Source organism: Dialister hominis, from assembly GCF_007164725.1.
Lineage (GTDB): Bacteria > Bacillota > Negativicutes > Veillonellales > Dialisteraceae > Dialister > Dialister hominis.
Window position 1 is genome coordinate 350,515 of the sequence record NZ_AP019697.1, and the last position, 55,658, is coordinate 406,172.

Genomic DNA, 55,658 nt, shown 5'->3' on the forward strand with positions numbered 1-55,658 from the left:
GAAGTGCTCCCCGGCGTCCGTTTCCTCGATCCGGCGCTTCCGACCGTCGAAGACGGCATGAAGATACTCCGTGAAAAGGGAGCTCTCGCGGATAAAAAAGGGGAAAAGCATTTTTATTTTACGGCGGGAGAAGACCGCGCAGCCGGACTGGTCAATAAGATCTTCGGTATGGAGACAGTGGAAAAAGCAAATCTATTAGGAGTGTGATCAGAGAAATGTTGTTATTAGTTGTAAAGATTCTGGCAGTCATCGTACTGCTCATCTGCCTGGGCTTCATTGCATACTGGGCAGCGGCAGTCATCAAGGGCGACTGTGTGCTGAAAGTGGAAAAGACGAAGAAGACGCCTTTCAAAGTAGTGGACATGGGACCGAGAAGCGTCACCCTTGCCTGCACGATTCCGATCAAGAACGTCGGCCGCCAGCTCGGCACCATCATGGATGCCTTCGTCCGCACGTACCTTCCTTTCGAACAGTATGACGAAGCAAGAATCACTGCCCATCTGACAGACAACGATGTACCGAGAGATGACGATTACTGGCAGGCTTACATCGTCGATCCGGGTAAATCCAAGAAGTTCCTGATCACGCTTGAAATCAAGGGCAAGGGAGACAACATTCTCCGCGACCTTGAAACGTTCCCGGAAATAGCCATGGACATTATTTACCAGGTCGTTGCCAGAAGCGATTATTACTATGCAAAGACACGCATCATTCTCACGAAGGAAGAACTGAGAAATGCACTGTATGAATACACATCAGCGGAGGTGAAATAAGATGGCAGAACTCGAACTCATCCCTGTTCATACCCGCATCCTGACACACCATGATGATATCGTGGATGCCATTAAGGAATACGCAGGCGCTGACATCACAGACCATGATATCGTCTGCACCGCTGAATCTGTCGTAGCAATCACGCAGAACCGCTATGTACGCCCTGAAGAACTGAATGTCTGCTGGCAGGCCCGCCTTATGAACCGCTTTGTTCCGGCAGCCGGCTCCATGGCAAGCATTTACGGCATGCAGGCCGCTATGGATGAAGAAGGGAAATGGAACATGCTCTTCTCCTTCATTCTCGGCGCTGTCGCCAAAGTATTCGGGAAACGCGGCGTATTCTATGCCCGCTGCCGTCAGGCATCCCTGATCGATGATGTCACAGGCACCATGCCTCCTTTCGACAAGTGCCTCGTATACGGCCCGGCCGATACGGACAATGTCTGCGAAAGAATCAAGCAGGAAACAGGCGCATACGGCGCTGTCATTGCAGACGTCAATGACCTCAAGAGAGCAGCCGTCCTTGGCAAGAGCAAGGGCCTCGATCCGAACCAGATCGCACAGATCCTGATCGACAACCCGTTTGGCAATGACAACCAGAAGACACCGATCGTCATCATCAAGAACTTCACTGATGTCATGCATCAGAGCTAAGAAGTAAAAGGAAATTAAAAAAGCTGGCAGAACGCCAGCTTTTTTAGTTGCTCTTAATATCCTTTTTTCTTGTCCATTTCATTCATCAGTTTTTCGCCGCGACTGAAGTTGACGAAGTTCGTCTGAAGAAGCGCTGTCAGCTTGTTCCAGAAATCCGGCACCATGGATGCGGTGTGCGGGGTCATGATGACATTCTTCATTTTCCAGAAGGGATGATCGGCAGGGAGCGGTTCCTTGGAGAATACGTCAAGGCATGCGCCTGCAATGGAACCTTTTTCGAGGGCATCGATGAGCGCATTTTCATCGACAATCGATGCACGGGCGATATTGATGAAGAGAGCTGTCTTCTTCATGGCAGCAAACTGATCAGCGCCGAAGAAGTTTTCCGTGTCCGGTGTGGATGGGAGAGCGGCAATGACGATATCCGCTTTCGGAAGTACATCCATGAGTTCTTCCTGCGTGTAGACGTGATCGGCAAAGAGTTCGGTGGAAAGGTGCTTCTTGACGGCAAGGATCTTCGTTTCGAAGACCTTGGCCCTCTGTGCAATGGCGCGGCCGATGCTGCCAAAGCCGACAATCAGGATGGTTTTTCCAAAGAGAGATTCGCCGCGCGGACGGATCCATTCACCCGCTTCCTGGTTCCTGACAGCTTCAGGAATGCGGCGCATCCAGGAAAGGAGAAGCGCCATCGTATGCTCGGAAACAGAACGGTCATGGACGCCGTGAGAATTGGTGAGGATGATCGGGCGTTCCATCATTTCCTTGGTGAGAAGACGTTCGACACCGTCAGAAAGGGAGTGTACCCAGCGGACTCTGGGAGCTGCTGCAAGGAGCGGTGCAATGTCCTGGAAGCCCCAGAGAGCGATGGCATCTGCATCGGAAACGTGCGGCAGAGCCTCTTTCGGGGATTTGTACGCTTCAACGACAGAGCCTGGCACTGCATTCTGCAGTTCGGCCAGTTTTTCTTCGGAGAGTTTATTAATGACTACGAGTTTCATGATTGACTCCTTTCTGTTGATTGCGCAAATAGATTCATTTCCTTCATTATACCATCATCGGGGAAAAGGGGCTCGCCTTAAAAATGAAAAGGCAGGAAGGAAAATGACGAAAAGGCATCCCTCATTTTGATGTGGTTTCCAATCTGCTATAATAAAAACAATGAACTATAAAGGAGAAATTATGGCAGAAAGAAAAAACAGCACCAGAACGGGAAGGACAAGGCGGCCGGCCAAAAGGCCCGTCAGGAGAAGACGCTCGAAAAAGAGCGGCCATCCGCTTCTCTTCTGGCTGATATTCATGATTGCGGTCGCGGGCGCCGCTTACATGACAGACCGCATGACAAATGAGCCCGGCGGACAGCCCATCCAGAATGTGACGGTCATTCATCATCTTTTCAATGATAAGGAAGAGCAGGGCGTCGTTCCTTCTGAAGATGCGGGTAGTCCGGAAAGCTTGAAGGAAAGAATCAAGGCAGCCGTCAAGAAGATCACGAAGGATAAGGGAAATGACGGTACAGAGACCGAGACGTCGATCACGGGAAGCGTCATGAGCGCAATTACAGGAAAGAAAGCCTCGGAATCAGAGTCGTCTATCAAGAAGGAAAGCGTTTCCAAAGAAACATCTTCGGAGGATATCAGTTCCTCATCTGATTCTTTCTCTAAATCCTCTACATCGTCCAAAACAGTCAAGGCGGAGGCCAAGGCACCTGCGCCAGCGCCTGCAAGGAAGGAACCGTCTCCTTCCACAGTGACGGGACGTCTGGCGGTCGTCATTGATGATGCGGGAAGAGACCTTGCTTCCCAGGAAGTGTATGAATCGATCGGCGTCCCGTTCACGCTGGCTGTCATGCCCAATCAGGTGCATACAAGGGAAGCGGCGGCGTCCTGGGCGGCGCATGGCATGCCCGTCATCCTGCACCAGCCGATGGAATCCGTTTCGGGCTCAGGCATGGAAGCCAAGACGATCCTGACGTCGATGAGCGATTCCGAAATAAGAAGAATGCTTTCAGACTCCCTCTCGCAGGTACCGGAAGCTGTCGGCATCAATAACCATCAGGGCTCGAAGTCAACGACGGACAAGCGCGTCATGGATGATGTCATGAATGAACTCCATCACAGGGGCCTCTTCTTCCTCGACAGCGCGACGAATTCCTATACGGAAGCCGATGGCGCGGCCGCTGAGTACGGCGTGCCCTATGCAAGAAATGACCTCTTCGTGGACAATTCTTCGGATGTTTCCGCCATCAAGGCCATGATCCGGAAAGCCGCTGAAAGGGCGAAGGAACATGGCACCTACATCATCATCGGCCACTGCCGCCCGCACACGGCAGAAGCATTCCGCCAGATGGTCCCGCAGCTTGAAGCAGAAGGCATCAAGTTCATTTATGTATTATCTCTCATGAATTAGGAGGAAGCATGGTAAGAACCATCATCATATCCGGTGGCACGTCGGGAATCGGCCTTGCTGCGGCCAAAATCCTTTCCAGGGAAGGGGCAAGGACCATCCTCCTTGGAAGAGATACGGAACGCGGCAAAAAGGCAGAAGAATCCGTTCCGGGAAGCCTTTACGTTCCCTGCGACGTGACGAAGACGGATGACTGCGAAAAAGCCGTGAAAGCCGCAAGGACGGTTGGAACGGTTACGGGCCTTGTCCTTTCTGCCGGCGTCTATGAAGAGAAACTTCTGGAGAATACGACCGATGAGGATATAGAAAAACTTTTTGCTGTCAATGTATTCGGCGCCATGAAACTTGCACGCGCATCCATTCCTGCCCTTCGGGAAGGGAAAGGTGCTATCGTAGGCGTTGCATCGGATGCGGCGATTGAAGGAAATGTCCAGTGCAGTCTTTACGGCGCGACAAAGGGAGCGCTTGTTTCCTTCATACGATCGCTTGCACTGGAACTTGCGGTCGAAAATATCCGCGCCAACGTTGTCTGCCCGGGCGATGTCGATACGCCCCTTCTTGTAAAACAGCTTGCCTCCTATGGCGGAAGCCGCGAGGAAATGGCAGAATGGTATCCGCTTTCCCGCATTGCAAAGCCTGAAGAAGTCGGGGAAGTCATCGCCTTCCTCCTTTCGGAAAAAGCATCCTTCATGACGGGGACCGTGTTACCCGTAGACGGCGGGCTGACCGACTGGTAACAGCATAGGAAAAAGCGAAGCACCTTTAGAGTGATATAGAAAAATAATATAAGAGGGACCAGGGAAGGAGATATTTCCTCTTTCTTGCGGTCCCTCTTTTAATGTACACTTTTTCTTCGGTGGATTCGGCCTTGGATAGGGATGGGGAAAGCCATTGGTCAGAAAGGGAGAGAGCCGGTCATGAAGAAGGATTCCGCGTCTTTTGTTTGTCAATCGGTCAGAATATTTGTATAATAAAAATATAAAGTTTCATAAAGTTTCTGAAAAAATAAGTGAAATTCACTTGTCATTCACGACCGGCCGCGCCGGGCAAGGAGGAAATTATGAACGAAGATAAGGATTTGGAAAAGACACCGGTTGTTCGTCCGGAAAATGCTCCTGTAGTCAAGAAGGAAGCAGAAGTTCCTATGGAAAAACCGCAGGCAGGAGTGCCAATGGAAAAGGAAGCCGCAGGTGTCCCGATGGAAACCGCTGCCGAAGTCAAAGAAGCTTCGGCTGAAGAAGTCAAAGAAGCTCCGGCAGAAGCTCCGAAGGAAGAACCGGCCGCAGAAGAAGCACCGAAAGCAGAAGAAGCTGCTCCTGAAGCAGAAGAACCTGCTGAAGAAGTTCATGTCGATTCCCCGGAAGCCGATGTCGAAATCAATATCATCGACGACCGCGATGAAACAGCAGACAGTTTGATCCGCTGGGGCGCAGGCAGAGCCGGCGTCATCGTTGCCGCTCCGCTTCTCGGCACAGTCGCTCTTATTGCCAATGAAGTTTACATGATTTCCAAGATCGGCAAAGTATATGGCGTGGAACTCAACCAGACCGCCGTTCTCTCCTTTCTGGGATCGATGGGCGCTACCGTTGTGGGAAGCACGCTTGCCACACTGATTCCGATTGCTGCCATGCAGATTCCGATCGGCGTTTCCGTCACCTACGGCGTAGGCAAGGCAGCGCAGAGATGGATCAAGGACGGCATGCCGGATGATACACGTCCGTACAAGGAAGTCTTTGAAGAAGAAAAGGCAAACGGCGAAAAGGACGAAAAGGAACTCGAAGCCAATCCGAAGAAGGATGAACCGCTCGGCGATGAAAAGAAAGATTTCACCAAGGAACTGAAGAAGAGCTGGAACGACATCTATCCGGAAAGAGCTCACAATACCATCAATCAGCTGGCTGACCAGCTGCAGGACAAGGCAAACATTTTCGGAGACAAGCTCGTCAATGCGCTGAAGAAGGCAGGAGTCACGGACGAACAGATCGAAAACGCCAAGTACACCATCCTCGGTGCTTCCGAAGTCGCTCAGGAAACAGCACAGAAGACGGCAAAGGATTTGCAGGCTATCGCCCGCATCAAGAGCCGTGAATTCAGGAAGGATGCCGCTGAACGTGCCAATGATATGAGAGGCATGGCCAGAGACCAGATGGACGTCCTCCAGAAGAAGACCGATGAAATGAAGTACAGGACAGAAGTCCAGTCCGAACAGATGAAGCTGAGATCTGAAAAGCTGAAAGCCCAGGCACGCGTCCAGATGCAGGAAGCAAAGATCCAGGCTGGAAAGCTGAAGATCCAGGCGTATGACCAGGCACAGGCTGCCCAGGAACGCGCACAGGAAATCACCGATACCACAAAGACAAAGGTACAGGAAGTTTCCGATACCGTGAAGACAAAGACAGCAGAATACAAGGAAGCTGCCCAGCAGGCTGCCGCTCGGACGAAGGAAACATTTCGCCAGACAGCAGAAGACTATAAGGCAAAAATCGAAGAAAGAGCTGCCCAGAAAAGAGCCGAAGCTGAAGCAGCAGGAAAGGAAAATGCTCCCGTTGAAGATGCCGCAAATGCTGAAGGAAAAGCTGAACCAGCTGCTAAACCTTCTGACGAAGCCAAATAAGAAAGAAACAGCCGATCTTTCCGCTCTTCATAAGGAAGAGGAAGGATTTGTCATGAGGAGGCGGATTTCCCCCTGGGCCAGAAGAAGGCACCACGGGAGGAGAACCAACCACCCCTGGGTAAGATAAATAAAAGAGGCTCTTCACGGAAATTTTGGGGATGAATAATTTTTAGGTAAAGAATGGAATCGGATAAGGGTAAAGAAATAATCCATGTTTCGGTACCCATATCCGATTCTTTTTAGTACCTTGATCTTATTATTAAATCCTTCAAACTTCCCCGTATTGATAGGATACAGGGCATGAGCAGCCAGTCCCTTGATTCGCTTCTGCTTTTGCCGGGCAAACTTTACCAGGGCAGGAATCCCGCTCTCCAGTCCAGCCTGAATCCATTTTGTCCATCCGGCGAGAGCTTCTTCATAGTCAGTCAATGTGAACAGACGAGTCATCTCCTGCTTCATGGCATAACAAATCGCCAAATCCCTATGCTCGCTCAGGATATCCAACAGATGAGTTTTCTGCCTTTCATTCAGGTGGTCGTCCTTCTTTAACAGTATCCATCGGGATTTCTTTAATTCGGTATAAAGCTTCCTTTCTTCATGGCTCTTTTCCCTGGCCATCTTCTGGAGCTCTGGATTATTAGTTTCTTTCGTATATTCCTTTAATGTTTCTGCTTCCTGCTTATGCTTTTTGTGCTTCCTCCAGGCGCACGGCTCCCATAACATCACGCCCAAACTGTGCCTTCATATGGTACCGGTCATAAACGATGGGGACCTTCGGACAATATTTCTGGAACAGCCTGTTAAAGGATGCGTTCATATCCATGGCCACCGCTTTTAGCCTGGAAAGAAGCGAAAGGCCAATGCTCTTAAAGAAGTGCTCAAAATCTGACATGGAGCGGCCCAGGCCGGCCCACAAGATGAATCCCGTTTCCAAATCCATAACGCAGGTGGCATAGCGATGGCCCTTATGGATAGCGAACTCATCTACGGCCAAATACCGTGGGCGATAGTTACTTTTCTTCAGGCAGGTTTCAAAGGCAGCCAACGCCTTATCCATGATATGCTTTTGTATTTTCTGTATGGTACTCCAATGTACAGAGAGCATGGCCGAAATGGCAGAAATGGATGTATGACACTTAAGCAGATGGATAATCCACAAGGCCATATCCCAAGTAACGCGTGTGAAAGGGCATTGGCAGGGGATATCTTCCGTTATGGTCTCCCCGCAGGATGTGCAGCGGAATCTGCGCCCCGAGAACTCTATATACTTCTTTTGCTTAGGAAGATCTGGAAAATCCTTGATGAGTACAGAAAAAGCCCCATAACTATACATACGGGAGTGACAGTGCGGACAGGAAAAATCTCTGGCAGTCCGTAGACTGGTAACTCGGGTATGGCAATGAGGATTTGGATGGTTAGTGATATTTTCTGTACGATAATATTGACAATTAAAAGTGATTTCATTATGGTAATAAAAGAGCATTATTCGACCTCCGTGCGTAGTTTTAGGCAACTTACATTTTGGAGTAGATAATGCTCTTTTTCAATGCCAATTTTATATGTTATTATTTTTATCCCACAAAAAAGCGTGAAGAACCTAGCTTTGAAATATAGCGACATCATCCGGGTCAAGAAAAAAGAGTGTCAGGCTATGGTAAAAGGCATGGACATTGTTTATATCTACCATGATAAGATCGATGAAGCCAGCCATACTTCTAACAGTGCTGTTTTCCCGGCCTGCGATGAGGCTATTCAGGAAATCAAAAATATGATGCATATCATTGTTAATGAGATGAATAGCACGAGAGCGTTTATTACAGCGGATCATGGATTTATTTATACCTACAGTCCTTTGAGAGAAGATTCAAAGGTAGATAAGACGTCGTCTGATGCAAAGGATGTAGAAGTCGACCGGAGATACCTGATTACGAAGAAGGGAGCAAAGCCGGATTTCCTGCTGCCTGTTCGCTTTATGGATGGGAAGACAGATTATGAAGCTTTTGCACCCCGTGAGTATGTAAGAATCAAGAAAAAAGGCGGTGGACTGAATTTTGTCCATGGTGGGATCAGCTTACAGGAGATGGTTGTTCCTGTATTGAATTTTGAGTATTTTAGACAGTCAACGCAAAAGTATCTTAATAAGAAAGATGAACTTGACACCAAACCGGTTGAAGTGGATTTAGTGTCATCTAATCGATTGATTAGCAATATAATTTTCAATCTAAATTTCCTTCAAAAGGATCCTGTTGGAGGAAATCGCCAGTCTGCTTCTTACCAGGTCTATTTTGAAGATAGAGAAAAACAAAAGGTTAGTGATATAAATAGAATTATTGCAGATAAGGAAAGTGATGATCCAAAGGAAAGAGCTTTCCGTTGCAAATTCAATTTGAAGAGAAAGAAATACAGCAGACTCAATACGTATTACCTTGTCATTGCTGATGAAAGTGGTCTTCAGCAGCCTGTTAAAGAAGAATTCCATATCAATATTTCGATTCCAACGGATGATATTGATTTCTAAGTGGACGTGTTCAAGGGGGAAAGAGAATGGATGATCTAGAGCTGGATAAAAACGTCCGGGATGAAATCAGAGCCAAGCTGCGCGAATATTTCAATGGTAAAATCGTACGCGAGGATCTGACAAAGAAAATCAAGGAAGGCGCTAATGTTCCTGTGTATGTATTAGAGTACCTGCTCGGGCAATACTGCAATTCTGAAGATGAAGAAATCATTCAAGATGGGGTAGAAACTGTCAAAAAAATACTCGCATCAAATTACGTTCGCCCAGATGAAGCGCAGAAAGTTTTGTCTCTTCTTCGTGAACAGGGAACGCATACGATTATTGATATGGTTTCTGTAGCGCTTAATATTAAAAAAGATCGCTATGAAGCGTCGTTTTCGAACCTGGGATTGACAGGAATTCCGATTGGTGAGGAATTCCCTACAAAGTATGACCGTTTGCTCCGCGGAGGAATCTGGTGCATTGTCCGTCTCGAATATGCATCCGAATATGAGCCTGAGCCGGAATTGCCGGAGTTCATGCATAAGGCGTCTCCCCAAATCCAGACAGGCAGACAAAAACATAAGAAGAGAGAATTTTCTCCGATTACGGTTTGTTCTCTGAAACCAATCCAGATGCCTCATATTGATATGGAACAATTAAGAGAAGGCAGGAAAGCTTTCACGAAGGAAGAATGGATCGATGTACTACTGAGATCTTCTGGGATGGAACCGGATGAATTTACTTATCGTGAGAAGTGGCTTCTTTTGAACCGTATGCTTCCTCTTGTCGAGAATAATTTCAATTTCTGTGAACTGGGACCGAGAAGTACAAGAAAATCGCATCTATACAAGGAAATTTCTCCTAATAGTATTCTTGTCTCTGGCGGGCAGACAACCGTCGCTAATCTTTTCTATAATATGGGACGTCATGCCGTAGGCCTCGTAGGTCTTTGGGACTGTGTGGCATTTGATGAAGTCGCCGGTATCAAATTCAAAGACAATGACGGTGTACAGATTATGAAGGACTATATGGCGTCAGGGTCTTTCGCAAGGGGCAAAGAAGAAATTTCCGCATCTGCTTCTATGGTTTTTGTGGGAAATATTAATCAGAGTGTGGATGTCCTTCTTAAAACATCGAGCCTCTTTGATCCTTTCCCTCCGGAGATGGGAACGGATACGGCATTCCTTGACCGCATTCGCTGTTATAATCCGGGGTGGGAAATTCCAAAATTCCGTCCGGAACATTTTACGGATGATTATGGATTTATCACTGACTACATGGCTGAATTTATGCGCGAGCTGCGTAAGGAAAGTCATGGTGATGCTATTGACCAGTTCTTCAGACTTGGAAAGAATCTGAACCAGAGAGATACGATTGCTGTCCGCAAGATGGTTGATGGATATATCAAACTTTTGTATCCGAATGGAAAATACACGAAGGAAGATGTCGAAGAATGTCTCAGAATGGCACTCGAAATGCGCAGACGAGTTAAGGAGCAGCTTAAGAGACTGGGCGGCATGGAGTTCTATGACGTTAATTTCAGTTATATTGATCAGCAGTCATTTGAGGAGAAATTTGTTTCTGTACCAGAGCAGGGATCTGGAAAGTTAATTCCGGAAGGTCTTTGCAATCCCGGGCAAGTCTATACTGTCTCAAGAGGGCAGACGGGCATGATTGGCGTTTTCCGTTTGGAAACACAAATGATGGGCGGGTCCGGCAAGTTTGACAAGACTGGACTTGGTAATGATAGAGAAGCGAAAGAATCGGTCAATACGGCCTATAATTTCCTGAAAGCAAATGTAAATCAGATTAGCGGAGCAATCAATACAAAACTTTTTGATTTCATCATTGGCTATCAGGATATGCAGGGGATCGGAATGACAAATAAACTTGCACTTCCGACACTCATTGCATTGTGCTCAATTTCTCTTGGAAAACCAACGATCAGTAGTCTTGCGGTGCTTGGAGATATGACTATCAGCGGATCACTTCTCCCTGTCGATGATTTGGCTTCTTCTCTTCAGGTATGTCTGGATTCTGGGGCTAAGAAGGTATTAATCCCAATCATCTCTGCTCAGGAAATTGCTGCTGTTCCCGCAACACTGATGTCTAGTTTTCAATTGATTTTCTACACATCCGCAAAAGATGCTGTCTTCAAGGCACTGGGTGTTGAATAATATCGAAAAGGTCAGCCCTCACCCCGGCTGGCCTTTTTCTTTTGCTATTTCTGCATTCCAGCTTTCCTTGAACTCATTCGGCCGTTATATTATACTTTTAGGAAATGATGAATGGCTCCTTAGGGAGCATTAGGAAAGCGGGGGCTTTTATGAGTGAGAATAAGACGAGTGTCTTTTCGAATGGGCTGCTCTGGTTCGGGGCAGGGATATCGATTGCTGAAATTCTGACGGGCATGCTTCTTGCGCCATTGGGACTGGCGAAGGGGCTTCTGGCTATATTGATCGGTCACGTGATCGGCGGCGCGGTGATGTTTGGCGCAGGGCTGATCGGCGGGCGCACGGGGAAGAGTGCGATGGAAACGGTGGCGATTTCTTTCGGCCATCAGGGAGCCAGGCTCTTTGCCGGGCTGAATGTCATCCAGCTGATCGGCTGGACGGCGGTGATGATTGCGAGCGCTGCCGCGGCTGCGAATACGCTTTCCGGGATGGGGAGTTCTGTATGGAGTGTCATCATCGGCGCTTTCATTGCTCTCTGGATCGTCCTTGGACTCAAGAATCTGGGGAAGGTGAATGTGGTCGTGATTGCGGCTCTCCTTCTTCTGACGCTTGTCCTGAGCGGTGTGATTTTCATGGGAGACCATGTGCCGCAGGCTGTGGGAGACATGACGCTTGGCGCAGCGATAGAGCTCACGGTGGCTATGCCTCTTTCCTGGCTTCCTGTCATTTCCGACTATACCCGCATCGCGGAGAAACCTTTCAAAGCAACGGCAGCGAGCTGCCTGGCTTACTTTGCCGCAAGCTCCTGGATGTTCATCATCGGTATGGGCGCCGCTCTCTATACCGGGCAGGATGATATCGCCCAGATCCTTCTTCAGGCAGGTATGGGCCTTGTCGGAATCCTGATTGTCCTTCTTTCGACTGTCACGACGACATTCCTGGATGCATTCTCTGCCGGCGTTTCCGGAAAGACACTGATTTCCGGACTTTCTGAAAAAGCGCTCGCCCTTATCGCCTGCGCAGGCGGCATCGGCCTTGCTGTCATGATGGACTCGAGCAGTTTCGAGGAATTCCTGTACTTCATCGGATCCGTCTTCGCTCCGATGACAGCCATCCTTCTTTCGGATTACTTCATCCTGAAGCAGGACCACAGCGAAGAAAGCGTAGACTGGCTGAACCTCGCCCTCTGGCTGGCAGGCTTCATCCTCTACCGCCAGCTCCTCGACGTCCAGACACCGCTGGGAATCACATTCCCCGTCATCGTCCTCGTCATGCTGGCCAGCGCCCTCGTTCATAAAGCCGTAGGCGCAAGATGCGTACAGTCGAGATAATGAAATCATAGAAAAAGAAACCCCGGGTCAGGGAAATGATTTTCCTGACTCGGGGTTTTGTAATGGGTAAAGCTCGTTATGCGGAACCCTTTCTTTCAGTAGTTTCTGCTGACACTATTTTTCTTTCTTCTCTTTGTCTGCTGTCTGGCTGCCGGCTACGGTTTTGGCGAAGGAGGCGAGGGTGTCGAGAAGATTTTCGGCGGCGTTTTTCTTGTCTTTGTTTGATTTCTTGATGGTGACTTTCTTTCGGCCATCTTTGGCTGTGGTCATGACGCCCGGGGTCTTGATGCCGCCCGGTGCGGATTCTCCTCCGACGGTGGGTCTCTGGTCGTCTTTCATGTAGTCTGGCTCTACGTCATCGGCCGTGGCTGCGGGGATGATGGCGGGCTTTCCATTGACATTTGCTTCAGTCGGAAGGGAATAGAGGGCGTCCTTGACGGGCGCGGGGCTCTCCTTTTCCTTTGCCATTTTCGCTTCATGCTCTTTCATTGCAGCGAGGACAAGGTTGTCGACGGGTTCGGGCTCTGCTTTGGCAGGGAGTACGTCGATGGTGATGACAGTGCTTTCGCCTTTATCGGACGTGCTTGTGGAAATGGAGGAAACAGCGACGTCTGCATTTTCACTGTTTTCATTGTTTTCTTCTTCCTGAGGTGCTGGTTCCTGTGTTTCCTCAGCCGTATTTTCCGAAGGTTCCTGTGTATCGGATGGAGTGATGGAGACGGTGACGGGCGGATTTTCCTGCTGAGTTCTTGCGGCCGCGTCGGGGCGTCCGTAGGCGTCTACGCCGTCTTCGGCAAAGGCAGTTCCCATGGCGGGAAGGATCGTGAGAGCAAGCGCAGTCAGGAGGGCTGCGGCAAGTCGTTTATGGTTCATGGATGAGTATCCTTCTTTCATTAGTGTTTGCTTATTATTATATACTGGTGAGCAAATTTCCTCCTGTTATCCGCGTGATTTTGCCTGATAGTATTTCTGCATAAGACGCAGGAGCACGCAGGTAGTATACTGAATTCATGATTTTAATAATGAATCAGGAGGGATAGATATGAAAGGGAAACAATGGATTCTGGCGGCCATGGCTGCCGCCGCTCTTGTCATGCCGCTGTCTTCTTATGCGGCTGCTGCACCGCAGGCAAGTCCTGCTGCCGTCACGCAGAAGGCGCAAGTGCCGGCTCCGGCGTATGCGGATTCGACGCTGCAGGCGACAAGGTACGGCCTTCTTCAGGGCGCGCAGGAAGGCGATGATTTCGTCTGGCGCGGTGTGCCTTACGGCCAGGCAGAGCGCTGGAAAACTCCGGAAAATCCTTCTTCCTGGACGGGCGTGCGCGATGCGCTGAAGACAGGCCCGATGGGAACGCAGGAAACGGCCAAGGGCGTGAAGGGCGTAGAAAGCTGCCTCAATCTCGATATTTTCCGTCCGGCTACGAAGGAACAGAATCTTCCGGTTCTTTACTTCATTCACGGCGGCAATAACCAGAATGGCGCTGCCGATCAGGTGAACCTCTCGCAGTTTGCCAAGAGAGCGAACGTCGTTGCCGTCAGCATCAATTACCGCCTGGGGGCTCTCGGCTACAATCCGCTCCCGGCTGTCCATCATGGCACGAAGGTGGAGAGCTCAGGAAATTACGGTTTCCTGGATGCCCTGCAGGGCCTTGACTGGGTCAAGGAAAACATCGCAAACTTCGGCGGCAATCCGGACAATATCACTGTCTCGGGCTTCTCCTCTGGCGGCCGCGATGTGATGGCGCTCCTCATTTCACCGGAAGCAAAGGGGAAATTCCAGAAAGCCATTTCCTTCAGCGGCGGCATGACGACCTCCGACCCGTCCTGGGCCATCGGCATCTATGCCAAAGCCTTCGCTCCGCTCGTCGTCGCTGACGGCGTGAAGCCAAATAAAAAAGAAGCCATCGCATGGCTGAAGAAGGATACACCGGAAGTCGCCAAATACCTGAACGGCCTTCAGGCAGAACGCATTGCGACGGCCTTTGGCCACGCAGGCATCCGCATGGCAGCCTTCCCGCACCTCTTCACTGACGGCACCGTCCTTCCGAAAGACGGATTCAAGACGAAGAAATGGAATGAAGTGCCGCTCATCATGACGACCGGTACAGATGAATTCTCCCTCTACACGAGAATAAATCCTTACTTCGCACCATCCGTCAAGGACAAGACCGTCTTCACCGATGAAAAGAAATATGCAGAATTCACTTTCTCCAAGAAGTACGGCAGTGAAATGTACCGCCTCTTCAACGCAGAAGCTTCTGCTGAGCAGATGCTCGACCGCTACAAAGCGCCAATCTATACCATGACGATTGCTTACGGAAATAATCCTGAACTCGTAGGCCCGGAAACCGCCTTCCTCTCCGGCTCCGTCCATGGCATCTGGATCCCGTTCGTCACCGGCTATGCGACATCCACAACCGCATCCTATCCGAAAGGCTCCCTCGACAACCCGGGCGCCCTCGATCTCACAAGAAAAGTCCAGCAGTACATCGGAAACTTCATGTGGGACGGCAACCCGAATGGCCAGGGACTCCCGACCTGGAACCAGTGGACTAGCACCAAGACCGGCCCATCCAACCTCGTCGTCAATGCCGATGGAGAAAAAGCAAACATCCAGATGACAGACACCCGGTCTTCCTATGACGAAGTCTTCAAGGAAATGGAGGCCGACAAGACTGTCGATAAGAAAGACAAGGAGGCTATCATTCACAACGTCCTCAACGGCCGCTGGTGGAGCAAGCCCCTTGATCAGCATTTCGGGACAAAGACGAAGTAAAGATAAAAAAATAAGAGTAAGCAAAAGGGGATGTGACAAAATTCATCCCAACAAAAAGGGCTCTGCCCCGGATCATTTGGTCCGGGGCAGAGCCTTTCGTGTTATAATTTTTTTGCAATGAAAAATAACAACACTAGCAATCATTTTACCGCAGAACAAGGCATTTTGCCAATGTTTCCCTCTGAGATTCTCAATGTCGATGATCCTGTTTTAATGTATGACAGATTTATGGAGGAAATCGATCTTAAAAAGTACCTTCGTTACATACCGACGCGTGGCGCTGGCAGACCCAGGTATAATCCCGTCAACATGCTGAAAACGATCATCTATGGTTTCGCAGAAGAAGGATATTGCTCTTTTAGAAAACTTGAAGATAATTGCAGGGTTAACATCAGATATATGTACCTGATGAATTATGAAGCCCCATCCTATCGGACATTCTGTCATTTCGTGAAGGGCTTTCTTAAGTATTTTCTCAAGGATATCTTTTATTCAATTACGAAAGAACTCTGCGGCAAACTCAACGTGGATTTGCAGCATATATATATTGACGGTTCCAAGTTTGAAGCGAACGCAAATAAATACAGCTGGGTATGGAAGAAATCCGCTGAAAAATCCCGCTACAAGCTTTTTGCCAAGATTACCAGCCTTTTTGAGTTACTCAATGATGATCTTAAGTATGACCATATGAGTGTAAACATCAATACAGAATACGCTCCGGACTATCTGCGTCTGGTATTGGATAAATTAAAAGAAATCTGGCAGATTGATGAGACGGCCTTTGTTCATGGAAGCGGGCATCGCAAGTCCGATCATCAACGCAAGTATGAGCAGCTTAAGGCATATACATCAAAACTTGAAGAATATGTTGAGAAGATACAGATATGCGGTACTTCCAGAAACAGTTACTCGAAGACCGATACGGATGCAACATTCATGCGAATCAAGTCGGACTACATGGGAAATGATCAGCTTCTGCCTGCATACAATGTCCAAATAGGTGTTGCCGATGAATTTATTGCCGTAATTGATGTTAACCAGTATCGTTCAGATATGGATTGCTTCGTACCGCTGATGGAGGAATTCCACGAAGTCTATGGGGCTTATCCTAAGTATCCTGTGGCAGATGCAGGATATGGATCTTTCAACAATTACATCTATTGCGAGCAGCACGGTATGGAAAAGTATATGAAATTCCCCATGTACAAGAAAGAAACGAAAGACAAGAAATACCATACCAATCCGTTTCGGCCAATAAACTTTAGAGTTGATGAGAATGGAACCATCCGTTGTCCAAATGACAGGGCTTTCAAATTTATCTATAGACATCTGGTCAGAGGGAACTTATACGGCAGGCAGGAGGAAGTATTTGAATGCGAAGACTGCCAAGGATGCCCGCTGGCAGAGCAATGTAAAAAGACCCCGAAGAACAAAAGAATCTCATTGAGCAGAGAACGGAATAACATGTACCAGGAGGTTCAGGATAATCTGGAAAGCATCCATGGAGCCCTGCTAAGAATGAACCGGTCAATCCAGGCTGAAGGAACTTTTGGAATCATGAAACATGACAGATGGTACAAAAGAATCGTCAGAAAAGGGATAGATTCTGTAAAAGCCGAGTTATACCTGGTAGCACTTGGCTATAATTTAAGGAAATACATCACAAAAATAATGCGTATAAGGATTGCCGCCTAAGACAATATAATTAAAAGTCTTATGGGGGTAAGGGGGCTTACGCGCATTTTTACGTAAAAGGCTTACAGCAGAGCTAAAAATGATGAAATAAAGACGCAAAAAAGAGGCTGCAACAAAATGATTGACCATTTTGTCACAGCCCCTTTTGTTGCGGAAATCCTTTCTGCGAAATGTATAACCGAACTTCGTTCGTGGAGATGAACCCCTTTCGGCGCATTCGCGCCACTTTCCCCTAACGGGGACAGCTTATTCGGCTGCTGTTATCGTATTCTCATCCCACTTTCTTTATGACTCTGGCTGGATTCCCTACGGCTATGGTGTGGTCGGGGACATCTTTGGTGACTATGGCTCCGCTTCCTATGACTGCGCCTTCGCCTATGGTGACGCCTGGCATGATAATGGCTTTGGCTCCGATCCAGGCTTTCTTTTTGATGCGGACGGGTTTGCACTTGATGATCCAGGTGTTTTCGAAGTCGTGGTTGACGGTGAGGATGGAGGCATCGGGGCCTATCATGACTCCGTCTTCTATGGTGACACCGCCGGTGCTCATGACGGTGAGGCCATGGTTGATGAAGCAGCCTTCTCCTATTTCCATCTGGCAGGCGAAGTCGAGCTGGAAGGGCGGCAGGATGGTGGAGGAGGCGGAGAGTATTCCCTGAAAGAGTTCATCGAGGCTCTGGCGCACGATGGGATCGAAGGGAGGGACGGAGTTTGCTTTCCAGCAGAGGTTCATGGTCCTCTCTACTTCATTCCATGCGGTCCCTTTATAGTCTTCATCGGTTTGCATATCGATGGCTTCGCCGTTTCTAAGTCTTGTGAAGATATCTTTTTTCATGCTTTCATTTCTCTTTTTTCTACGATGACGAAGTACTGGTCGCGGATGGATATTTTCCATGTGCCTTCTTCTTTGACGAGGGTGTCGACGTAGCGGATGTAGTTGTCGGTGATGTATGTCTTTCCATTTTCTTCTGTGATGAGGGCGGCGCGGCAGTAGTGGGTATCGGTCGCGGTGCTTCCTTCTATTTCAATGACCTGCTGCCCGTTCATGTGGTGGGAGGCTTTGACGGTTTTGGTGAAACCTTCGAACTGGTTTCTCATTTCTTCGGAGCCGTGGATGTCCATGGCAAGGATGCCTCCCATGTGGACCATGATGTGGGCGTCCTTGGTGAAGAGTGCCTGCTGAGCGGGGACGTCGCATTCCAGGTTCGAAAAACGGTCGATGACTTCGCGGATGGCTTCTTTTTCTTCTAAGATTTCAAGTGACATATGAATCGCTCCTTTTGACTGATGAAATACTTTGATTGGTTTCATTATAGTTTTCGTTTTGGTTTCATTATAGTTTTCGCTTATTTAGAAATCTAATTGAGATATACTATAATCAATAGAAAAAGTTGATTGGAGGAAGAGCCATGAATACGAAGCAGATCGACTATGCGCTCGAGCTTGCGCAGGTGAAGAATTTCAACCGGGCGGCGGAGAATCTTTTCATTTTCCAGCCTTCTCTTTCGTACCAGATCCAGGCGCTGGAGAATGAGATCGGTCTTGCTCTTTTCCTTCGCTCAGGCCGCGGTGCGGAGGTGACGCCGGCAGGAGAGCAGTTCTTTCAGACGCTCAGGAATATCCGCGAGGAGCTGAAGGCCGCCATCGAGCAGGGGCAGAATTTCAGCGCGAGGTACCGGAGTGCAGTGATGATTGCTCTTCCGATGCGGTCGTGTCTGTACTATCTTCCAGAGGCGATGAAGGCATTTGAAAAGACGCATCCGGATGTGACGGTTATGCCGCATTTCTTTCCTTTCTCGGATTTCTCTTCATTCCTGAAGGGCGAGGAAGATCTGATCTTTGCCATGGCAGGAGATGCGAAGGGTATCCCTGATGTGCATTCCTATCCGCTCTTTGACAGCCGGATCTATCTCATCACGAAGAAGGACGACCCGCTTGCAGGGAAGGATATCGTCCGTCCGGAGGATCTTCGCGGCCGCACTCTGATGGTGGGCGGCGGCTCGCCTCCGCCTCTTCGCCGTGTGCAGAAGCGGATGATCGAGGAGGTGGGCGTGGATTTCTTCACGAGTCATGATCATGAGACGACGCTGACAAATGTGGCAGCGGGAAGGGGCGTATGCCTGGCGCCCGGTTTCCTTGATGATCATAATGGGGAATTTGCCTGGACGCTCTTCGACTGCGAGGAGAGGATTCCCTGCGTCCTTCTCTCTCATGCGGACGGCGGGAGCCGCGATGCGGAGGATTTCGCAGAAACGATCCTTTCTGTATACGCCGCCCATCCGGACTTTGCTGTATAGTTGTGCAGAAACGTACATTTTTTAGGGCAGTTTGTTACGAATTGTCACATAAAAAATGATATAATAAAGAGAATAAAGAGAAAATGAACAAAAGTGTTTAGATATACGGATACAGGGGGAATGAAAGGATGCATTTCAGAGACAGGGTGGCATCGAAGTACTGGTACGACACGATACAGAATACGCGGTACGGATGCCTGGAAGGGTATCGCAGCGGAAAGACGCTTGTTTTCCGGGGCGTGCCCTATGGCAAGGCGGAGCGCTGGTCGCTTCCTGAATATCCGGATGCCTGGGATGGCGTGCGTGATGCGACGCTGAGCGGGCCGATGGGAATCCATGTGAACCGCGACGGCGTGCTGACGGGTGTCGAGGACTGTCTCAATATGGATATTTACCGCCCGGATACGCAGCAGACGGGGCGGATCAGGTGGATTTCACGGAGTTCGCTTATGCAGCAAACGTCATCGCTATCAGCGTGAATTACCGTCTGGGTGCACTTGGCTTCAATCCGCTTCGTGCCATCAAGGGTGAGGACCCGGCGCAGGCTTCAGGAAATTTTGCAATCCTGGATGCCATCCGCGGCCTTTCCTGGATGAGGGACAATATTGTAAGCTTCGGGGGAAATCCCGGAAATATTACGATCGCCGGTTTCTCTTCGGGCGGACGTGATGTGATGGAGCTTCTTATTTCGCCGGATGCGAAGGGATATTTCCAGAAGGCGATTTCTTTCAGCGGCGGCATGACGACGGCAGAAATCGAACCGTCGCAGAAAATTTTTGCAGAGCACCTGGCTCCGCTTGTCGTGGAAGATCATGTGAAGCCGTATCTGTCAGAGGCAGAGGAATGGCTCCTTTCGGATGCGCCGGAGGTGAGGGATTACCTCTTGGGACTTCCCGCAGGGAGACTTGCCAAGGCTTTCGGCCCGGCGTATATCCGTATGAAAGAATTCCCGCATCTCTATCCGGATGGCATCGTGCTTGACTCGATGGGCTTCAAGTCGAAGACATTTACCACCGTGCCTCTTATGATGGAAACGGGGACGGATGAGTTCTCGATCTATGCAGCGCAGGATCCTTACTTCGCTCCGTATGTGGCAGACCGTTCCATCCTGACGAATGAGAAAATGAGGAAGGAATTCGAATTTGCCAAGAAGTACGGAAGCGCGATGTACCGCTTGTTCAATGCGGATGCTCCGGCATCGATGCTTGTCGGGAAGTACAGGGCACCTATTTATACACTGACGATCGATTATGGAGACGATCCGAAAATCGTCGGGGATGCGGCAGCGCTTCTCTTAGGCTCCGTGCATGGGATATGGATTCCGTGCGTGACGGGCAGGGCAACGTCGACGACGGCAGATTTCCCGATTCATGCTTTCGACAACCCTGGCTTCCAGGATATGAAGCGCATGATCCAGCAGTATATAGGAAATTTCATGAGGACAGGAAATCCAAATGGAAACGGCCTTCCGGAATGGCAGAAGTGGATGACGGCCAAGGATGGCTTCGGCTCGCTGGTCATTCATACGGACGGGAATACGGCTGCGGCCGGACAGATCACAGCGCATGAAACGTATGAGGATGTCATCCGTGCGCTTGAGGCGGATGATTCGATCGATCCGGAAGCGAAGGATATCATCATCCATCATGTCCTCTCCGGACGCTGGTGGAGCGGTCCGATCGACCGTCATTTCTCACATAAGGAAAATTGACTCTGAACCGAATCGGAGACGGCTGGAAGACCGAAAAAAAGACTCCATGATTCTTCTCCGTAGGGTATGACGGATTTGATATCATGGAGATTTTTTATTGACCGTGGATAAATAAATTCATTGGTTTCTATGTGTTTTATGGTATACTTAATATAATCAAAATAGCGCGGAGGTGCGGCCGGGGATTGCCGCCAAGGGCCGCGTCGTAAAAGAAGGAGGCAGATGATGGATAATCTGTTTCACCGCGTAAGTGTACGTCAGTTCAAGGATCAGCCTGTAGAAGAGGAGAAGATCAAAGAGATGCTACATGCAGGCATGCAGGCGCCAAGTGCAGGCAATCAGCGCCCGTGGGTGTTCTATGTGGTCACGAATAAGGACACGATCCAGGCGCTTTCCAAGGTCAGCAAGCATTCCGCATGCGCAGCAGGAGCTCCGCTCATTATTGCTCTGGCATGCAGGAAGGAAAAGCTGTCGTTCCCTGAAAAGATTCAGCAGGATATGGCGCTCTGCGCCGGCAACGTCTGGCTCGAGGCAGATAACCTGGGCTTGGGCGGCGTTTACCTTGGGGTTTATCCGGAAGAGGAACGTATGGCCAATACGAGAGCAGCCATCGATCTTCCAGAAGAATATGATCCTTTCTGTCTGCTTGCGATAGGCTATCCGGCACGTCCGATGCGCCCGCAGCAGAATCGCTTCGACGAGACGAGGATTCACTATATCAAATAAGTAGAAAAGGGGCTTACCATTGAAGTTAGTTAAGATCAAAATCAGTTCAGCCAGTACAGCATTCCGCCCGCGTCCGGAATTCAATGATGAAGTGGAGCAGCGGGTGACGATTCATGCCAGCGGCCGCGTGCGTGTGCAGCGAATCCTTTTCGGCGATGAAACGGTAGATAATGTAGTCGCATCGAATGAGGAATTCCGCATCCCGCAGGGGGACGCAGAAGAAATCCTCGAAACGTGTGCAGGATATTTCCAGTACTGGGAAACTCCGGAAATCACGACGGATATCGGCGGCTGGAAACTGACGATGACCGATGATGAGGGACAGAAGTACCGTGCAGCAGGCCCGCTCGAGGGTGAGTACAAGCTTGGGGATAAGGATCTCAATCAGCTTATCCGTGAAAAGCTGGAACGCCGCTACGGTCTCTGGCTCTTCGATGGAAGGCCTGGCAAGACGGGCTGGGAGGAAGGATACATCCTCCTCACGGTTGAATTCGTCAAGGGCGGCAAGCGCTACTATTATCTGACGGATGATCCGCTGATCGAAGAGGGCGACCGCGTGGTCGTGCCGATCGATGTGGATCTGACGAAGAAGGTGGCTGTCGTCGTCGAGAAGACAAAGTTCACAAAAGATCAGGCACCGCTTGTTATCGATGATTTCAGCGCTGTCTTCGGCAAGGCAAGTCTTTTTGAGGAACCGAAGGAGAAGAAGGAAAGCGAAGAGAATGAGGCAAGGGCTCATGTCGTCATCCGTCCTTTCAAGGGTGAGGATGCGAAGGAGGCCGCTCAGATATGGAATGAGATCGTGGATGCAGGAAATGCATTTCCTCAGATCGGAGGACTCAAGACACCTGAGGAAGCAGAAGATTTCTTCCGCGCGCAGTATACGGCTGTCGCTGAGCTTGATGGCGAAATCGTCGGCCTCTACATTCTTCATCCGAACAATATCGGCCGCGTCGGCCATATTGCCAATGCCAGCTATGCAGTGAAGAGCAGCTGCCGGGGGCTCCACTTGGGTGAGCTTCTCGTGAAGGACTGCCTGAAGCAGGCAAAGGCGCTCGGCTACCAGATTCTCCAGTTCAATGCAGTGGTCGCTTCCAATGTCCATGCGTACCATCTATACCTGCGTCTTGGCTTCACGGACCTGGGCATCATCCCGGGAGGCTTCAAGAATAAAGAGGGCGAATACGAAGACATCCATGTGATGTATCGTCTGCTTGCAGGAGAATAAAGACACGGAGACGATCTTTCAGGAGGGATAATGAGAGACGGTATTCCGGAGCTGAAGAATGTCAGGGTGACATCAGAGAATAAGAATGCCTTCAAGGCTCCCGCGGGAAGTGAGGTCCGCGAGGAGGTCACAATCCGCAGAAACGGCCGTATTTCGGTCAAGAGGTTTGCATATAAAAAGACAAAATCCGAAAAGGAACCTGTGCTCAAGGTCAAGAGCGAGGAAGATTTCCAGATTCCGGGGAAAAGAGCGAAGGAGCTTCTTTTCGAGTACCAGCGCATTTTTTCCATGCACCCGGAGAGGGAGCCTGTCAGGGGTGATGAAATCTGGGAAGTGAAGCTGCAGCTTGAGGACGGGACGAAGTGGACGGAGACAGGCTTTGCGGAAGCCAGGGACTCCTTCGCCCGTTTCCTTGACGGACTGACAAGAAAGATGCTGCGGCGGAGGGATTTCCGGCTCTTCACCGGCAGTGATGAGTAGCCGGATATCCGGCAAAGGAGAGATCATGAAAGCAGCGAAGATTACGATCGAGTCGAGGCTTGCTTCAGTGAAGGAGGCGGAGGCGCCGGGCACTGAAAAGGGACAGACGGTCACGATCGGACGCGGCGGAAACGTCACAATCACGGGACAGAATCCGGGTGAATCGGCGGAGACGAAGACGTATGATTGTCCGGACCAGCATCTGGAGATCCCATCTGAAAAAGCAGAGGAAATCCTGAATCTTCTGGGAGCCTTCTTTGGAGAAAAGTCTGGCGGAGAGGACAAGGGTGAAGGAAACTGCTGGGTCGTTTCCATCGAGGACGAAGACGGAAATGTCCTGACGGTATCGGGAGAGTATATACCGATCGATGAGAATTCGATTCCGTCATGCTCGGCCAAGCTGAACGAACTTGGCGACAAGATCCGCGAGGCAGTTTCAAGACCGCGCCTCTGGCTTTTCAATGAACCGTAACGGCCTTTGATGAAAGTCTTAGAGGAGAGTATATGAAGAAACACAGTCAGTTGAAATGGCTTGCATCGCTCGCGCTTGGCGCAGGCGTGCTGGCCGCTTATGGCATCCATGATGCACAGGCAGCCTATGCAGCGCTGCCGGCAGATGGAACGGCAGGCGTCGTGGAGCAGAAGGAAGCACAGCCGCTTCGCTGGTTCACGGAAAAAGCGGACGCTGTGGGAAGCAGCACACCGTATGGGAATAATGAAAAAGCTGGCCATTATGTACAGTCCGGTGATGCCAGGCTGTACTATGAAGTCTACGGCAAGGGAACGCCGGTCGTCGTTCTTCATGGAGGCGGCGTAGGCACTCCTTATGAAATGGGATGCATCATCGATGAACTCAGGAAGAACCATGAAGTCATCGTCATGTCGACAAGAGGCCACGGCCGGTCAGAAATCGGTCATTCGCCTCTGACCTACAAACAGAAAGGCGAAGATGTCCTTGCTGTCATGGATGCAGCGCATGTGAAGAAAGCAATGATCGTCGGTTTCAGCGACGGCGCCTATTCCGCGTATGAGACAGCCGTCCTTGCGCCGGAGCGCGTGGAAAGAATCGCAGCGATCGGTGCAGGTACTCTGAGAAAGGGATATTTCTCAGCCGATATCGATGTGGAAGCGCTTGAAAAAGTCGATCCTGCCTTCTTTGCACAGCAGAAGAAGCTGATGCCGGAACCGGAGCGTTGGGGGTCCTTCATGAAGGACTACATGAAATTCTGGAACGGCATGGAAGTGGGCAAGGAAACCTTTGGGAAGATCGAATGCCCCGTCCTTCTGATCGCAGGGGACGAAGACGACCACGCACCGATGGTGACGATGGTCGAAGCGGCGGATCTTCTGAAGAACGGACGCCTCCTCATCGTGCCGAAAGCATGGCACACGGCGTTCCTGGATAATTTTCCTGTCGTATGGGCAGGAATAGAACCTTTCCTTGATGCGAAGGAATCTGATCTCCTTCCGTCAAAGAAAGTGGCTTACAATGATAAGATTCTGGAGAGCGGGAATCTGGGAGACAATCACTAAATCCTTTGTGGAGAACTCCCTTCGCGGGAGTGGAGGATGGAAGTAAGGCCCGGGGCGGGCACGAAAGAAGGATGCGTTATGCGGTACTTTTTGCAGCCTCAATTTACGGAAGGCAGCGAAACCCCGTATGGAAATAATCCGGAAGCGGGGCACTACGTCACATTTGGTGACGCAAAGATTTACTACGAAGTGTATGGGCTGGGGGATGATGTCGTCATCCTGAATGAAGGGGGCACCGGCTGTTCCTATGAGCTGGGAAGCATGATCGATGAAATACGCGAGTATTACCGCGTCATCGTCGTTTCTTCACGCGGACAGGGGAAGTCGGAAATGGGTCATATTCCTTTTTCCCTTTCGCAGAAAGCAGCAGACGTCCTGGCCGTCATTCATGAAGAGGCGGAAGATCCCGTCATGATTGTCGGCGTGGGCGATGGTGCTTATGCTGCCATGGAAGCGGCCATCGAGGAACCTGAGATAGTCGATCGCATCGTCGCTATCGGAGCAGGAACGCTGAAGAAGGGATTCATCCCGTCATCGATTCCCTATTCGGACGTCGTCAATGCTGATCCGGATTTTATCGCTCAGCAGGAAGCCCTCATGCCGGAACCCGAAAGGGCCGAAGAAATCTTCAATACGCAGATCAGCTACCTCCATTCACTGGAGATCGATGAAGATTTCCTTTCGCAGATCGAATGTCCCGTCCTCCTCGTATGCGGAGACGGCGACACCCACTGCCCGATGGTGACTGCCTTTGCCGCATCCCAGTGGATTCCGCACTCCTGCCTCTGCATCGTGCCGAGAGCCTGGCATACGGTGTATATGTACAATTTCCCGCTGATCCGCGCGGCCATGCTACCATTCATGGGCACATCCAGAGCCGGGCTCGTCACGACGAGGAAGATCGCATACAACATCGAAGCGCTGCAGAGAGGCATGGATGAAGTGCAGGGCGAAGAACAGATACCTTTCGGGAAACCGATTTTATACTGATGGAAGGCGCAGGCAAGGGAAGGAAGAGCCCGAGGTCTGCGTGAGTATGGAGAAACCATGAGCTTTGACAAAATAAAAATCATTTCCACAAGGCTGAAGTACGGTGTATCGCCGTCGCCGGCCGATGAAGTGGAACAGCACGTGACGATCTGGTCAAACGGGGAAGTGAAGATCTCACGGTACGTATTCGGAGATATCAGAAGCGGCTATGTGAAAGCCTGGTCCGATACCTTTTATATCACCAAACCGGATGTCGAAAACATCTTCGAGCATATCAGCATGTACTTTGCTGAAAACGATGAAAAGAAGAAAAAGAAAGACAATCCAGGATGCTGGGAAATGACAGTAACGATGGAGGATGGCATGCGCAAGAAAATCCGCGGCCACCTCTGTCATGACGAATACGAGGCAGGCGACATCGAACTCAGCCGCCTCATCAGAGAAACGCTGGCGCGGCCATATCCGCTCTGGCTTTTCAATGGCCGTCTGGAGGAAGGAAGGGGCCGGTATGTCCTTCGCGTAGAAACGAAGGATGGTTCCCGTCTTTACGTAACAGATGACGAATCGATCCGGGAGGGCGACACAGTCCTCCTTCCGGCTGGCATCGACGGCCAGAAAATGGAGGGAACGGTCACCGCAAGAAAGCCGTATCAGGAAAGCGAAGCTTCCAAAGTGCTCTACAGCCTGAGCACCATCAGCGGCCGCATCGAACGCCTCCAGGAAGAAGCGTAGGCAGGATAGAAGAATGGTATGAAGGATGGAAGGCAAAAAGGCTCTCGAAAGAGAGCCTTTTTGCGTGGGGACGGGGAGAGCGGTGAATGATGGAAGGACGAAAATGGGGCCCGCCGCATGTTTTTTTCTGGCTCTTCACGGAAATTTGGGGGATGAATAATTTTTAGGTAAAGAATGGAATCGGATAAGGGTAAAGAAATAATCCATGTTTCGGTATCCATATCCGATTCTTTTTAGTACCTTGATCTTATTATTGAATCCTTCAAGCTTCCCCGTATTGATAGGATACAGGGCATGAGCAGCCAGTCCCTTGATTCGCTTCTGCTTTTGCCGGGCAAACTTTACCAGGGCAGGAATCCCGCTCTTCAGTCCAGCCTGAATCCATTTTGTCCATCCGGCGAGAGCTTCTTCATAGTCAGTCAATGTGAACAGACGAGTCATCTCCTGCTTCATGGCATAACAAATCGCCAAATCCCTATGCTCGCTCAGGATATCCAACAGATGAGTTTTCTGCCTTTCATTCAGGTGGTCGTCCTTCTTTAACAGTATCCATCGGGATTTCTTTAATTCGGTATAAAGCTTCCTTTCTTCATGGCTCTTTTCCCTGGCCATCTTCTGGAGCTCTGGATTATTAGTTTCTTTCGTATATTTCTTTAATGCTTCTGCTTCCTGCCTATGCTTTTGTGCTTCCTCCAGGCGCACGGCTCCCATAACATCACGCCCAAACTGTGCCTGCATATGGTACCGGTCATAAACGATGGGGACCTTCGGACAATATTTCTGGAACAGCCTGTTAAAGGATGCGTTCATATCCATGGCCACCGCTTTTAGCCTGGAAAGAAGCGAAAGGTCAATGCTCTTAAAGAAGTTCTCAAAATCTGCCATGGAGCGACCCAGGCCGGCCCACAAGATGAATCCCGTTTCCAAATCCATAACGCAGGTGGCATAGCGATGGCCCTTATGGATAGCGAACTCATCTACGGCCAAATACCGTGGGCGATAGTTACTTTTCTTCAGGCAGGTTTCAAAGGCAGCCAACGCCTTATCCATGATATGCTTTTGTATTTTCTGTATGGTACTCCAATGTACAGAGAGCATGGCCGAAATGGCAGAAATGGATGTATGACACTTAAGCAGATGGATAATCCACAAGGCCATATCCCAAGTAACGCGTGTGAAAGGGCATTGGCAGGGGATATCTTCCGTTATGGTCTCCCCGCAGGATGTGCAGCGGAATCTGCGCCCCGAGAACTCTATATACTTCTTTTGCTTAGGAAGATCTGGAAAATCCTTGATGAGTACAGAAAAAGCCCCATAACTATACATACGGGAGTGACAGTGCGGACAGGAAAAATCTCTGGCAGTCCGTAGACTGGTAACTCGGGTATGGCAATGAGGATTTGGATGGTTAATGATATTTTCTGTGCGATAATATTGACAATTAAAAGTGATTTCATTATGGTAATAAAAGAGCATTATTCGACCTCCGTGCGTAGTTTTAGGCAACTTACATTTTGGAGTAGATAATGCTCTTTTTCAATGCCAATTTTATATGTTATTATTTTTATCCCACAAAAAAGCGTGAAGAACCTTTTTCTTGTGCGTCAGCGAGGTTTTAAACTCGCCTTCCCAGACGGGGAAGGGGAACCGCTTGCGGTGGATAGGGTTGATTACAAACAGCCGCAGGCTGGTTGTATGGTTTTAGGTCTTAAATCTTTCTTTTTCCCGCAAGGTCGTATGGTTTCCATTCTCCCTTCCCCAAAGCACACAAAAAAGACCGCTCTTTTCGGAGCGGTCTCTTTTTATTTCAATTAACGGTCGGAGCCGTCTTTTTCTTTACGGATGACGTCGTGTGCGCCGCCTTCTACGATGGAGGTTGCGGATACGAGTGTCAGCTTAGCTTTCTGCTGCAGTTCCGGAATGGTGATAGCGCCGCAGTTGCACATGGTAGCTTTGATCTTAGCGCAGGTCTTTTCGACGTTGTCTTTGAGCGGACCAGCGTAAGGAACGTAGGAGTCAACGCCTTCTTCGAACTGGAGTTTCTTTTCTCCGCCGAGGTCATAGCGTGCCCAGTTTCTGGCTCTGTTGGAACCTTCGCCCCAGTATTCTTTGACGACTGTGCCGCCAACGGTTCTGGTCGGGGTTGGGGATTCGTCGAAGCGTGCGAAGTATCTGCCGAGCATGACGAAGTCAGCGCCCATAGCGAGTGCGAGGGTGATGTGGTGGTCATATACGATGCCGCCGTCGGAGCATACCGGTACATAGATGCCGGTTTCTTTGTAGTATTCATCTCTTGCCTGGCATACTTCAATGAGAGCGGTAGCCTGGCCGCGGCCAATGCCCTTTGTCTCACGGGTGATGCAGATGGAGCCGCCGCCGATGCCGACTTTGACGAAGTCTGCGCCAGCTTTAGCGAGGAAGAGGAAGCCGTCTCTGTCGACAACGTTGCCTGCGCCTACTTTTACTTTTTCGCCGTAGGTGTTGTGGATCCATTCGAGGGTGATCTTCTGCCATTCGGAGAAGCCTTCGGAGGAGTCGATGCAGAGTACGTCAGCGCCTGCTTCGAGGAGCAGCGGTACGCGTTCTTCATAGTCTCTGGAGTTGATACCAGCGCCTACTACGAAACGTTTCTGGGAATCGAGCATTTCATTCGGGTTTTCCTGATGGGAATCATAGTCCTTGCGGAATACGAAGCCATACAGACGGCCGTCCTCGTAGAGTACCGGCAGGGAGTTGATCTTGTTGTCCCAAATGATGTCGTTTGCTTCGGAAAGGGTGATGCCGTATTTAGCTTTGACGAGCTTGTCAACCGGGGTCATGAAGTTCTTGACCTTTTCAGATCTGTCCATGCGGCTGACTCTGTAGTCACGGCTGGATACGATGCCGACCATCTTGCCGGAAGAGGTGCCGTCTTCGGTGATGGCGATGGTGGAATGACCTGTCTTTGCCTTGAGGGCGAGGACGTCAGCAAGAGTGTTTTCCGGCGAAAGGTTGGAGTCGCTCGGAACAAATCCTGCTTTCTTAGCTTTAACTCTGGCAACCATGGCTGCTTCATCTTCAGGGGACTGGGATCCATAGATGAAAGAAACGCCGCCGTTTCTTGCGAGTTCAATGGACATTTTTTCACCAGATACTGACTGCATGATAGCAGATACCATTGGAATATTTAATGTAATGGCCGGTTCTTCACCTTTTTTGAATTTTACGAGCGGGGTTCTGATAGATACGTTGGCTGGAATGCAGTCCGTGCCGGAGTAGCCCGGGATCAGAAGGTACTCGTTAAAGGTATGTGCCGGTTCATTAATATAGATTGCCATTATTTCCTCCTTCGATAACAGATAAATCCGTAAAAAAATAAGTGTAAAAGATAATTAAGCACAACTATACTCTTTTCCGCGGATGCGGTCAAGTGCAGATGCGCTTCTTCTACAAAGCGGAGAGAAAATTTCCCTTCCGCAGATATATTTGTACTATTATAGCGTAAAAAAGGAATTGTAGAAAGGGGAAAATCATTAGTCTTCAAAAAGTTTCTGAAAACACGAAATCCAAAGAGCATACAAGAGAATGAGGAAGGTTTTCTCCTTACCTTTATATATAGCAGGAGGAAATCCTGATGCCGGGTGAAAGGGGGGGAGGGGGGATTTACGAGAGGTTTCAAACAAATAAGAGCCGAGCTCTTTCATTTATTCCTTGCGAAGCTGTCCCTGTCAGGGGAAAGTGGACCGTATACTGATTGACTCTATATTAATATCAGTACTGGCTCAATTGTTTTGTACGGGACGAAAGGGGGGTGCATTTTCTAAGAAGATGGGTTGATTTCCCTCAGATCCTCCTCCACGATAAAAAAAGCCCGCAAATTTCTGCGGACTTTTCTTTAGTCATTCTATGAACTTGTCTTAGATAATGTTGGAGATGACGGCGTGGAAGTAACGGTCGAGTTCTTCCGGTGTTTCTTTCATGCCGTTTCTGACCCACCACTGAACCATTTCGACAAAGCTGCCGGAAATGTGGTTGACAAGGAAGCTTTCCGGAACCTGTCCGCGAAGCTTGTTGTTTTTCAGCAGGTAGGATTCGATCAGTTTATCAAGGCTCTGCTTGAAGAAGCGGAGGAAGATATCCGAGCTGTCGGAGGTCAGCAGGTCGCGTGTATGATTTGTGTTGGCCGCGATGTGCTGGAGCAGGTGACAGAAAACGGGATCATGACCGTTTATCGTTTCATGTGCGTCACTGTCGCTCGGGAGGTCGTCGTTCATGACGCCTTCAATGATGTGATCGAAGAGTTCGCCGCACATTTCTTCAAGCAGGCATTCTTTGGTCTGAAAATGAGCGTAGAATGTGCTTCTTCCAATGTTGGCCAGGTCAATGATGTCCTGAATAGTGATCTTTGCATACGGCTTTTCGGAAAGGAGTGCGCTGAAAGATTTGAAGATAGCGGTCCTTGTTCTTCTTTGTCTGCGATCCATAATTTATCCCTTTATTTTTTTAAGAAACATAACAAACTGAGGCTGCCGATGGGTAACCTTAAGTATCAGTTTAAAATAAAATGTACTAAAAAGCAAGGAAAACATGTAAAATATGATATATTACCAATGCTTTACATAAGTATCCTATTGAATTTTATTACTTTGCTTATATAAAGAATATATAGGCTGCGGAGCGGTGTTCGCGGAACGTGCCGTATTAGATTTTTTCGTATTCTGATAGAATTTGTTTTAAAATTCTTTGTCATCATGAGGCTCGTTTGGTAAGATAGAAATAAGGGATGGTTCCCATTAGCAAAAATGGACGACTGGAGGTTCTGCGGAATGCTCCGCGGAAGTGCCGGCCGGTTTTCAAAGCTTGGCTTTGAGACAGGAGGCATTCATGAGTCATACAGGAAAAATCACAGCAGTTCTGGCTGGCCTGGCTTTTTTATCAGGCGGTCTTTCTGCATCAGCGAGTGACGGCATGCATTACGTGGCAGCGGAGAACCGGTTTCTGGGTCCGGAAATTTCCTGCGAGCTGTCAGAGGAAGCAGGCGATACCGCTGTCAAGACGGCTCTGATCGAAGGACTGGAGATTCCGCAGAAAGAGCTTTCCGGGACACGCTGGTATTATGATTACGTGGATCTTTCGGGAACGGGAGAAAGAGACGTACTTGCGCTTCTCTCGGGCCCCTGGTTCTCGGGAACGGGCGGCGATACGCTTGTCTGGCTTGTGTCGGATGGCAATGGCTGGAAAGTGCATCAGACTTTGACGCTTGTCAGAAGTCCTGTCATTGCCGCTGATCTTTCAGGAAACGGGAGAAAGAGTCTCATCGTTTACCGCGCAGGCGGCGGAACCCGAGGCATGTGGGTCGAACTTGATCAGGTGCAGCAGGAAAATGACGAATACCTTTTCACGACGGTCAATGACGGCGTGAAGGCACCGGATCTCGGGACGCTGAAAGGGACGGCTCTCTTTGCTGACGACATGATCCTCGATCAGATGACGGGCAGCTATAAGACGCTTGGATAAAGCGCCAGGCATTCCTTATATAAAAGCTAAATATAAAAGCTAATATGAAGAGCGAATGTACGAAGAGCGGATGCGGAGCAATGACGCAGCTTTGTACATTCCTTTTTCATTATAGAATATACAGCGAGAATCACAGCTATGAGGATTTTGCAAGTTTTAGTGTCACTTTTGAGGGAAAGAATTATTTAATACATAGATATAAATAAATAAAACGAGGCAGGCACGGTTTTCTGTGCGTTTTTCTCATACCATTCCGCCTGTCTTCGTGGTATCATCAAAGGTGAAATCGAATGTTCTCACTGTTGGTATTATTTCGCCGCTTCCATGAGAAGGGATCTTTGCGATGGACGGCGGTATTTGTCCTCGATAAAGGGGGAAGTTTTTTATGAATATTCATGAATACCAGAGTAAGCAAATTCTAAGGCAGTACGGTCTGCATGTACCGGAAGGCTACCCGGCCTTCACCGTCGAAGATGCTGTGCAGAGTGCGAAGCGTCTGGACACGCCGGTCGTCGTCGTCAAGGCACAGATCCATGCAGGCGGACGCGGCGAAGCAGGCGGCGTCAAGATCGCTCATTCTCTTGATGAAGTCCGTCAGTATGCAAGAGAAATCCTGGGCAAGACACTCGTAACAAAACAGACCGGCCCGAAAGGCAAGAAGGTCACCCGTCTTCTGATCGAAGCGGGCTGCCATATCAAGAAGGAATACTACCTGTCCTTCCTTGTCGACCGTCAGGCAGAATGCATCGTCATGATGGGTTCTGAATCCGGCGGCATGGATATTGAAACGGTAGCTGCTGAGCATCCGGAAAAAATCCTGAAGGAATACATCGATCCGGTCATCGGCCTTGCTGATTTCCAGGCAAAGCGCATGGCTTACGGTCTCCATTTCGAACAGGTCGCTGTCAACAAGGCAGCTGCTTTCATGAAGTATCTCTACCAGGTCTTCGTCGGCAAGGACTGCTCGCTGGCTGAAGTCAACCCGATGGTCCTGACACAGGAAAATGATGTCATCGCTCTCGATGCGAAGCTGAACTTCGACGACAGCACGCTGGCTCGTCACCCGGATATCGTGGCTCTGCGCGATGTCCTTGAAGAAGATCAGAAGGAAGCACAGGCTGCCCGTGAAGGCTTGAACTACGTCAACCTCGGCGGCGATGTAGCGTGCATGGTCAATGGCGCAGGCCTGGCTATGGCGACAGTCGATATCATCAAGGAAAACGGCGGCGATCCGGCCAACTTCCTGGATGTCGGCGGCGACTCGACTCCTGAAAAGATCGTTGCGGCATTCCGCATCATGATGGAAGATAATCAGGTCAAAGGGGTATTGATCAATATCTTCGGCGGCATCAACAAGTGCGATGTCATTGCAGAAGGCATCGTAGAATCGGCAGCTCTCCTTTCGGAAGGGAAAGCTGAATTCCCGATCCCGGTCATCGTAAGACTGGAAGGGAGAAACGTAGAACGCGGCAGGGAAATCCTCCATACCGCTCATATCAAGAATCTGTACCCGGCTACCTCCATGGAAGAAGGCGCTATCCGTGTCATCCAGCTCGTCAAGGAGCAGGAAGAACGTGAAAAGGCTGCAGCAGAGCCGGCAGCACCGGCTGCTCCTGCAGAAACAGCAGAAGGGGAGGTAAAGTAAAATGGCGATTCTGATTAATAAGGATACGAAGGTCATTGTACAGGGCATCACAGGCAAGGCTGCCCGTTTCCATACAGAGCAGATGAGAAAATTTGGCACGAATATCGTCGCCGGTGTATCTCCGGGAAAAGCAGGCCAGCTGGTGCAGGGGATTCCTGTATTCAATACGGTCCGCGATGCTGTCATTGCAACCGGGGCCAATGCTTCCATCATTTTCGTACCGGCTCCGTCGGCTGCTGACTCCATCATGGAAGCTGTAGAGGCTGAAGTGCCGCTCGTTGTCTGCATCACGGAACATATTCCGCTCGAAGACATGGTCGTCGTTCACCGCTATATGGTTGGAAGAAAGACACGTCTCATCGGACCGAACTGCCCGGGGCTGCTTATGACCGATCAGTGCAATATCGGCATCATCCCAGGCGAAATCTTCAGGAAAGGCCATGTAGGCGTCGTTTCCCGTTCCGGCACGCTGACATATGAAGCTACATTCCAGCTGACGAATGCAGGCATCGGACAGACCGGTGCTATCGGCATCGGCGGTGACCCGATCAAGGACACGGATTTCATTGATGCTCTGAAGCTGTATAATGAAGATCCGGATACGGATGCAGTCCTCATGATTGGCGAAATCGGCGGCAATGCGGAAGAAGAAGCTGCCAAATGGATTCATGAAAACATGAAGAAACCGGTCGCAGGCTTCATCGCAGGACGCATGGCACCTCCAGGAAAACGCATGGGTCATGCAGGCGCTATCATTTCCGGCGGCAAGGGCACGGCTGCTGAAAAGATTGCAGCTCTTGAAGCGGTAGGCATTCCAGTTGCACCGACTGTCGCTCATATCGGAAGAACGGTCATCGAGCTTCTGAAGAAGAACGGCCTCTATGAAAAGTGCCATACCTGCTGATTTTTGAAAGAACAAGCGGGAAACTGATATAATAGAAAAAAGGAGCCGCCAGAGAGTGATCTCCGGCAGCTCCTTTTTTGTATTCAGGCGTTAATGCCATTCCCGGCAGTCTTGCCGCAGGAGGATTTATGTTTGACAAATTTCAGGATGCGCTCGTCGTTCTCGTTTTCTTTTATATGGTGTACCGCGTGGGCTGGGGAAGCGGGATGACGGGCATCAATACGTTCATGCTGCTCTGCGCTGTCGTGGCGCTGATATCGATCGCTCTGAAGCGCACGGGATACCTGGACCGGATGAAGGAAAAGAAGCTGGAAGAGGAGCGGAAACTGGAAGAAGAGAAAAAGGAAGCGAAATAGGAGTTTCCTCGCTCATGCTTCCTTGCAGGCGCGTTTTTGCGATTGATCTATGTCTGTGATAAAATCATGAATATAACATTAAATTTATGAGAAAATGGGAATAATTTCCACTTTTTCGCAAAGAGGTGTCTGAGATGAATGCTGATCTGAAAGCGGCTGTCAAGATTAACAGCCTGGCCGGGAAAGTTCGGCCTTTTGATCTGATGATGGATCTGATAACCCGGTACGGGCACTGGGCCTTTGTGATTTACGGTCTTCTCCTCTGGTTCACTCCAGGAAAGACAAGGGAAGACAGGAGAAATGCATGCGTTTCCGCTTTTATCGGCGTATGCATAGCTTCGCTTATTTCCTATGCCATCGGACGCGTATGGAAACGTGAGCGTCCCTTCAGGGAAAGTCCCCAGATCTGGAATTTCACGGGTCACCGCGCGAATGCTTCTTTCCCGAGCAATCACACGATGAATGGGTGCGTGGTGGCTATGGAGCTCCTCCGCCACAATACGAAGGGCTCGAAGCTGATGGCAGTCCTTGCGGGGATTCTTGCTTTTTCCCGCGTGTTTGCAGGCATGCATTATCCGTCCGACGTGCTCGGCGGGGCTGCGATTGCGGCCATCGTCCACAAAGCTGTCCATATGCCGGCTGTTTCCGCTCTGACCGGGGCGCTGGCAGCTTTCGGCTCGTGGCTGTCTGACGATCTTGTCAGGAAAGTAACGGGCAGGTGATCCTATGGCGGTGGAAAAGGGAGATACAGGGAGCAAGATGTCGATCATCCGTATCGTGCAGGTGCTTCTGCGCGAATCGGACAAGGATCACCCGCTCTCGCAGCAGGAAATCCTCGACTATATGGAAGGAAAGTATGGCATGGCGGTGAACAGGAAGTCTGTGGGAAGAAATCTCACAAGGCTTCGGGATGCAGGGCTTCCTGTGTTCTGCCGCGAAGTGCCGCGCATGATGAACGGGAAGAAGGTGCCTCTCTCTCTTGACTGGTACTGGGATCATGTGCTGGCCAGGGAGGATCTGAAGGCGCTCATCGATCTTCTCTATTTTTCTCATCTTCCGCCGCAGCAGGTCAAACAGCTCGCTGAGAAGCTGAAGAGGATCCAGATCCGTTCTTTCGACGACGGAAAGACTCTGGTAAGGAATCTTCCATCTGCGGGGAAAGCTGCGGATTTTGATCCGGTGATTGCGCTTCTGACGACGGCAGGCGAGGGAAAGAGGAAGATTTCCTTCTACTATGACCATTACGAAGCGGACGGCAAGCGCCATCATGGAAGGCTGCCATCCGGCGAGGACAGGCTTCTTTCGGTAAGCCCGCTTCTGATCATCGCTTCCGATGACCGTTATGCGCTTCTGGCGGAAAAGGATGAAGGCGGGATCGAGGTGTACTTCCTCGATCTCATGTCTGACGTAAAGCTTCTGGAGGATCCGGCATCTGATACACTGACGCAGGCCCAGATCCAGGCTTTGAAGCCGTCGGATTACCTGTATTCTGCGCATGAAATTTTCCGCGGGAAGCCGGAGCTCTGCACGTTCGAAGCAGACTGGCATCTCATGACGGACATCGTCAATGATTTCGGCAAGACGGCTCATCTTTCATCGGGCAGCCAGACAAAGGTCACGATCGAGATCATGATCCAGCCCGAAGCGATGAAGGCATGGGCGATGCGTCATGCGCCGCTCGTCAAGATTCTTTCGCCCGCTTATCTCGTGAAGGAGGTGAGGGAGGCTGCGGCTGAACTGGCCCGCCTCTATGGACTTCCATGAAAATCGCGATGATCGTAATCGGAGTTTTGCTTCTGGTCATCCTTGTGCTTTTGATCCCGATCCGGTACCGTTTCTCTTTTGAGAAATGGAAGGCGCAGGTGACGGTGAAAGCGTTCTTCGGCCTTTTCAAGAAGGAGGTATCCTTCCCGGGAGAAAAGGAAGAGGAAACGGATGATTATGAAGACGAGGGTATGGAAGAGGAAGAAGTCCGGGAGATGAATGCCTATCTCGAGGAGATGGAGCATGATGCCCGGGAAAGGGAAGCGGAGAAGGAACAGGAGACTTCAGAAGCTTCCAGGAATGCCCCTGCCAGGGAAGATGATGCAAGGGCAGAAGAGGCAGAGATCGTGAGGGAAGAACCGATCGATCTTTCAAAGGAAACGAAGGAAGTTTCCAAAGATGATTCCGAAGAAGAAACAGAGGAATCAGAGAAAATTAAGAAAAAAACACCTTCCTATCTTGCGCAGTTTCTTTTTGCGTTAGATAATGGACTTATAAAGAAAGTTTTCATAGCTGCCGCCAAGGTGCTGGCTCACAGTTTTCCGGGCAGCTGGAGAGTCAAAGGAGCTTTCGGCACGGGGGATCCCATGTCGACCGGCGTTGCCTGCGGGATCGTGAAAGCATTCCTGCCAGGACCCTTTGAAGACGTGGAATGGAATTTCACGGACAAGGTCTTCACTCTCAAGGGAGAAGGAGACGGAAGGATCATTCCTTTGTATGTCGTTTATATCCTGCTCACGCTGGCAGTCGCCCGTGAGACGAGGGAATTCTGGCATTTCAGAAGAGGGGGAAAAGTAAATGGATGACGAAGTAAGAAAGCAGATTTTCGAAGAATTCAAGGAAATGATTACGACAGAATCTGTTGTCGGGGAACCGATTCATCTGGGGGATGCAACAATCGTTCCTTTCGTTGATATTTCCTTTGGCTTTGGCACGGGCTCTCACGGCACGGCTGGAGCTGGCGGAGCAGGCGGCGGAAAGGTCACACCGACGGCTGTCCTGATCATGAAGGGTGAAAGAGTCGAACTCTTCTCCATCAAGAATGCGGCTGCCAACACGACGATCGACCGTGTCCTCAACATGGTGCCGGAAGTGATTTCCCGTTTCTCCAAGAAGAAAGAAAAGAAGGAAGAAGTCCGCGAAGCGGCCCTGAAGGAAGCAGAACAGGCCATGAAGGAAGAGAAAGAAACGGCTGTCCTTGAGGCGAAAGCAGACGGCAAGACGGAAGAAACGAAGTAGTATATACTTATTCAGCCGAGTATAGTTTAAATTGAACTAAAGAACAGTTTAATAAAAATTGAATTATAGCATCTAACATTGACACTTCGAAAATGTTAGCATAAAATGAATATATGCTCATTACCCCAGGGGGCTTAGGGGTTCGTAAGGAGGAAAAATCTATGAAAATGAAAAAGACAGTTGCAGCTATCGCTGCTGGCATGATTACTCTTGGCGCTATGGTTTCTGCTTCCGCAGCAGGCATCGGCTACGTCAATTCCAACGCTCTTCTGCAGGCTCATCCGAAAATGCAGAAAGCTCAGCTCGACATGAGAAATGCAGCTCAGAAGGCTCAGGAAAACTTCAAGAAACGCGCAGCAGGCAAGAGCGATCAGGAAAAACAGCAGATTGCCAATGAAATCCAGCGCGACCTGAACCAGGAAGAACAGTCCACCATGCAGCCGATTCTCTCCGATATCATGAAAGCTATCCAGAGAGTTCGTCAGCAGAAGGGCCTCGACATCGTTCTTGAACAGGGCGCAGTCGTAGACGGCGGCATCGACATCACATCCGAAGTCAGCCAGCAGCTCGCAAAATAATTTCAGATACTAAGCAGCGCGGCGGGAAATCCTGCCGCGTTTTTGCGTGGAAAAATAAGATTTCTTCGATTTCATCAGCATACGATGATATTTAGGTATACCTTTGAGGAATCTTTATTTTTGATATACAATAAGAAAAGGCCACACTCACGGGAAGGTCCCGCGGGGGAGGCAACATATAAGATAAACCGGGGCAGAGCTTTTACGCCTGCAGCCCGTACAGGAGGAACATTATGAACCAGCTCGCAGAACTTTGCAAAGCCATGATTGCTTACGACAAGGGTGATCCAAGAAGGATCCATCACTTCCTGAAGGTCCATGCCTTCGCTGCCCAGATTGGCAGGGAGGAAGGGCTGGATGAGAAGACCCTTTTCCGGCTGGAGGCAGCTGCTTACGTGCATGACATCGGCATTCATGAAGGGGAGAGGCGGTTTAGCCGGAATGACGGACAGATTCAGCAGGAGCTGGGCCCCGATGAAGCGCGGCCTATGCTGGAAGAGCTGGGTTTTGACAAGGAGGACACGGAGCGTATCTGCTGGCTGGTGGCCCATCACCATTCCTATGGCAGCATCGACGGCCCGGATGCCCAAATTCTGGCGGAGGCGGACATGCTGGTGAACCAGTATGAGGACGGCGCGCCGCTGAAGCAGAATGAGGCTCTCTACCACCGCCTTTACAAGACGGAGTCAGGCAAGCGCCTCTTCCGTGAACTGTATTTCGAAACCTACGATCCGGGCGATAAGACAAATGCGTGATACGTCGCTCGTCTATCCGGTCGGACAGGACGGAAGGATCCTCCTTGGACGCAAGAGAAGGGGCATGGGTTTTGGCAAGTGGAATGGCTTTGGCGGAAAGATCGAGGCGGGAGAAACGATGCGCGAGTGCGCAGCCCGTGAGCTCTTCGAGGAGTCAGGCCTGAAAGCACGCCCGGAGGATCTCATCCCTGTCGGCGATCTCTATTTCCATCAGCCTTCGGATCCGGAGTGGTCGCATGCCGGCATCGTCTATTTCGTGAAGGTCTGGGAAGGGACGCCCGCTGAGACAGAGGAAATGCAGCCGAAGTGGTTCCTTCCTTCCGAGTTTCCCTATGAGGATATGTGGATGGCCGACCGCGTGTGGCTGCCTATGATCCTTAAGGGCGAAAGAATCCGCGGCACCATCTATTTCGACAAGGATGGCGAGACGGTCTATGATTATGAATTCGAGGACATGGATCAATGAGTATGCCGGATAAAGACTGGCCGAAGAGCCTTCTTTCCTGGTTCGATGCCAATAAGCGCGATCTTCCGTGGAGGGGATCCAAGCCAAGGAATCCTTACCATGTGTGGGTCTCGGAAATCATGCTGCAGCAGACGAGGACGGAGGCAGTGAAGCCTTACTACGAAAGCTGGATGGCGCGTTTCCCGACAATCAAGGATCTGGCGGATGCCGATGAGCAGGATGTCCTTCACCAGTGGCAGGGGCTTGGCTACTACAGCCGTGCAAGGAATCTCCACAAGGCGGCGCGCGAGATGGAAGAAAAGTACGGATCCGAAATGCCGGATACGGCGGACGAAGTCCGTGCGCTTCCAGGAATCGGCGACTATACGGCTGGGGCTATTCTTTCCATTGCTTTTGGAAAGAAGGAACCGGCTGTCGACGGAAATGTCCTCCGCGTGTATGCAAGACTCTACGGCATCGAGGATGATGTCCTGAAGACGGCGGGAAGGAAGAAGATCCGCACGCTCTGCGAGGAAACGATTCCTGAAAGGGCTGGAGACTTCAATGAAGCGCTGATGGATCTTGGCGCGAATGTCTGCATACCGAAGCGCCCAAGGTGCAGCATGTGCCCGCTTTCGTCTTACTGCCTTGCTTTGAAAGAGGGAAGGGAAGAGGAGCTTCCTGTCCGCGGAAAGAAACAGCCGCCTAAGGAGTTCTATGCGGCCTGTGCCATCTGCATCATGGATGGAAAGGTTCTTCTCCATAAAAGGCCCGCGACAGGCATGCTCGCCTCCATGTGGGAATTCCCCATGGTCCTATCCGAGAAGGCAGATACAGCGGCAGATGAACTTTCCCATTTCCTTCATGGAAAACTGGAAGGACCTGTCTGGAAGTACAAGCATGTCTTCACGCACCGCATCTGGTACATGAACGCGTACATGGCAGAAAATATCACCGTGCCGGAAGGGGAGTACAAGTACTTCTCGCCGGAAGAATACAAGGAAATCCCGCTGGCAGGACCGCATGCCAGACTTGCGGCTTTTGCAGAAAAGCTGATTTCCGATTTCTGATCAAAGAGTCCCTGCCGCCGAGGCGGGGATTTTGCGCATAATTCTATGATTACACAGAAAGGAGCCGCTTATGGCATTTGGAAAATTCATCATCATGATGTTCGCGGTGATCGGACTCATTGACGGTTCGATCCTGGCGCTCGTATTTCGTAAGCGGCGCTTTTATTTATGGTCGCTGGGAGGCGCTATCGCAGGCGCGATCCCTGCCTGGTACTTCAACTGGTATGGGCTTGCCTATGACAGCTACGGGTTCTGGTCGCTTTATCTTGCCTACCTTCTGGACGGCATCATGGTCGCCTGTCTCATCATTCCGATTCCTGCCTTTATCCTTGGAATCCTTTCCTTCATCCCGGGGCTCAGGTACTTCATTTCCAACCTGGGGAAAGGCCTCATCGCCATCGCGCTTGTGATCGGCGTCTACGGCTGCGTGATGGGGAACAGCCGCGAAGTCGTCGAGTATCATGACATCTACGTCAAGGATCTTCCGGCGGCGTTTGATGGGTACAAGGTCGCACAGGAAACGGATACGCACATCGGCGCTTACTTCCGCTATACGGATATGCCGGCTGAGCTCCTCCGCGCAAAGAATGAAGGAGCGGACGTCCTTTTCTTCACCGGGGACCTCATCGACGACGTACGGTACATGCCGCAGGTCGCTGAGGATTTCACGAAAGCAGAGAAGTACTTCCCGGACGGCATTTTCTACATCTGGGGCAATCATGAGTATTACAGGAATCAGCCGCTCATTGAAGAGGACCTGAAGAATACGCCTGTCAAGATGCTGGTGAATAACCACACGTACATTGAAAAGGACGGACAAAGACTCTACGTCGCAGGCGTCGACTTCCCGTTTGCCAGAGGCACGCAGAAGGAAATCGAGGAAGAGAAATGGGCTGATGAAGCGTTCGCAGGTATTCCGAGGGGCGCTCCCGTCATCTTTCTGGCCCATCATTCCGATTTCATCGATCAGGGCTTCAAGCACGGCGCATTCCTGACACTGACAGGCCATACCCACGGCACGCAGTTCGGCCTCTTCGGCAAGCCGATCATCACGCCATTCAAGTACACGAGAGGCATGTACAGCGACGGTACTCATTACGGCTACGTCGCAAGAGGCGACGCCAGCTGGTTCCCGTTCCGCTTCAGCTGCCCGAGAGAATTGACCATTTTCACACTCCACAGAGCATAAAACCATATTGAATGGAAACAAAAAGAGCTGTAGAAATGACTGCACATTTCTGCGGCTCTTTTTATGTGTCCTTATCCCTTCGACATTTTCCCCCGATGTTTAGATGCTTACCACTTTTTATAGTAAACATATCCAGTATATAAAGGTTTTATAGTTCTCTTTGGGAGCGTCCTGGCGGGAGGGGTCCTTTTCTTCCGATGATATCGAATGCCGGCCATGCTTATCTATATTCAAATAGTTCATTATAGAAAGAGTTCATATCTATCGGACAGAGTTCTCTATAATTCTGACAGATAGATATTTTTTAATCATGGAATTATGATTAAGAATAGAAAAGTGTCTGTTAGCCCTGCTGATTGAGCATGAGCCGCCTTGGGAGGGCTGCTCGGGGGGAAGGGATCTGATGTCTCGGGAAGGCTTATGGATTCCTTGAAGGAAAGCACTTGTATCTTTTTTATGCATGCCAAGGGCTGCATTTCAAGGGGGAGGATGGCTGATTATGAAAAGGGAGTACAAAGTTTTGACGGCGCTGGTCGTATCCAGCCTGATGGGATTTTCTGCCATGACAGCAGAGGCTGCTGTGACGGTGACGGGACCAATTACGGAAACGGAAATTACCGGCAACAGTGATACAGGGACAGCCAGCGGGAATACGCTGAACGTGACGGATGCGTCGTCGGACTCAACTGGAATAAGGATTTATGGTGGTACCGTCAGTGGAGGTGAATCAGGCGATGCATCGAATAATACAGTCAATGTTACAAATACGCAGGTAAGCCAGGCTGAGATTTACGGCGGCCAGTCAAGACTGGGTGCGACAAATAATAATACCGTGATCTTTGACAGCAGCAGCACTGCCGCTGCTGTCTACGGGGCCTATGGCAATACGGCTTCAGGAAACCATGTGGAAAGCGCAGGAACCAGTAATTTTCTATACGGGGGCAGATCTTATACAAACAATTCTGGGAACTCTGTGCTTGTTACAGGAGGATCAGTACAGTATACGCTGTCCGGGAGTCAGGCGGATAATGGTTCGGCGGCAGATAATACTGTTGAAATTAGAGATGGTACATTTGGTGTAGTATACGGCGCACAGGGAAAGGGAGTAGAAAATAATAGCGTAACCATGAGCGGTGGTACAGTCAGTCAGATGATTTCCGGAGGCTATAATAATCAACCAGAAGGAAGTGCTGTAAACAATAAAGTTGTCATGACTGGCGGGGCGGTAACAAGTTCAGGAGATACAGAAAGTGTAGTGCCTGTTGTAAGTGGAGGCTGGGCCATCTATGGGACGGCTGACCAAAACAGTGTAGAAATAAGCAAAGCGGTTTCTATAGCCGGAAGCGTAGCCGGCGGTTGGTCTTATTTGGGCGATGTGACCAATAACGTTGTCAAAATTTCTTCAGGCAGTGTCGGAGGCATCGTTGCCGGAGGTTATACTATCGGCAAGGGAGCTGAAGGAAATACTGTCGAACTGAGCGGCACGGCAGATGTTTCAGGAAATATCTATGGCGGTTATGCATTACACCAGATGGATAATCCACTCACCGGTGAGGCAGCAGCTGGCGATGCTTCTCAAAATACTGTCAAAATTTCAGATGTCACTGTCAAGGGCGAAGTCTATGGCGGTTATACGGCTGAGGGAACCACAAGCAATGATGCCACAGGCAACGCCGTCACTATCGAAAGCGGCACTATAGAAAAGACGGTCTATGGCGGGTATACGGCTGATGGTACTGCTTCTAAAAATACTGTCACCATCAATGGAGGAACGGTTGGAGTTGCTGACTCTACGGAAAGTTCAGATACCGTCTTTGGCGGTTATTCAGCAAGCGGCGAGGCTGTTTCCAATATCCTCACAGTCAGCGGCGGTGACCTGATCGGTCATGTCACCAGCGGCTATGGCAAGACAGGAGCCAGTGACAATACACTCACAATGACAGGCGGCTCTTCGATTAAAACGGTTGCTGGTTACGCCGAGACAGGGGATGCGGTCAATAATACTCTTGTATTCAGCGGAGGTACGTCCGCTATCACGATGGCAGCGCAGAGTGGGGGCAGCGCCACGGGGAATACGATCACCATTACCGGCGGAAATCCGGGGACAGTCACTGGCGGTGCCGGGGTGACGGGCGCATCGGAAAATACGGTCATCATCTCCGGCGGTACAGTTTCTAGTCCGGAAGACTTCGTACCTATCGTGACAGGAGGTATGGCCAGTACAGGAGATGCTGATGGCAATACTGTCACCATCAGCGGCGGCGAAGTCACAGGCGGAATCGGTATTTATGGCGGTTTTACTACCGAAGGCGATGCGAATAGCAACACAATCAATGTATCCGGCGGCACGCTTGACACAGACATTTATGGTGGGCAAACCTACGATGGCGCAGCAGATAACAATACGATCAATATTCTGGCGGGAGATCTGAACCCGGAAATGAGCCTCTATGGCGGTTATGGTACGACCGAAAGCAAGAACAACACGTACAATATGTATACCAAAGGCCAGACGGTCGCAGACTTTGCTTATTTCCAAAACCTCAATTTCTACGTCCCTGAAGGAACGACGGCTGGGGAGACCATGCTGACGGTCACTGGAAATGCAGCGGTTGACGCAGATACAACCCTGGTGGCTGTACAAAACAGCACGACGACCGACGGTACGACGGATGTCTCCGGCGCCACGGTCTTTGGCGGTGTCCAGAGAAATACGAAGCTGAACCCGGGCGAGTACATCAACCTCCTCTACAATGCGAACGGCATCACGACCGATGACACGAGCTACGGCACGATCGACGGCCTCGATACCGTCACCTCGGCAGGCTTCATCAACTATAAAGCCATCGTCGAAAAGAAAGATGCGAATACGATCGTCATCACCATTCCGAAGGACGAAAAAGGAACTCCTGATACGGATACGAAGATCCTTCCGGAAGACAGGGAAAATGCAGCCAATACGATCAAGAACGCAGGCGACATCATCGCCGGCAGCGCCCTCCATGCTGCAGAAGGCGCATGGATTGAAAACCATGATATCGAAGCGAAGTTTGTACCGTATGCTATCGTCGGCGGATACGATCTCCACTATAACACCGGCTCCTACATCGACAGCAACGGCATGGCCGCCAACGTCGGCTTCGTAAGAAGAAGCCAGCACGAAGGCCATATCGACACCATCATGCCATTCTTCGAATACGGCAAGAGCCATTATGCAAGCTACCTTGACACCGGAGCCAGAGGCGACGGCCGCCAGCACTATACCGGCGGCGGTATCCTCTTACGGCGCGATCTCGACAGCGGCCTCTACTATGAAGGCGCCGTCAGAGCCGGCTACCTCAAGGGCGAATTCCACGGTATGATCGCCAAATCCATGTCCCGCTACGACAGCGGCGCACCATACATCGCTGCCCAGGCAGGCCTTGGCAAGATCTACACCAGAAACCGTGACAGCTATGACATTTACGGTAAATTCTTCTACACCTACCTCGGAAGCGACAGCGCCGTCGTCCACAGTGGCTACGGCGACTCGAAGTACGATTTCGACTCCATCAATTCCTATGTCACCAGACTCGGCATGAGATGGACCAGAGACTTCGACCAGATAAGATCCCTCTACGCCGGCATCGGCTGGGACTACGAAGCGGGCAGCAAAGCCAGACCACCTACGCAGGCTGGAATACCCCAAGCCCGACCGTCAAAGGCTCCAGCGGCTTCCTCGAACTCGGCTGGAAGAGCAAGATGGACAATTCCCACCCATGGGGCGTCGACCTCAAGGCCACCGGCTGGACCGGCAAGCAGGAAGACGGTACCTTCTTTGCGACCATCAGCCATAACTTTTAAGTGAATAGAGCGTGAATAGAAAAAGCCTCGTGCATTTGCACGGGGCTCTTTTTATCAATACATTGGAATTTATTTGTAATCAATTCCATTATAGTCCATGATTTCTTCAATATCTTTTTTCATTTTATCACTGAATTCTTCCAAATCAGATTTGTGAATGACGCCGTAAGCTGCAAGGTTCGCCAGATTAGAAAGCAGGCGACGTCTGCTCATTTCAACGATTAGTCCGGGATTCTTCCTGTCTTTTTTGATTCTTTCTTCCAAAGTCCAGAATCTTTCCGATGCCGATACATCCTTTTGCAGAATTTCCATGTATTCCTGAACTAATTTTCCCATATATGCGTCCTGCCAGCCCCTTATTTTTTTTCGGAACAGCTGCCAGTCTTTTTCAGATGGGTCACCTCTAAACAACATATACATCCCTCTTTCTTAATCATCATCACCACGATTTTCTGTACAGATGATGTCCAGTTCACCGTCATCATAATAAATTCCCGCATCTTTATAGGGGACAGGTCTGGGGCGCCCCATGGCATACCGCTTGCAGCTTTTCGGGCCATAGCAGTAGCTCTCGAACCTTAATCTCTGGGAAACGCCCCAGTCGTATTCAATGATAACATTTGCTATGCAGGCCCATTTGCAGGTGAAGCATTTGCCTCTCCATCTCCGGCCGTCCAGCATGCGGCATCCGTGCCAGTTGTAAACATCTAAGGATGGAACTTCACCCTCCCATGGAGAAGTCTTTTCTTCATCGACAAAATCAGCCGGCTTTATCTTTTTCAAAGCTCCGGCCCGGTAATAATCGGCATAGTCGAGCTTTGGATACAGCTTCGTCCAGGCAGTTCCAGATATTTCATCACCGATGTGAAAGCGAAGCTTTTCCTGCTGCTTCTCTGAAATGGCAATAGAAAAATCCTTGTCTTCGCTGTCTGCCACTCCTTTCAGGAACAGGTTATAGCCCTTCATGCCATGTGAACGGTTATCCAGACGGTAGCGCCAGACATTGGCACGCGGCTGAACAGATACGATCCGGCCGAAAAATCTGATCTTCTCCTGCATATCCTTCATAAGAAATCCCTTCTTAAAATGCTTTCCTGATTGGGAGAATCTTTATTTCAATTATATGCTGAGCCGGCACCCGTAAGCAAGACGGGAGGGGGCAGATGGAGAAGTGTGATGGTAAAAGAAAGCCGGTATAACGCATAGGCTGTCCCCGTCAGGGGAAAGTGGCGCGTATGCACCGAAAGGGGTTCATTCCTTCCGCACAACAAAAAAGAGGGGCTGTGACAAAATGGTTAATCATTTTGTTGCAGCCTCTTTTTTGCGTCTTTATTTCATCATTTTTAGCTCTGCTGTAAGCCTTTTACGTAAAAATGCGCGTAAGCCCCCTTACCCCCATAAGACTTTTAATTATATTGTCTTAGGCGGCAATCCTTATACGCATTATTTTTGTGATGTATTTCCTTAAATTATAGCCAAGTGCTACCAGGTATAACTCGGCTTTTACAGAATCTATCCCTTTTCTGACGATTCTTTTGTACCATCTGTCATGTTTCATGATTCCAAAAGTTCCTTCAGCCTGGATTGACCGGTTCATTCTTAGCAGGGCTCCATGGATGCTTTCCAGATTATCCTGAACCTCCTGGTACATGTTATTCCGTTCTCTGCTCAATGAGATTCTTTTGTTCTTCGGGGTCTTTTTACATTGCTCTGCCAGCGGGCATCCTTGGCAGTCTTCGCATTCAAATACTTCCTCCTGCCTGCCGTATAAGTTCCCTCTGACCAGATGTCTATAGATAAATTTGAAAGCCCTGTCATTTGGACAACGGATGGTTCCATTCTCATCAACTCTAAAGTTTATTGGCCGAAACGGATTGGTATGGTATTTCTTGTCTTTCGTTTCTTTCTTGTACATGGGGAATTTCATATACTTTTCCATACCGTGCTGCTCGCAATAGATGTAATTGTTGAAAGATCCATATCCTGCATCTGCCACAGGATACTTAGGATAAGCCCCATAGACTTCGTGGAATTCCTCCATCAGCGGTACGAAGCAATCCATATCTGAACGATACTGGTTAACATCAATTACGGCAATAAATTCATCGGCAACACCTATTTGGACATTGTATGCAGGCAGAAGCTGATCATTTCCCATGTAGTCCGACTTGATTCGCATGAATGTTGCATCCGTATCGGTCTTCGAATAACTGTTTCTGGAAGTACCGCATATCTGTATCTTCTCAACATATTCTTCAAGTTTTGATGTATATGCCTTAAGCTGCTCATACTTGCGTTGATGATCGGACTTGCGATGCCCGCTTCCATGAACAAAGGCCGTCTCATCAATCTGCCAGATTTCTTTTAATTTATCCAATACCAGACGCAGATAGTCCGGAGCGTATTCTGTATTGATGTTTACACTCATATGGTCATACTTAAGATCATCATTGAGTAACTCAAAAAGGCTGGTAATCTTGGCAAAAAGCTTGTAGCGGGATTTTTCAGCGGATTTCTTCCATACCCAGCTGTATTTATTTGCGTTCGCTTCAAACTTGGAACCGTCAATATATATATGCTGCAAATCCACGTTGAGTTTGCCGCAGAGTTCTTTCGTAATTGAATAAAAGATATCCTTGAGAGAATACTTAAGAAAGCCCTTCACGAAATGACAGAATGTCCGATAGGATGGGGCTTCATAATTCATCAGGTACATATATCTGATATTAACCCTGCAATTATCTTCAAGTTTTCTAAAAGAGCAATATCCTTCTTCTGCGAAACCATAGATGATCGTTTTCAGCATGTTGACGGGATTATACCTGGGTCTGCCAGCGCCACGCGTCGGTATGTAACGAAGGTACTTTTTAAGATCGATTTCCTCCATAAATCTGTCATACATTAAAACAGGATCATCGACATTGAGAATCTCAGAGGGAAACATTGGCAAAATGCCTTGTTCTGCGGTAAAATGATTGCTAGTGTTGTTATTTTTCATTGTAAAAAATTATAACACGAAAGGCTCTGCCCCGGACCAAATGATCCGGGGCAGAGCCCTTTTTGTTGGGATGAATTTTGTCACATCCCCTTCTTTTTTAGCTTCTTGAGGAAGCCAGTGTTTTGTCGATTTTGTTTTCCGGTTTCTGAGAGATCTGTACGATCTGGCTCCGGATGCGTTCCATCTCGTCATTGTTATCGCCGGTCAGTTCTTTCAGTGTGACGGGTGTATCATCTGCATTGGTGAGGGGAGTCGCAATGGTCTTGTCGACTGCGTTGTAGGAAAAGCTCTCGGTCTTGCCATTCTTGAGAGTGACCTGCAGGCGTCCGCCATCGACTTTCCCTTCGCCGGAAAGACTGCCTTCGATTTCACGGCTGCCAACCTGTACTTTGTGGTCTACAGTGATGGTGCCGTCGTCATTCCTGGTAAATGTAACGGTTTCCAGGTTTTGCATGTTGTCGCCGGTCCAGTTGACGCCGGCGTCCTGCACGCCCCACCAGGTACCCTGCCAGGGGCCTCCATTGAAGAAATGGAAAAACGCAAAAGCGCCGCCGGCTGCAATGAGCACGATCAGTATCAGAGCGGCTGCAATGTATTTTTTCATTACTTATGCACATCCTTTGATTCACGACTTTGAATGACAAAATTATTATACACTAATTGAGTTTTAAGTGCAATTTATTCGATAAAATCTATGTTTTTTGCTAAAACGGCAGAAAAACGGCCAAAATTTAATTAAAAATCGCATCTATATAGTCGTTAGCCTTTTTGCGTATGTCTTGCGTGTAATGGACATAAGTCCTTGCGACCGTTGCCGGATTATCCCCTAAGCAGGCAGCAACCAGGTTTATGTCTTGCGTCTCAGATAATAAGAGTGTTGCGAAAGTATGACGCAGCGAGTGTATGTTCATACCTTTCTTGAATTTGCCTATTTCAATAACAAGGTTGGAGTGTGTGGCTCTTGTCGTTGGGTAAACTCTGCCGTCTATCTGGATGGGATTTGATTCTTTCCATTGGATGAGAGCCTTTATAAGTCTGGCGGGGCAATGGAGCGTTCTATAACTATTTTTTGTCTTTGGTATTTTAATACCAAATTTGCCATTCTGACATAAACCGTAAGACTTGGAAACAGTAATCGTCTGGTTGAAGAAATCAACGTCTGACCATCGCAAAGCTACAATTTCGCCGTATCTCATGCCTGTTAGATAAGCGGTTAGTGTGATCATTTTATAGAGCGGGTTCTTTATGCTACTGATCAGCTGCTCTGCCTCTTCTTTTGTAAATGCTTTTATTTCTTTTTTTCGCTTGTCTTTTGCCATTTCAACAGACTGTGCCGGGCTTACTCTGATGATCTTATATGTATTTACAGCATAGTTCAAAACAGTTTTCAGGTATGCTAATGATAAATTGCTCGTTGAAACCTTGAGACGATCTAAAAGAAGGTTATATGCATTTACAACTTCATATTCTTTAATTGATTTGATCGGTTTATTTGCAATGGATTCAAAGCGGGTCAGCATAACAATATAATTCTGACGGGTGCCGTATTCGATGGTGTTTTTCTTATCTCTTAAGAATATTTCATTCGTGAAATCCTTAAGCGTGATATCCTGGATATCCTTTATTGTTTCTGTTTCGGCTTCCTGTCTGACTGCATCCAGTAAAGTATCCTGGTAATTTCTGGCGGCTCTTTTCGTCTTGAAACCTTGTTTTGTCTTCTGCTTCCACTTGCCATTGACCTTGTATGACAAGACCAGGCAGATAGATTGATTTTTTTCTCTCATAGAAAAGCGATATTCTATTGAAATTCACCTCACCAGATATATACAATAAAGATGGATAGACAAGAGCGAAAAAGTTTTTATTTGTATTCCTGTTTCTAGCGTTTTCTGGCAGAGACGGAAAACCGCACTGCCGCATAGGCAGCTTAGAAAACTATACGTTGATATGCTTTCAGTAAAGAATATTTCTTTATAGGACGAGAGTAGGCGCCCGATCGTCTGAATTTCTTAGAAAAGCCCTCTCGGCTTTGAAGGACTGGTATTCACGTGATGCCGGTCCTTTTTTCATGTCCGGATTTTATAGTTTCCTTCTCACTTCTATGGCCTTGCCAATAACGTTGACCGGCAGGTCCTCAATTTCTTCATTGGTATAAATGTGAGGAGGATAGACTGCTACGTTAAATCCTACCAGTGTGATTCCACTTTGAGATCTCTGAATCTGTTTAATTGTGGCTTCGTTTCCGTTGACAAGGACAATAGCAATATCTCCATTATCTACAGTGCTTTGTTTCTTCACGATGACGACATCGCCTTCATAAATCTTCGGTTCCATACTGGAGCCTTTGACGACTAACGCAAAGTATTCGCCGGTCTTTGCCATCTCCTGAGGGATTTCTTCATAATCAATAATGTTCTCGACAGCTGTGATCGGCAGCCCGGCGACGATGGTGCCAAGAACTGGGATTTTTACGCCGCGAGTCAGGCTCTCTTTTTCGTCATCATTACTGTCTGCATTTAATCCAAGCAGCCAATCAAGAGAAACGTTGAAATATTTTGCGTAGGCGCTCAGGTTTGAATTTGATGGTTCTCTTACACCATTTTCCCACCGTGATATAGAACTGCGCGAAAGATTCAAATCATATAATTCATTAAAAGAATTCGTTAATTCTTCCATTGTAAGACCGCGTTCAACACGTAAAGACTTTAATTTATTACCAAGTGGAGTCATCTTTTTTCCTCCTGCCCTCCTGTATGGACTATTTTATGTTCTATTTGTATTATATGTGTTTGTTGTCACTATGGCAATATTTTTTAACAAAAAGAATAAAAAAGTTGTTGACAGGGCAACAAATAAAGGTTATTATAATGTTGCCAATAGGAAACAGAAAGGAGGGCGGAATAATGGCGTATAATAAATTTAAAGGTTGGATGGTAGAAAATCACGTGAAGCAAAGTGACCTTGGAGACCTGCTGCATCTTAACATCACAACCGTAAACAACAAACTTAATCGCAGGAAAGGCGCTGATTTTTCTACGTCTGAGATCAGAATGATTTGTAACCACTACAGATTATCTGCTGATCAATTTTTTTTGTTCTAATTGTTGCCAGATGGCATCTTAAGACACAAAACGTCAAAGGAGGTGAAGAACATGTGGTACATGGAAGAAACAGTAGACCATGGCTGGTATGCGCTTAGCAAGATGTGGTATGTGCAGGACGATGGAACGCCGGACGCACTCACGAAAGCAAAGAGAGAAGCGTCAAGAAGTCGCACATTCAACGATTCAATCATCTGCATCGGTCATGAAATCAGCGATGATTTGCACATCGTGAACCCAGTCGCATTCAAGGAAGGCAAGGGTAAATGGCACAGGATGAGCTATGACGGCGACGATGTGTTTGTGGATGGGAAGAGGCAGGAGAGATAAAAATGCTGATATCGGAGAATATTTTTTTACTCAAAAAGTTGAAAAATATAAACACAATGAATGCTAGTTTTTCAAAGGGAGGTGCTAAAGATGGTGTGCCGTACGTTTTCAAGAAATGAAGTTGCTGAACTTCTGGGAGTCTCGGTCGGTACGGTGATCAACATGGAGCAGGAAGGAACGCTGAAACGATTGAAGGGTGTTCCTGGTGTCAAGTTCAACCGGCGGGATGTGTATGCGGTCCTCAATGAAAAAGAAGATGACCTGGTGCAGATGAAGCGGCTGATTGATACGCAGCAGAAGACGATCATCCGGCTGAGATTGATTATCCAAGGGATGGCAGAAAGCTGCCGGTCAGCAGTGGTTAAAGCGGAGGAATACAAATAATGAGAAAGCTCAGATTAAAACGGCTGCTTGTCGTTGGCGTTCTGGTTGTTTCGGGGGCAGTGGCTACATACTCGTGGACACATGCTGAAGAAACCGAACTCATCGAGTATCACAAAACGATTGAACAGGGAGACACTCTCTGGGGCATCGTGGCCAAAGTGGCCACAGATAAAGAAGACATGAGCAAATTGACATGGCAGGTCATGCATGACAACAAAATCACGGATCCGGGAAACCTTCAGCCTGGTACTGAGCTGGTGATTCGTGTGAAGGCAGCCCGGGAACTGTGATGAAAGGAGGCGAGAAAAACGCTTAAATTTACTGCAACGTGTGACGGCTTGAATAAGAGCCATTACATTATCAAATCTGAAAAAGGCGGAGAACTTACTATCACAGCCATTCATAATGCCATCGTAAACGAATTTGGCGGCGGCTACTGGGTGCTTCTTCTGAATTGCAACGATGACAAGGAGGTGGGAAGAATCTCGGAAATTGAATATGCAGAAGCAAACGAAAAGTATTTTGAATAGAAAAAGGGCTCTGATGTGTACGAGACGTCAAAGCCCAGGGCGGAAAGAGCAACCTTCCGCCTCTATTTTACCACAGGAGGAACAACATGATTACAATCAACGAACTGCAGGTAGAGAACCTGAAAAAAATCAAGGCTGTAAAGCTGGAACCGAGTGCTTCGGGGCTTACAGTCATCGGCGGGAAGAACGGACAAGGCAAGACCTCCGTGCTGGATGCCATTGCATGGGCTCTGGGCGGCGAGAAGTTCCGCCCTACGAATCCAAAGAGGGATGGGTCACTGACTCCTCCGAATCTCCATGTGGTGCTGTCCAATGGTATCATCGTGGAAAGAAAGGGCGCCAATGGCAGTCTGAAGGTTATTGACCCCACAGGGAAGAAGTCAGGGCAGAGGCTTCTGGATGAGTTCATCAGCAAGCTGGCACTGAATCTTCCAGCTTTCCTTCATGCTTCTGAAGCGGAAAAGTCCAAAGCCCTGCTCCAGATCATCGGCGTAGGCGACAAGCTGATGGAAATGGACCGGAAGGAAGAACAGCTTTACAACCAGCGCAAGGAAGTGGGCCGCATTGCAGACAGGAAGAAGAAAGCCGCTGAAGAAATGCCTTTCTATCCCAATATGCCTACTGAACCGGTCAGCGTGTCCGATCTGCTGAAGGAACAGCAGGATATCCTGGCAAGGAATGGTGAAAATGAACGGAAACGCATAAATGTCAGGGAGATGCAGGGGCGCTTCATGAGGGCTGAAAGCAATTACAAGGCAGCCATGGAAGCGCTGAAGGCGGCAGAGGATACCCTGCGCAAAGCCAGGGCGGATGCCGAAGTGGCTGCAAAATCAGCTCAGGACCTGCAGGATGAAAGCACGACAGAGCTGGAGGAAAACCTTCGCAACGTGGAAGTAATGAATGGGAAAATCCGGGCCAATGCTGCCAAAGAAGGAGCAGAGCTGGAAGCCAATAACCTCCAGCAGGAGTATGAAGGCCTTACAGAACAGATTGAATCTGTCCGTTCAGACCGGGCTGACCTTCTGAAGGAAGCAGACCTGCCGCTCCCGGGCCTTTCAGTGAAGGATGGTCACCTGCTTTACAAGGGCGAACCATGGGACGGCATGTCCGGAGCGGAACAGTTGAAGGTAGCAGTGGCCATCATCCGGAAACTGAATCCGGAATGCGGATTCGTACTGATGGACAAGCTGGAACAGATGGATACGGACACACTCAGGGAGTTTGGTAAATGGTTGGAAGAGGAAGGTTTGCAGGTCATTGCTACCAGAGTTTCTACCGGAGATGAATGCTCCATCATCATCGAAGACGGCATGGTAAAGGATGATGAATCCGCAGTCAAGCCGCAGGCGTCCAAATTTGTGAAAGGAGTGTTTTAAATGAACATCACGAAAGGGATCATCAGCCGGCCGGTCAAAGGCTGCGTGTACGGCGTTGAAGGCATCGGGAAAAGTACCTTTGCCGGCAAGTGGCCGGATCCGCTTTTCCTTGACCTGGACGGCGGTACTTCAAGATTGGACGTGAACCGTGTATCGGATATTCAGTCCTGGCCTCAGCTCATGGAAGACGTAAAGGAAGTCTATTCCAATCCTTCCTTGTGCCGTACGCTCGTTATTGATACGGCGGATGCTGCGGAACGGCTTTGTATTGAGTACATCTGCGGGAAGTACGGGAAGAAAGGGATCGAAGACTTCGGATACGGCAGCGGCTATACATATCTGGTAGAAGAGTTCTCCCGCTTCCTGGTTCTTTTAGAAACCTGCATCGCTCAGGGAATCAATGTCTGCATCCTGGCACACGCTATTTTAAAGACGGTGACACTTCCGGATGAGATGGGGCAGTATGACCACTGGGAATTAAAACTTTCCAGCAAGACGACGAACAAGGTTGCTCCGCTGGTGAAGGAATGGGCAGATCTTCTGCTCTTCGCCAACTATGAAACTATCCTGGTCACGGACGATGCAAGCAAGAAGCAGAAGGCGCAGGGCGGAAAGCGTGTGATGTGGACGACGCATACCACTTTTGCTGATGCGAAGAATCGATTTGACCTTCCGGACAAGCTGCCTTTTGATTACAGCTATATCGCAAAGTGCATTCCTGACGCCAGCAAGCCTCTTACAGAGAGTATCCCTGCTGCCCGAGAGGAATTCGCAAAAAAGGAACCTGCTGAAAAACCGCTTAAAAAGACAGTAGAAGCGTCCGCAGAACCTAAACCTGTAATCACTCAGGAAGATGCGCCGGGCGCACAGGTGCCCGCAAACAGGCCAGCCCTTGCCAAAGTTTATGCGCTGATGAAACAGGGAAACATCCCGGAAGAGGATATTGTCCGGGCGGTAAGTATGAAGGGGTATTTCCCGCCGAACATGAAGATCAGTGATTACCCGGATGATTTCATTGACGGGGTCCTTGTTGGGGC

At 49.3% G+C, this 55,658-nt stretch carries 56 protein-coding genes and 1 pseudogene (2 of these 57 only partly in view); 42 read left to right on the forward strand and 15 right to left on the reverse strand.

Annotated features, from left to right (window positions below; translation table 11 throughout):
* The 3 genes in view from Dia5BBH33_RS01600 to Dia5BBH33_RS01610 are tightly spaced (at most 8 nt apart) and all read left to right on the forward strand, a layout consistent with a single transcriptional unit that may run on beyond the window.
* Positions 1-207, forward strand: the 3' end of a protein-coding gene (locus Dia5BBH33_RS01600) for a glutamate racemase (protein ID WP_143332223.1). Its footprint begins 567 nt before the window's first position; only the last 207 of its 774 coding nucleotides appear in the window; its start codon lies beyond the left edge, outside the window; its stop codon occupies positions 205-207.
* An 8-nt stretch (positions 208-215) separates the two neighbouring features.
* Complete coding sequence (locus Dia5BBH33_RS01605; protein ID WP_108850024.1) at positions 216-773, forward strand: hypothetical protein; 558 nt, start codon at positions 216-218, stop codon at positions 771-773.
* A gap of 1 nt (position 774) precedes the next feature.
* Positions 775-1,428 (forward strand): coenzyme F420-0:L-glutamate ligase, encoded by a 654-nt coding sequence (locus tag Dia5BBH33_RS01610; RefSeq protein WP_022381506.1) that lies wholly within the window; start codon positions 775-777, stop codon positions 1,426-1,428.
* Positions 1,429-1,481: 53 nt separating this feature from the next.
* Here Dia5BBH33_RS01610 and Dia5BBH33_RS01615 read toward each other — a convergent pair whose 3' ends face one another.
* Positions 1,482-2,426: a D-2-hydroxyacid dehydrogenase gene (locus Dia5BBH33_RS01615; protein ID WP_022381505.1), complete on the reverse strand. Its 945-nt coding sequence runs from the start codon at positions 2,424-2,426 to the stop codon at positions 1,482-1,484.
* A 181-nt stretch (positions 2,427-2,607) separates the two neighbouring features.
* Here Dia5BBH33_RS01615 and Dia5BBH33_RS01620 point away from each other — a divergent pair, with 181 nt between their 5' ends.
* From Dia5BBH33_RS01620 to Dia5BBH33_RS11000, 4 genes are all read left to right on the forward strand, one after another.
* Positions 2,608-3,834, forward strand: a complete 1,227-nt coding sequence (locus Dia5BBH33_RS01620) for a divergent polysaccharide deacetylase family protein (RefSeq protein WP_162501740.1) — start codon at positions 2,608-2,610, stop codon at positions 3,832-3,834.
* 8 nt (positions 3,835-3,842) lie between these two features.
* Positions 3,843-4,568, forward strand: a complete 726-nt coding sequence (locus tag Dia5BBH33_RS01625; protein ID WP_022381503.1) for an SDR family NAD(P)-dependent oxidoreductase — start codon at positions 3,843-3,845, stop codon at positions 4,566-4,568.
* Between the two features lie 323 nt (positions 4,569-4,891).
* A complete protein-coding gene (locus Dia5BBH33_RS01630) occupies positions 4,892-6,445 on the forward strand; it encodes a hypothetical protein (protein ID WP_179951948.1) in 1,554 nt (517 codons plus the stop codon).
* The gene (locus Dia5BBH33_RS11000) at positions 6,393-6,572 is read left to right on the forward strand and encodes a hypothetical protein (protein WP_162501741.1); all 180 of its coding nucleotides are present in this window, start codon (positions 6,393-6,395) and stop codon (positions 6,570-6,572) included. The genes Dia5BBH33_RS01630 and Dia5BBH33_RS11000 overlap by 53 nt, the downstream gene beginning before the upstream one ends.
* Positions 6,573-6,586: 14 nt before the next feature.
* Here the strand turns inward: Dia5BBH33_RS11000 and Dia5BBH33_RS01635 are convergent, their stop codons facing one another.
* Both Dia5BBH33_RS01635 and Dia5BBH33_RS01640 read right to left on the reverse strand, forming a co-directional pair.
* Complete coding sequence (locus tag Dia5BBH33_RS01635; RefSeq protein ID WP_232518109.1) at positions 6,587-7,168, reverse strand: transposase; 582 nt, start codon at positions 7,166-7,168, stop codon at positions 6,587-6,589.
* Positions 7,125-7,778 (reverse strand): transposase, encoded by a 654-nt coding sequence (locus tag Dia5BBH33_RS01640; protein ID WP_162501742.1) that lies wholly within the window; start codon positions 7,776-7,778, stop codon positions 7,125-7,127. The genes Dia5BBH33_RS01635 and Dia5BBH33_RS01640 overlap by 44 nt, the downstream gene beginning before the upstream one ends.
* A 213-nt stretch (positions 7,779-7,991) precedes the next feature.
* Here Dia5BBH33_RS01640 and Dia5BBH33_RS01645 point away from each other — a divergent pair, with 213 nt between their 5' ends.
* From Dia5BBH33_RS01645 to cytX, 3 genes are all read left to right on the forward strand, one after another.
* Positions 7,992-8,963, forward strand: coding sequence for a PglZ domain-containing protein (locus Dia5BBH33_RS01645; protein WP_143332227.1), 972 nt, complete (start codon positions 7,992-7,994; stop codon positions 8,961-8,963).
* Between the two features lie 26 nt (positions 8,964-8,989).
* Positions 8,990-11,122 carry a protease Lon-related BREX system protein BrxL gene (brxL, locus tag Dia5BBH33_RS01650; RefSeq protein WP_143332228.1) on the forward strand — a complete coding sequence of 711 codons (2,133 nt, stop codon included), beginning with the start codon at positions 8,990-8,992 and terminating at the stop codon, positions 11,120-11,122.
* A gap of 149 nt (positions 11,123-11,271) precedes the next feature.
* Positions 11,272-12,450 (forward strand): putative hydroxymethylpyrimidine transporter CytX, encoded by a 1,179-nt coding sequence (cytX, locus tag Dia5BBH33_RS01655; protein WP_022382268.1) that lies wholly within the window; start codon positions 11,272-11,274, stop codon positions 12,448-12,450.
* Positions 12,451-12,564: 114 nt separating this feature from the next.
* Here the strand turns inward: cytX and Dia5BBH33_RS01660 are convergent, their stop codons facing one another.
* Positions 12,565-13,323 (reverse strand): hypothetical protein, encoded by a 759-nt coding sequence (locus tag Dia5BBH33_RS01660; protein ID WP_143332229.1) that lies wholly within the window; start codon positions 13,321-13,323, stop codon positions 12,565-12,567.
* Between the two features lie 169 nt (positions 13,324-13,492).
* On the opposite strand from Dia5BBH33_RS01660, the gene Dia5BBH33_RS01665 reads away from it, so the two are divergent.
* Positions 13,493-15,226, forward strand: a complete 1,734-nt coding sequence (locus Dia5BBH33_RS01665; RefSeq protein WP_143332230.1) for a carboxylesterase family protein — start codon at positions 13,493-13,495, stop codon at positions 15,224-15,226.
* A 117-nt stretch (positions 15,227-15,343) separates the two neighbouring features.
* The gene (locus tag Dia5BBH33_RS01670; RefSeq protein WP_143332231.1) at positions 15,344-16,921 is read left to right on the forward strand and encodes an IS1182 family transposase; all 1,578 of its coding nucleotides are present in this window, start codon (positions 15,344-15,346) and stop codon (positions 16,919-16,921) included.
* 271 nt (positions 16,922-17,192) lie between these two features.
* Here the strand turns inward: Dia5BBH33_RS01670 and Dia5BBH33_RS11445 are convergent, their stop codons facing one another.
* Both Dia5BBH33_RS11445 and Dia5BBH33_RS01680 read right to left on the reverse strand, forming a co-directional pair.
* Positions 17,193-17,756, reverse strand: a complete 564-nt coding sequence (locus tag Dia5BBH33_RS11445; protein WP_157952031.1) for a DapH/DapD/GlmU-related protein — start codon at positions 17,754-17,756, stop codon at positions 17,193-17,195.
* Positions 17,753-18,187: a nuclear transport factor 2 family protein gene (locus Dia5BBH33_RS01680; RefSeq protein WP_143332233.1), complete on the reverse strand. Its 435-nt coding sequence runs from the start codon at positions 18,185-18,187 to the stop codon at positions 17,753-17,755. The genes Dia5BBH33_RS11445 and Dia5BBH33_RS01680 overlap by 4 nt, the downstream gene beginning before the upstream one ends.
* 143 nt (positions 18,188-18,330) lie before the next feature.
* On the opposite strand from Dia5BBH33_RS01680, the gene Dia5BBH33_RS01685 reads away from it, so the two are divergent.
* The 9 genes and pseudogenes from Dia5BBH33_RS01685 (at position 18,331) to Dia5BBH33_RS01730 (ending at position 26,618) form a co-directional block, all read left to right on the forward strand.
* The gene (locus tag Dia5BBH33_RS01685) at positions 18,331-19,218 is read left to right on the forward strand and encodes a LysR family transcriptional regulator (RefSeq protein WP_143332234.1); all 888 of its coding nucleotides are present in this window, start codon (positions 18,331-18,333) and stop codon (positions 19,216-19,218) included.
* A 128-nt stretch (positions 19,219-19,346) separates the two neighbouring features.
* Positions 19,347-19,957, forward strand: a pseudogene (locus Dia5BBH33_RS11450) (carboxylesterase family protein); the annotation flags it as partial.
* Positions 19,958-21,154: 1,197 nt separating this feature from the next.
* Positions 21,155-21,655 (forward strand): nitroreductase family protein, encoded by a 501-nt coding sequence (locus tag Dia5BBH33_RS01700; RefSeq protein ID WP_022381690.1) that lies wholly within the window; start codon positions 21,155-21,157, stop codon positions 21,653-21,655.
* A gap of 19 nt (positions 21,656-21,674) precedes the next feature.
* Positions 21,675-22,883, forward strand: a complete 1,209-nt coding sequence (locus tag Dia5BBH33_RS01705) for a GNAT family N-acetyltransferase (RefSeq protein ID WP_232518070.1) — start codon at positions 21,675-21,677, stop codon at positions 22,881-22,883.
* A gap of 30 nt (positions 22,884-22,913) precedes the next feature.
* On the forward strand, positions 22,914-23,363 hold the full coding sequence (locus Dia5BBH33_RS01710) for a hypothetical protein (protein ID WP_108850013.1): 450 nt from the start codon (positions 22,914-22,916) through the stop codon (positions 23,361-23,363).
* A 25-nt stretch (positions 23,364-23,388) separates the two neighbouring features.
* On the forward strand, positions 23,389-23,835 hold the full coding sequence (locus tag Dia5BBH33_RS01715; RefSeq protein WP_022381687.1) for a hypothetical protein: 447 nt from the start codon (positions 23,389-23,391) through the stop codon (positions 23,833-23,835).
* Positions 23,836-23,867: 32 nt separating this feature from the next.
* On the forward strand, positions 23,868-24,896 hold the full coding sequence (locus Dia5BBH33_RS01720; protein ID WP_108850012.1) for an alpha/beta fold hydrolase: 1,029 nt from the start codon (positions 23,868-23,870) through the stop codon (positions 24,894-24,896).
* A 78-nt stretch (positions 24,897-24,974) separates the two neighbouring features.
* Positions 24,975-25,886: an alpha/beta fold hydrolase gene (locus Dia5BBH33_RS01725; RefSeq protein WP_143332236.1), complete on the forward strand. Its 912-nt coding sequence runs from the start codon at positions 24,975-24,977 to the stop codon at positions 25,884-25,886.
* 57 nt (positions 25,887-25,943) lie between these two features.
* Positions 25,944-26,618: a hypothetical protein gene (locus Dia5BBH33_RS01730; RefSeq protein WP_143332237.1), complete on the forward strand. Its 675-nt coding sequence runs from the start codon at positions 25,944-25,946 to the stop codon at positions 26,616-26,618.
* Positions 26,619-26,753: 135 nt separating this feature from the next.
* Here the strand turns inward: Dia5BBH33_RS01730 and Dia5BBH33_RS01735 are convergent, their stop codons facing one another.
* Complete coding sequence (locus Dia5BBH33_RS01735; RefSeq protein ID WP_162501744.1) at positions 26,754-27,944, reverse strand: ISL3 family transposase; 1,191 nt, start codon at positions 27,942-27,944, stop codon at positions 26,754-26,756.
* Positions 27,945-28,157: 213 nt separating this feature from the next.
* Between Dia5BBH33_RS01735 and Dia5BBH33_RS01740 the strand changes: the two genes are divergently transcribed.
* Positions 28,158-28,433 carry a hypothetical protein gene (locus Dia5BBH33_RS01740; protein ID WP_143332239.1) on the forward strand — a complete coding sequence of 92 codons (276 nt, stop codon included), beginning with the start codon at positions 28,158-28,160 and terminating at the stop codon, positions 28,431-28,433.
* Here the strand turns inward: Dia5BBH33_RS01740 and Dia5BBH33_RS01745 are convergent.
* Positions 28,430-29,935: an IMP dehydrogenase gene (locus Dia5BBH33_RS01745; RefSeq protein ID WP_108850007.1), complete on the reverse strand. Its 1,506-nt coding sequence runs from the start codon at positions 29,933-29,935 to the stop codon at positions 28,430-28,432. The two genes, Dia5BBH33_RS01740 and Dia5BBH33_RS01745, sit on opposite strands and share 4 nt — an antisense overlap.
* A gap of 579 nt (positions 29,936-30,514) precedes the next feature.
* Positions 30,515-31,081, reverse strand: a complete 567-nt coding sequence (locus tag Dia5BBH33_RS01750; RefSeq protein WP_022381805.1) for a TetR/AcrR family transcriptional regulator — start codon at positions 31,079-31,081, stop codon at positions 30,515-30,517.
* 400 nt (positions 31,082-31,481) lie between these two features.
* Here Dia5BBH33_RS01750 and Dia5BBH33_RS01755 point away from each other — a divergent pair, with 400 nt between their 5' ends.
* The 14 genes from Dia5BBH33_RS01755 (at position 31,482) to Dia5BBH33_RS01820 (ending at position 45,906) form a co-directional block, all read left to right on the forward strand.
* Positions 31,482-32,114 carry a hypothetical protein gene (locus tag Dia5BBH33_RS01755; protein WP_022381806.1) on the forward strand — a complete coding sequence of 211 codons (633 nt, stop codon included), beginning with the start codon at positions 31,482-31,484 and terminating at the stop codon, positions 32,112-32,114.
* 385 nt (positions 32,115-32,499) lie between these two features.
* Entirely contained in the window at positions 32,500-33,759 is a 1,260-nt protein-coding gene (sucC, locus tag Dia5BBH33_RS01760) for an ADP-forming succinate--CoA ligase subunit beta (RefSeq protein ID WP_022381807.1), read from the forward strand.
* Position 33,760: 1 nt separating this feature from the next.
* Positions 33,761-34,663 (forward strand): succinate--CoA ligase subunit alpha, encoded by a 903-nt coding sequence (sucD, locus tag Dia5BBH33_RS01765; protein ID WP_022381808.1) that lies wholly within the window; start codon positions 33,761-33,763, stop codon positions 34,661-34,663.
* Between the two features lie 128 nt (positions 34,664-34,791).
* On the forward strand, positions 34,792-35,019 hold the full coding sequence (locus Dia5BBH33_RS01770; protein ID WP_022381809.1) for a hypothetical protein: 228 nt from the start codon (positions 34,792-34,794) through the stop codon (positions 35,017-35,019).
* Between the two features lie 134 nt (positions 35,020-35,153).
* Positions 35,154-35,741: a phosphatase PAP2 family protein gene (locus Dia5BBH33_RS01775; RefSeq protein WP_022381810.1), complete on the forward strand. Its 588-nt coding sequence runs from the start codon at positions 35,154-35,156 to the stop codon at positions 35,739-35,741.
* Between the two features lie 4 nt (positions 35,742-35,745).
* Positions 35,746-36,783 (forward strand): helix-turn-helix transcriptional regulator, encoded by a 1,038-nt coding sequence (locus tag Dia5BBH33_RS01780; protein ID WP_022381811.1) that lies wholly within the window; start codon positions 35,746-35,748, stop codon positions 36,781-36,783.
* Entirely contained in the window at positions 36,780-37,589 is an 810-nt protein-coding gene (locus Dia5BBH33_RS01785; RefSeq protein ID WP_022381812.1) for a hypothetical protein, read from the forward strand. Before Dia5BBH33_RS01780 ends, Dia5BBH33_RS01785 begins: the two co-directional genes overlap by 4 nt.
* Positions 37,582-38,022 carry a GerW family sporulation protein gene (locus Dia5BBH33_RS01790; RefSeq protein ID WP_022381813.1) on the forward strand — a complete coding sequence of 147 codons (441 nt, stop codon included), beginning with the start codon at positions 37,582-37,584 and terminating at the stop codon, positions 38,020-38,022. Before Dia5BBH33_RS01785 ends, Dia5BBH33_RS01790 begins: the two co-directional genes overlap by 8 nt.
* Before the next feature lie 161 nt (positions 38,023-38,183).
* Entirely contained in the window at positions 38,184-38,600 is a 417-nt protein-coding gene (locus Dia5BBH33_RS01795) for an OmpH family outer membrane protein (protein WP_108850003.1), read from the forward strand.
* A 233-nt stretch (positions 38,601-38,833) separates the two neighbouring features.
* Positions 38,834-39,355: an HD domain-containing protein gene (locus Dia5BBH33_RS01800; RefSeq protein ID WP_143332240.1), complete on the forward strand. Its 522-nt coding sequence runs from the start codon at positions 38,834-38,836 to the stop codon at positions 39,353-39,355.
* A complete protein-coding gene (locus Dia5BBH33_RS01805) occupies positions 39,348-39,821 on the forward strand; it encodes an 8-oxo-dGTP diphosphatase (RefSeq protein ID WP_108850001.1) in 474 nt (157 codons plus the stop codon). Before Dia5BBH33_RS01800 ends, Dia5BBH33_RS01805 begins: the two co-directional genes overlap by 8 nt.
* Positions 39,818-40,870, forward strand: coding sequence for an A/G-specific adenine glycosylase (gene mutY / locus Dia5BBH33_RS01810; RefSeq protein WP_198419621.1), 1,053 nt, complete (start codon positions 39,818-39,820; stop codon positions 40,868-40,870). Before Dia5BBH33_RS01805 ends, mutY begins: the two co-directional genes overlap by 4 nt.
* A 70-nt stretch (positions 40,871-40,940) precedes the next feature.
* A complete protein-coding gene (locus Dia5BBH33_RS01815) occupies positions 40,941-42,059 on the forward strand; it encodes a metallophosphoesterase (RefSeq protein WP_022381818.1) in 1,119 nt (372 codons plus the stop codon).
* 499 nt (positions 42,060-42,558) lie between these two features.
* Positions 42,559-45,906 carry a beta strand repeat-containing protein gene (locus Dia5BBH33_RS01820; RefSeq protein WP_143332241.1) on the forward strand — a complete coding sequence of 1,116 codons (3,348 nt, stop codon included), beginning with the start codon at positions 42,559-42,561 and terminating at the stop codon, positions 45,904-45,906.
* A gap of 65 nt (positions 45,907-45,971) precedes the next feature.
* Here Dia5BBH33_RS01820 and Dia5BBH33_RS01825 read toward each other — a convergent pair whose 3' ends face one another.
* The 6 genes from Dia5BBH33_RS01825 to Dia5BBH33_RS01850 form a co-directional block, all read right to left on the reverse strand.
* Positions 45,972-46,322 (reverse strand): hypothetical protein, encoded by a 351-nt coding sequence (locus Dia5BBH33_RS01825; RefSeq protein WP_198419622.1) that lies wholly within the window; start codon positions 46,320-46,322, stop codon positions 45,972-45,974.
* Positions 46,323-46,331: 9 nt separating this feature from the next.
* Positions 46,332-46,970, reverse strand: a complete 639-nt coding sequence (locus Dia5BBH33_RS01830; protein ID WP_143332242.1) for a hypothetical protein — start codon at positions 46,968-46,970, stop codon at positions 46,332-46,334.
* 352 nt (positions 46,971-47,322) lie between these two features.
* Positions 47,323-48,900, reverse strand: coding sequence for an IS1182 family transposase (locus Dia5BBH33_RS01835; RefSeq protein WP_143332102.1), 1,578 nt, complete (start codon positions 48,898-48,900; stop codon positions 47,323-47,325).
* A 97-nt stretch (positions 48,901-48,997) separates the two neighbouring features.
* Positions 48,998-49,504 (reverse strand): succinate dehydrogenase, encoded by a 507-nt coding sequence (locus Dia5BBH33_RS01840; RefSeq protein ID WP_108849997.1) that lies wholly within the window; start codon positions 49,502-49,504, stop codon positions 48,998-49,000.
* A gap of 127 nt (positions 49,505-49,631) precedes the next feature.
* Positions 49,632-50,684, reverse strand: coding sequence for a site-specific integrase (locus Dia5BBH33_RS01845; protein WP_143332243.1), 1,053 nt, complete (start codon positions 50,682-50,684; stop codon positions 49,632-49,634).
* Between the two features lie 295 nt (positions 50,685-50,979).
* Positions 50,980-51,630 carry a LexA family protein gene (locus Dia5BBH33_RS01850; protein WP_143332244.1) on the reverse strand — a complete coding sequence of 217 codons (651 nt, stop codon included), beginning with the start codon at positions 51,628-51,630 and terminating at the stop codon, positions 50,980-50,982.
* Positions 51,631-52,052: 422 nt separating this feature from the next.
* Here Dia5BBH33_RS01850 and Dia5BBH33_RS01860 point away from each other — a divergent pair, with 422 nt between their 5' ends.
* The 6 genes from Dia5BBH33_RS01860 to Dia5BBH33_RS01885 form a co-directional block, all read left to right on the forward strand.
* Entirely contained in the window at positions 52,053-52,331 is a 279-nt protein-coding gene (locus Dia5BBH33_RS01860; RefSeq protein WP_143332245.1) for a hypothetical protein, read from the forward strand.
* Between the two features lie 90 nt (positions 52,332-52,421).
* A complete protein-coding gene (locus Dia5BBH33_RS01865) occupies positions 52,422-52,715 on the forward strand; it encodes a helix-turn-helix domain-containing protein (RefSeq protein WP_143332246.1) in 294 nt (97 codons plus the stop codon).
* Positions 52,715-53,005 (forward strand): LysM peptidoglycan-binding domain-containing protein, encoded by a 291-nt coding sequence (locus Dia5BBH33_RS01870; RefSeq protein WP_143332247.1) that lies wholly within the window; start codon positions 52,715-52,717, stop codon positions 53,003-53,005. Before Dia5BBH33_RS01865 ends, Dia5BBH33_RS01870 begins: the two co-directional genes overlap by 1 nt.
* Before the next feature lie 48 nt (positions 53,006-53,053).
* Complete coding sequence (locus Dia5BBH33_RS01875; protein ID WP_143332248.1) at positions 53,054-53,245, forward strand: hypothetical protein; 192 nt, start codon at positions 53,054-53,056, stop codon at positions 53,243-53,245.
* Between the two features lie 86 nt (positions 53,246-53,331).
* A complete protein-coding gene (locus Dia5BBH33_RS01880; RefSeq protein WP_143332249.1) occupies positions 53,332-54,621 on the forward strand; it encodes an AAA family ATPase in 1,290 nt (429 codons plus the stop codon).
* Positions 54,622-55,658: the 5' portion of an ATP-binding protein gene (locus Dia5BBH33_RS01885; protein WP_143332250.1), read on the forward strand. The gene runs 52 nt beyond the window's last position; 1,037 of the gene's 1,089 nt are visible here — the first part of the coding sequence; the start codon lies at positions 54,622-54,624; the stop codon falls past the right edge of the window. It abuts the gene before it with no gap.

What these genes read in the sequence shown, in the direction of transcription:
- Dia5BBH33_RS01605 (WP_108850024.1), top strand. Translation starts at nt 216, where the DNA reads ATGTTGTTATTAGTTGTAAAGATTCTGGCAGTCATCGTACTGCTCATC.
- Dia5BBH33_RS01610 (WP_022381506.1), top strand. Translation starts at nt 775, where the DNA reads ATGGCAGAACTCGAACTCATCCCTGTTCATACCCGCATCCTGACACAC.
- Dia5BBH33_RS01615 (WP_022381505.1), bottom strand. Translation starts at nt 2,426, where the DNA reads ATGAAACTCGTAGTCATTAATAAACTCTCCGAAGAAAAACTGGCCGAA.
- Dia5BBH33_RS01620 (WP_162501740.1), top strand. Translation starts at nt 2,608, where the DNA reads ATGGCAGAAAGAAAAAACAGCACCAGAACGGGAAGGACAAGGCGGCCG.
- Dia5BBH33_RS01625 (WP_022381503.1), top strand. Translation starts at nt 3,843, where the DNA reads ATGGTAAGAACCATCATCATATCCGGTGGCACGTCGGGAATCGGCCTT.
- Dia5BBH33_RS01630 (WP_179951948.1), top strand. Translation starts at nt 4,892, where the DNA reads ATGAACGAAGATAAGGATTTGGAAAAGACACCGGTTGTTCGTCCGGAA.
- Dia5BBH33_RS11000 (WP_162501741.1), top strand. Translation starts at nt 6,393, where the DNA reads ATGCTGAAGGAAAAGCTGAACCAGCTGCTAAACCTTCTGACGAAGCCA.
- Dia5BBH33_RS01635 (WP_232518109.1), bottom strand. Translation starts at nt 7,168, where the DNA reads ATGTTATGGGAGCCGTGCGCCTGGAGGAAGCACAAAAAGCATAAGCAG.
- Dia5BBH33_RS01640 (WP_162501742.1), bottom strand. Translation starts at nt 7,778, where the DNA reads ATGTATAGTTATGGGGCTTTTTCTGTACTCATCAAGGATTTTCCAGAT.
- Dia5BBH33_RS01645 (WP_143332227.1), top strand. Translation starts at nt 7,992, where the DNA reads ATGCCAATTTTATATGTTATTATTTTTATCCCACAAAAAAGCGTGAAG.
- brxL (WP_143332228.1), top strand. Translation starts at nt 8,990, where the DNA reads ATGGATGATCTAGAGCTGGATAAAAACGTCCGGGATGAAATCAGAGCC.
- cytX (WP_022382268.1), top strand. Translation starts at nt 11,272, where the DNA reads ATGAGTGAGAATAAGACGAGTGTCTTTTCGAATGGGCTGCTCTGGTTC.
- Dia5BBH33_RS01660 (WP_143332229.1), bottom strand. Translation starts at nt 13,323, where the DNA reads ATGAACCATAAACGACTTGCCGCAGCCCTCCTGACTGCGCTTGCTCTC.
- Dia5BBH33_RS01665 (WP_143332230.1), top strand. Translation starts at nt 13,493, where the DNA reads ATGAAAGGGAAACAATGGATTCTGGCGGCCATGGCTGCCGCCGCTCTT.
- Dia5BBH33_RS01670 (WP_143332231.1), top strand. Translation starts at nt 15,344, where the DNA reads ATGAAAAATAACAACACTAGCAATCATTTTACCGCAGAACAAGGCATT.
- Dia5BBH33_RS11445 (WP_157952031.1), bottom strand. Translation starts at nt 17,756, where the DNA reads ATGAAAAAAGATATCTTCACAAGACTTAGAAACGGCGAAGCCATCGAT.
- Dia5BBH33_RS01680 (WP_143332233.1), bottom strand. Translation starts at nt 18,187, where the DNA reads ATGTCACTTGAAATCTTAGAAGAAAAAGAAGCCATCCGCGAAGTCATC.
- Dia5BBH33_RS01685 (WP_143332234.1), top strand. Translation starts at nt 18,331, where the DNA reads ATGAATACGAAGCAGATCGACTATGCGCTCGAGCTTGCGCAGGTGAAG.
- Dia5BBH33_RS01700 (WP_022381690.1), top strand. Translation starts at nt 21,155, where the DNA reads ATGGATAATCTGTTTCACCGCGTAAGTGTACGTCAGTTCAAGGATCAG.
- Dia5BBH33_RS01710 (WP_108850013.1), top strand. Translation starts at nt 22,914, where the DNA reads ATGAGAGACGGTATTCCGGAGCTGAAGAATGTCAGGGTGACATCAGAG.
- Dia5BBH33_RS01715 (WP_022381687.1), top strand. Translation starts at nt 23,389, where the DNA reads ATGAAAGCAGCGAAGATTACGATCGAGTCGAGGCTTGCTTCAGTGAAG.
- Dia5BBH33_RS01720 (WP_108850012.1), top strand. Translation starts at nt 23,868, where the DNA reads ATGAAGAAACACAGTCAGTTGAAATGGCTTGCATCGCTCGCGCTTGGC.
- Dia5BBH33_RS01725 (WP_143332236.1), top strand. Translation starts at nt 24,975, where the DNA reads ATGCGGTACTTTTTGCAGCCTCAATTTACGGAAGGCAGCGAAACCCCG.
- Dia5BBH33_RS01730 (WP_143332237.1), top strand. Translation starts at nt 25,944, where the DNA reads ATGAGCTTTGACAAAATAAAAATCATTTCCACAAGGCTGAAGTACGGT.
- Dia5BBH33_RS01735 (WP_162501744.1), bottom strand. Translation starts at nt 27,944, where the DNA reads ATGTATAGTTATGGGGCTTTTTCTGTACTCATCAAGGATTTTCCAGAT.
- Dia5BBH33_RS01740 (WP_143332239.1), top strand. Translation starts at nt 28,158, where the DNA reads ATGCCAATTTTATATGTTATTATTTTTATCCCACAAAAAAGCGTGAAG.
- Dia5BBH33_RS01745 (WP_108850007.1), bottom strand. Translation starts at nt 29,935, where the DNA reads ATGGCAATCTATATTAATGAACCGGCACATACCTTTAACGAGTACCTT.
- Dia5BBH33_RS01750 (WP_022381805.1), bottom strand. Translation starts at nt 31,081, where the DNA reads ATGGATCGCAGACAAAGAAGAACAAGGACCGCTATCTTCAAATCTTTC.
- Dia5BBH33_RS01755 (WP_022381806.1), top strand. Translation starts at nt 31,482, where the DNA reads ATGAGTCATACAGGAAAAATCACAGCAGTTCTGGCTGGCCTGGCTTTT.
- sucC (WP_022381807.1), top strand. Translation starts at nt 32,500, where the DNA reads ATGAATATTCATGAATACCAGAGTAAGCAAATTCTAAGGCAGTACGGT.
- sucD (WP_022381808.1), top strand. Translation starts at nt 33,761, where the DNA reads ATGGCGATTCTGATTAATAAGGATACGAAGGTCATTGTACAGGGCATC.
- Dia5BBH33_RS01770 (WP_022381809.1), top strand. Translation starts at nt 34,792, where the DNA reads ATGTTTGACAAATTTCAGGATGCGCTCGTCGTTCTCGTTTTCTTTTAT.
- Dia5BBH33_RS01775 (WP_022381810.1), top strand. Translation starts at nt 35,154, where the DNA reads ATGAATGCTGATCTGAAAGCGGCTGTCAAGATTAACAGCCTGGCCGGG.
- Dia5BBH33_RS01780 (WP_022381811.1), top strand. Translation starts at nt 35,746, where the DNA reads ATGGCGGTGGAAAAGGGAGATACAGGGAGCAAGATGTCGATCATCCGT.
- Dia5BBH33_RS01785 (WP_022381812.1), top strand. Translation starts at nt 36,780, where the DNA reads ATGAAAATCGCGATGATCGTAATCGGAGTTTTGCTTCTGGTCATCCTT.
- Dia5BBH33_RS01790 (WP_022381813.1), top strand. Translation starts at nt 37,582, where the DNA reads ATGGATGACGAAGTAAGAAAGCAGATTTTCGAAGAATTCAAGGAAATG.
- Dia5BBH33_RS01795 (WP_108850003.1), top strand. Translation starts at nt 38,184, where the DNA reads ATGAAAATGAAAAAGACAGTTGCAGCTATCGCTGCTGGCATGATTACT.
- Dia5BBH33_RS01800 (WP_143332240.1), top strand. Translation starts at nt 38,834, where the DNA reads ATGAACCAGCTCGCAGAACTTTGCAAAGCCATGATTGCTTACGACAAG.
- Dia5BBH33_RS01805 (WP_108850001.1), top strand. Translation starts at nt 39,348, where the DNA reads ATGCGTGATACGTCGCTCGTCTATCCGGTCGGACAGGACGGAAGGATC.
- mutY (WP_198419621.1), top strand. Translation starts at nt 39,818, where the DNA reads ATGAGTATGCCGGATAAAGACTGGCCGAAGAGCCTTCTTTCCTGGTTC.
- Dia5BBH33_RS01815 (WP_022381818.1), top strand. Translation starts at nt 40,941, where the DNA reads ATGGCATTTGGAAAATTCATCATCATGATGTTCGCGGTGATCGGACTC.
- Dia5BBH33_RS01820 (WP_143332241.1), top strand. Translation starts at nt 42,559, where the DNA reads ATGAAAAGGGAGTACAAAGTTTTGACGGCGCTGGTCGTATCCAGCCTG.
- Dia5BBH33_RS01825 (WP_198419622.1), bottom strand. Translation starts at nt 46,322, where the DNA reads ATGTATATGTTGTTTAGAGGTGACCCATCTGAAAAAGACTGGCAGCTG.
- Dia5BBH33_RS01830 (WP_143332242.1), bottom strand. Translation starts at nt 46,970, where the DNA reads ATGAAGGATATGCAGGAGAAGATCAGATTTTTCGGCCGGATCGTATCT.
- Dia5BBH33_RS01835 (WP_143332102.1), bottom strand. Translation starts at nt 48,900, where the DNA reads ATGAAAAATAACAACACTAGCAATCATTTTACCGCAGAACAAGGCATT.
- Dia5BBH33_RS01840 (WP_108849997.1), bottom strand. Translation starts at nt 49,504, where the DNA reads ATGAAAAAATACATTGCAGCCGCTCTGATACTGATCGTGCTCATTGCA.
- Dia5BBH33_RS01845 (WP_143332243.1), bottom strand. Translation starts at nt 50,684, where the DNA reads ATGAGAGAAAAAAATCAATCTATCTGCCTGGTCTTGTCATACAAGGTC.
- Dia5BBH33_RS01850 (WP_143332244.1), bottom strand. Translation starts at nt 51,630, where the DNA reads ATGACTCCACTTGGTAATAAATTAAAGTCTTTACGTGTTGAACGCGGT.
- Dia5BBH33_RS01860 (WP_143332245.1), top strand. Translation starts at nt 52,053, where the DNA reads ATGTGGTACATGGAAGAAACAGTAGACCATGGCTGGTATGCGCTTAGC.
- Dia5BBH33_RS01865 (WP_143332246.1), top strand. Translation starts at nt 52,422, where the DNA reads ATGGTGTGCCGTACGTTTTCAAGAAATGAAGTTGCTGAACTTCTGGGA.
- Dia5BBH33_RS01870 (WP_143332247.1), top strand. Translation starts at nt 52,715, where the DNA reads ATGAGAAAGCTCAGATTAAAACGGCTGCTTGTCGTTGGCGTTCTGGTT.
- Dia5BBH33_RS01880 (WP_143332249.1), top strand. Translation starts at nt 53,332, where the DNA reads ATGATTACAATCAACGAACTGCAGGTAGAGAACCTGAAAAAAATCAAG.